General features: G+C 44.5%; 62 protein-coding genes and 1 pseudogene (1 of these 63 cut by a window edge). 24 read left to right on the forward strand and 39 right to left on the reverse strand.

Translation table 11 applies throughout. The features are described 5' to 3' along the window. Positions 1-163 precede the first annotated feature (163 nt). Positions 164-637 carry a DUF29 domain-containing protein gene (locus tag IQ234_RS01575; protein ID WP_193955780.1) on the forward strand — a complete coding sequence of 158 codons (474 nt, stop codon included), beginning with the start codon at positions 164-166 and terminating at the stop codon, positions 635-637. Between the two features lie 97 nt (positions 638-734). Here the strand turns inward: IQ234_RS01575 and IQ234_RS01580 are convergent, their stop codons facing one another. Together IQ234_RS01580 and nblB are read right to left on the reverse strand one after the other, a co-directional pair. Then, positions 735-1,826 carry a tetratricopeptide repeat protein gene (locus IQ234_RS01580; RefSeq protein WP_193955781.1) on the reverse strand — a complete coding sequence of 364 codons (1,092 nt, stop codon included), beginning with the start codon at positions 1,824-1,826 and terminating at the stop codon, positions 735-737. Between the two features lie 73 nt (positions 1,827-1,899). After that, entirely contained in the window at positions 1,900-2,565 is a 666-nt protein-coding gene (gene nblB / locus IQ234_RS01585) for a phycobilisome degradation protein NblB (protein ID WP_193955782.1), read from the reverse strand. Positions 2,566-2,609: 44 nt separating this feature from the next. Here nblB and IQ234_RS01590 point away from each other — a divergent pair, with 44 nt between their 5' ends. Beyond that, on the forward strand, positions 2,610-3,362 hold the full coding sequence (locus tag IQ234_RS01590) for a tetratricopeptide repeat protein (RefSeq protein WP_193955783.1): 753 nt from the start codon (positions 2,610-2,612) through the stop codon (positions 3,360-3,362). A 21-nt stretch (positions 3,363-3,383) separates the two neighbouring features. On the opposite strand, the gene IQ234_RS01595 is transcribed toward IQ234_RS01590, so the two are convergent. Next, on the reverse strand, positions 3,384-4,337 hold the full coding sequence (locus IQ234_RS01595) for an ABC transporter ATP-binding protein (RefSeq protein WP_193955784.1): 954 nt from the start codon (positions 4,335-4,337) through the stop codon (positions 3,384-3,386). Positions 4,338-4,739: 402 nt separating this feature from the next. Between IQ234_RS01595 and IQ234_RS01600 the strand changes: the two genes are divergently transcribed. Beyond that, positions 4,740-4,940, forward strand: coding sequence for a hypothetical protein (locus IQ234_RS01600; protein WP_002735656.1), 201 nt, complete (start codon positions 4,740-4,742; stop codon positions 4,938-4,940). A 96-nt stretch (positions 4,941-5,036) separates the two neighbouring features. Here the strand turns inward: IQ234_RS01600 and IQ234_RS01605 are convergent, their stop codons facing one another. Then, entirely contained in the window at positions 5,037-5,858 is an 822-nt protein-coding gene (locus IQ234_RS01605; RefSeq protein ID WP_193955785.1) for a sulfotransferase, read from the reverse strand. Positions 5,859-5,948: 90 nt separating this feature from the next. On the opposite strand from IQ234_RS01605, the gene IQ234_RS01610 reads away from it, so the two are divergent. Continuing rightward, positions 5,949-6,890, forward strand: coding sequence for a hypothetical protein (locus IQ234_RS01610; protein WP_193955786.1), 942 nt, complete (start codon positions 5,949-5,951; stop codon positions 6,888-6,890). Between the two features lie 248 nt (positions 6,891-7,138). Further along, positions 7,139-7,915 carry a DUF5131 family protein gene (locus IQ234_RS01615; RefSeq protein ID WP_069475081.1) on the forward strand — a complete coding sequence of 259 codons (777 nt, stop codon included), beginning with the start codon at positions 7,139-7,141 and terminating at the stop codon, positions 7,913-7,915. Here IQ234_RS01615 and IQ234_RS01620 read toward each other — a convergent pair. From IQ234_RS01620 to IQ234_RS01675, 12 genes are all read right to left on the reverse strand, one after another. Next, positions 7,905-8,090 carry a hypothetical protein gene (locus tag IQ234_RS01620; protein WP_228008318.1) on the reverse strand — a complete coding sequence of 62 codons (186 nt, stop codon included), beginning with the start codon at positions 8,088-8,090 and terminating at the stop codon, positions 7,905-7,907. The genes IQ234_RS01615 and IQ234_RS01620 overlap by 11 nt on opposite strands. A 219-nt stretch (positions 8,091-8,309) precedes the next feature. Then, positions 8,310-8,543, reverse strand: a complete 234-nt coding sequence (rpmE, locus tag IQ234_RS01625; RefSeq protein WP_002801083.1) for a 50S ribosomal protein L31 — start codon at positions 8,541-8,543, stop codon at positions 8,310-8,312. A 19-nt stretch (positions 8,544-8,562) separates the two neighbouring features. Continuing rightward, the gene (rpsI, locus tag IQ234_RS01630) at positions 8,563-8,976 is read right to left on the reverse strand and encodes a 30S ribosomal protein S9 (RefSeq protein WP_002737094.1); all 414 of its coding nucleotides are present in this window, start codon (positions 8,974-8,976) and stop codon (positions 8,563-8,565) included. A gap of 4 nt (positions 8,977-8,980) precedes the next feature. Beyond that, positions 8,981-9,436: a 50S ribosomal protein L13 gene (gene rplM, locus IQ234_RS01635; protein WP_002735375.1), complete on the reverse strand. Its 456-nt coding sequence runs from the start codon at positions 9,434-9,436 to the stop codon at positions 8,981-8,983. Between the two features lie 133 nt (positions 9,437-9,569). Beyond that, positions 9,570-10,400, reverse strand: a complete 831-nt coding sequence (truA, locus tag IQ234_RS01640; protein WP_193955787.1) for a tRNA pseudouridine(38-40) synthase TruA — start codon at positions 10,398-10,400, stop codon at positions 9,570-9,572. Between the two features lie 2 nt (positions 10,401-10,402). Continuing rightward, positions 10,403-10,753: a 50S ribosomal protein L17 gene (gene rplQ, locus IQ234_RS01645; RefSeq protein WP_002766099.1), complete on the reverse strand. Its 351-nt coding sequence runs from the start codon at positions 10,751-10,753 to the stop codon at positions 10,403-10,405. Positions 10,754-10,774: 21 nt separating this feature from the next. Then, the gene (locus IQ234_RS01650; RefSeq protein ID WP_193955788.1) at positions 10,775-11,716 is read right to left on the reverse strand and encodes a DNA-directed RNA polymerase subunit alpha; all 942 of its coding nucleotides are present in this window, start codon (positions 11,714-11,716) and stop codon (positions 10,775-10,777) included. A 193-nt stretch (positions 11,717-11,909) separates the two neighbouring features. After that, the gene (rpsK, locus tag IQ234_RS01655) at positions 11,910-12,302 is read right to left on the reverse strand and encodes a 30S ribosomal protein S11 (protein WP_002735413.1); all 393 of its coding nucleotides are present in this window, start codon (positions 12,300-12,302) and stop codon (positions 11,910-11,912) included. 39 nt (positions 12,303-12,341) lie between these two features. After that, entirely contained in the window at positions 12,342-12,725 is a 384-nt protein-coding gene (gene rpsM, locus IQ234_RS01660) for a 30S ribosomal protein S13 (RefSeq protein WP_002735415.1), read from the reverse strand. Positions 12,726-12,818: 93 nt separating this feature from the next. Beyond that, entirely contained in the window at positions 12,819-12,932 is a 114-nt protein-coding gene (gene rpmJ, locus IQ234_RS01665) for a 50S ribosomal protein L36 (RefSeq protein ID WP_012593611.1), read from the reverse strand. Between the two features lie 127 nt (positions 12,933-13,059). Next, entirely contained in the window at positions 13,060-13,290 is a 231-nt protein-coding gene (gene infA, locus IQ234_RS01670; protein WP_002737109.1) for a translation initiation factor IF-1, read from the reverse strand. A 291-nt stretch (positions 13,291-13,581) separates the two neighbouring features. Then, positions 13,582-13,848 (reverse strand): YciI family protein, encoded by a 267-nt coding sequence (locus IQ234_RS01675; RefSeq protein WP_002736524.1) that lies wholly within the window; start codon positions 13,846-13,848, stop codon positions 13,582-13,584. Positions 13,849-14,008: 160 nt separating this feature from the next. Here IQ234_RS01675 and IQ234_RS01680 point away from each other — a divergent pair, with 160 nt between their 5' ends. Both IQ234_RS01680 and glcD read left to right on the forward strand, forming a co-directional pair. After that, on the forward strand, positions 14,009-14,560 hold the full coding sequence (locus tag IQ234_RS01680) for a 2'-5' RNA ligase family protein (protein ID WP_193955789.1): 552 nt from the start codon (positions 14,009-14,011) through the stop codon (positions 14,558-14,560). Between the two features lie 451 nt (positions 14,561-15,011). Further along, positions 15,012-16,478: a glycolate oxidase subunit GlcD gene (gene glcD, locus IQ234_RS01685; RefSeq protein ID WP_185238522.1), complete on the forward strand. Its 1,467-nt coding sequence runs from the start codon at positions 15,012-15,014 to the stop codon at positions 16,476-16,478. 29 nt (positions 16,479-16,507) lie between these two features. Here the strand turns inward: glcD and IQ234_RS01690 are convergent, their stop codons facing one another. Then, a complete protein-coding gene (locus IQ234_RS01690) occupies positions 16,508-17,272 on the reverse strand; it encodes a hypothetical protein (RefSeq protein WP_193955790.1) in 765 nt (254 codons plus the stop codon). Positions 17,273-17,351: 79 nt separating this feature from the next. Continuing rightward, positions 17,352-18,107 carry a creatininase family protein gene (locus tag IQ234_RS01695; RefSeq protein WP_193955791.1) on the reverse strand — a complete coding sequence of 252 codons (756 nt, stop codon included), beginning with the start codon at positions 18,105-18,107 and terminating at the stop codon, positions 17,352-17,354. Between the two features lie 69 nt (positions 18,108-18,176). Here IQ234_RS01695 and IQ234_RS01700 point away from each other — a divergent pair, with 69 nt between their 5' ends. From IQ234_RS01700 to phoU, 3 genes are all read left to right on the forward strand, one after another. After that, complete coding sequence (locus IQ234_RS01700) at positions 18,177-18,929, forward strand: response regulator transcription factor (protein ID WP_052275991.1); 753 nt, start codon at positions 18,177-18,179, stop codon at positions 18,927-18,929. Between the two features lie 47 nt (positions 18,930-18,976). Then, positions 18,977-20,296: a sensor histidine kinase gene (locus tag IQ234_RS01705; protein ID WP_193955792.1), complete on the forward strand. Its 1,320-nt coding sequence runs from the start codon at positions 18,977-18,979 to the stop codon at positions 20,294-20,296. A gap of 130 nt (positions 20,297-20,426) precedes the next feature. Then, positions 20,427-21,095, forward strand: coding sequence for a phosphate signaling complex protein PhoU (gene phoU, locus IQ234_RS01710; protein ID WP_193955793.1), 669 nt, complete (start codon positions 20,427-20,429; stop codon positions 21,093-21,095). Between the two features lie 49 nt (positions 21,096-21,144). Here the strand turns inward: phoU and IQ234_RS01715 are convergent, their stop codons facing one another. After that, positions 21,145-22,014 (reverse strand): ABC transporter permease, encoded by an 870-nt coding sequence (locus IQ234_RS01715; protein ID WP_193955794.1) that lies wholly within the window; start codon positions 22,012-22,014, stop codon positions 21,145-21,147. A gap of 295 nt (positions 22,015-22,309) precedes the next feature. On the opposite strand from IQ234_RS01715, the gene IQ234_RS01725 reads away from it, so the two are divergent. The 6 genes from IQ234_RS01725 to IQ234_RS01750 all read left to right on the forward strand — a co-directional run bounded on the left by IQ234_RS01725 (position 22,310) and on the right by IQ234_RS01750 (position 28,890). Next, entirely contained in the window at positions 22,310-22,786 is a 477-nt protein-coding gene (locus tag IQ234_RS01725) for an NAD(P)H-quinone oxidoreductase subunit N (protein ID WP_110578922.1), read from the forward strand. A 202-nt stretch (positions 22,787-22,988) separates the two neighbouring features. Beyond that, complete coding sequence (gltX, locus tag IQ234_RS01730) at positions 22,989-24,431, forward strand: glutamate--tRNA ligase (protein WP_193955795.1); 1,443 nt, start codon at positions 22,989-22,991, stop codon at positions 24,429-24,431. Positions 24,432-24,692: 261 nt separating this feature from the next. Further along, positions 24,693-25,775: an ATP-dependent 6-phosphofructokinase gene (locus IQ234_RS01735; protein ID WP_193955796.1), complete on the forward strand. Its 1,083-nt coding sequence runs from the start codon at positions 24,693-24,695 to the stop codon at positions 25,773-25,775. A 130-nt stretch (positions 25,776-25,905) separates the two neighbouring features. Continuing rightward, entirely contained in the window at positions 25,906-27,318 is a 1,413-nt protein-coding gene (locus IQ234_RS01740) for a DNA methyltransferase (protein ID WP_193955797.1), read from the forward strand. After that, positions 27,291-28,289, forward strand: a complete 999-nt coding sequence (locus IQ234_RS01745) for a type II restriction endonuclease (RefSeq protein ID WP_193955798.1) — start codon at positions 27,291-27,293, stop codon at positions 28,287-28,289. Before IQ234_RS01740 ends, IQ234_RS01745 begins: the two co-directional genes overlap by 28 nt. Positions 28,290-28,521: 232 nt before the next feature. Further along, positions 28,522-28,890 (forward strand): STAS/SEC14 domain-containing protein, encoded by a 369-nt coding sequence (locus IQ234_RS01750; RefSeq protein ID WP_193955799.1) that lies wholly within the window; start codon positions 28,522-28,524, stop codon positions 28,888-28,890. A gap of 70 nt (positions 28,891-28,960) precedes the next feature. Here IQ234_RS01750 and IQ234_RS01755 read toward each other — a convergent pair whose 3' ends face one another. Beyond that, entirely contained in the window at positions 28,961-29,143 is a 183-nt protein-coding gene (locus IQ234_RS01755) for a hypothetical protein (protein ID WP_228008319.1), read from the reverse strand. Positions 29,144-29,642: 499 nt separating this feature from the next. Next, entirely contained in the window at positions 29,643-30,629 is a 987-nt protein-coding gene (locus tag IQ234_RS01760; RefSeq protein WP_110578926.1) for an RNA polymerase sigma factor, RpoD/SigA family, read from the reverse strand. Between the two features lie 688 nt (positions 30,630-31,317). Here IQ234_RS01760 and IQ234_RS01765 point away from each other — a divergent pair. Further along, the gene (locus tag IQ234_RS01765; protein WP_193955800.1) at positions 31,318-32,742 is read left to right on the forward strand and encodes a Ni/Fe hydrogenase subunit alpha; all 1,425 of its coding nucleotides are present in this window, start codon (positions 31,318-31,320) and stop codon (positions 32,740-32,742) included. A 164-nt stretch (positions 32,743-32,906) separates the two neighbouring features. Here the strand turns inward: IQ234_RS01765 and IQ234_RS01770 are convergent, their stop codons facing one another. The 9 genes from IQ234_RS01770 to IQ234_RS20900 all read right to left on the reverse strand — a co-directional run bounded on the left by IQ234_RS01770 (position 32,907) and on the right by IQ234_RS20900 (position 38,585). Next, entirely contained in the window at positions 32,907-33,569 is a 663-nt protein-coding gene (locus tag IQ234_RS01770; protein ID WP_193955801.1) for a Na(+)/H(+) antiporter subunit B, read from the reverse strand. After that, a complete protein-coding gene (locus tag IQ234_RS01775; RefSeq protein WP_002771877.1) occupies positions 33,569-34,111 on the reverse strand; it encodes a DUF4040 domain-containing protein in 543 nt (180 codons plus the stop codon). The genes IQ234_RS01770 and IQ234_RS01775 overlap by 1 nt, the downstream gene beginning before the upstream one ends. Positions 34,112-34,119: 8 nt before the next feature. Further along, positions 34,120-34,389: a monovalent cation/H(+) antiporter subunit G gene (locus tag IQ234_RS01780; RefSeq protein ID WP_002752066.1), complete on the reverse strand. Its 270-nt coding sequence runs from the start codon at positions 34,387-34,389 to the stop codon at positions 34,120-34,122. Further along, positions 34,386-34,637 (reverse strand): hypothetical protein, encoded by a 252-nt coding sequence (locus tag IQ234_RS01785; RefSeq protein WP_002771873.1) that lies wholly within the window; start codon positions 34,635-34,637, stop codon positions 34,386-34,388. Before IQ234_RS01785 ends, IQ234_RS01780 begins: the two co-directional genes overlap by 4 nt. Then, positions 34,634-35,017, reverse strand: a complete 384-nt coding sequence (locus tag IQ234_RS01790) for a Na+/H+ antiporter subunit E (RefSeq protein ID WP_002789095.1) — start codon at positions 35,015-35,017, stop codon at positions 34,634-34,636. Before IQ234_RS01790 ends, IQ234_RS01785 begins: the two co-directional genes overlap by 4 nt. Beyond that, entirely contained in the window at positions 35,014-36,450 is a 1,437-nt protein-coding gene (locus tag IQ234_RS01795) for a cation:proton antiporter (RefSeq protein WP_193955802.1), read from the reverse strand. The genes IQ234_RS01790 and IQ234_RS01795 overlap by 4 nt, the downstream gene beginning before the upstream one ends. Beyond that, positions 36,447-36,794 (reverse strand): NADH-quinone oxidoreductase subunit K, encoded by a 348-nt coding sequence (locus IQ234_RS01800; RefSeq protein WP_002796737.1) that lies wholly within the window; start codon positions 36,792-36,794, stop codon positions 36,447-36,449. The genes IQ234_RS01795 and IQ234_RS01800 overlap by 4 nt, the downstream gene beginning before the upstream one ends. A 678-nt stretch (positions 36,795-37,472) precedes the next feature. Continuing rightward, positions 37,473-38,219, reverse strand: a complete 747-nt coding sequence (locus IQ234_RS01805; RefSeq protein WP_193955803.1) for a hypothetical protein — start codon at positions 38,217-38,219, stop codon at positions 37,473-37,475. A gap of 225 nt (positions 38,220-38,444) precedes the next feature. Then, positions 38,445-38,585, reverse strand: coding sequence for a hypothetical protein (locus tag IQ234_RS20900; RefSeq protein WP_228008320.1), 141 nt, complete (start codon positions 38,583-38,585; stop codon positions 38,445-38,447). Between the two features lie 100 nt (positions 38,586-38,685). Here IQ234_RS20900 and IQ234_RS21690 point away from each other — a divergent pair. The 6 genes and pseudogenes from IQ234_RS21690 (at position 38,686) to IQ234_RS01835 (ending at position 45,618) form a co-directional block, all read left to right on the forward strand. Further along, positions 38,686-38,905 (forward strand): annotated as a pseudogene (locus IQ234_RS21690) (hypothetical protein). Positions 38,906-38,964: 59 nt separating this feature from the next. Beyond that, a complete protein-coding gene (locus IQ234_RS01815; RefSeq protein WP_193955804.1) occupies positions 38,965-40,437 on the forward strand; it encodes a leucyl aminopeptidase in 1,473 nt (490 codons plus the stop codon). Positions 40,438-40,607: 170 nt separating this feature from the next. Beyond that, positions 40,608-41,792, forward strand: coding sequence for a tetratricopeptide repeat protein (locus tag IQ234_RS01820; RefSeq protein ID WP_193955805.1), 1,185 nt, complete (start codon positions 40,608-40,610; stop codon positions 41,790-41,792). Positions 41,793-41,869: 77 nt separating this feature from the next. Beyond that, positions 41,870-43,747 carry an ATP-dependent zinc metalloprotease FtsH4 gene (gene ftsH4, locus IQ234_RS01825; protein WP_193955806.1) on the forward strand — a complete coding sequence of 626 codons (1,878 nt, stop codon included), beginning with the start codon at positions 41,870-41,872 and terminating at the stop codon, positions 43,745-43,747. Positions 43,748-44,058: 311 nt separating this feature from the next. After that, a complete protein-coding gene (locus tag IQ234_RS01830; RefSeq protein WP_193955807.1) occupies positions 44,059-44,241 on the forward strand; it encodes a DUF4164 family protein in 183 nt (60 codons plus the stop codon). 24 nt (positions 44,242-44,265) lie between these two features. Beyond that, positions 44,266-45,618 carry a TIGR03279 family radical SAM protein gene (locus IQ234_RS01835; RefSeq protein ID WP_193955808.1) on the forward strand — a complete coding sequence of 451 codons (1,353 nt, stop codon included), beginning with the start codon at positions 44,266-44,268 and terminating at the stop codon, positions 45,616-45,618. Between the two features lie 81 nt (positions 45,619-45,699). Here the strand turns inward: IQ234_RS01835 and IQ234_RS01840 are convergent, their stop codons facing one another. Further along, positions 45,700-46,494 (reverse strand): MlaE family lipid ABC transporter permease subunit, encoded by a 795-nt coding sequence (locus tag IQ234_RS01840; RefSeq protein ID WP_193955809.1) that lies wholly within the window; start codon positions 46,492-46,494, stop codon positions 45,700-45,702. A 219-nt stretch (positions 46,495-46,713) separates the two neighbouring features. On the opposite strand from IQ234_RS01840, the gene IQ234_RS01845 reads away from it, so the two are divergent. Continuing rightward, complete coding sequence (locus tag IQ234_RS01845; protein ID WP_193955810.1) at positions 46,714-47,898, forward strand: class I SAM-dependent rRNA methyltransferase; 1,185 nt, start codon at positions 46,714-46,716, stop codon at positions 47,896-47,898. Here IQ234_RS01845 and IQ234_RS01850 read toward each other — a convergent pair. The 8 genes from IQ234_RS01850 to IQ234_RS01885 all read right to left on the reverse strand — a co-directional run. Then, the gene (locus IQ234_RS01850; protein WP_193955811.1) at positions 47,865-48,275 is read right to left on the reverse strand and encodes a VOC family protein; all 411 of its coding nucleotides are present in this window, start codon (positions 48,273-48,275) and stop codon (positions 47,865-47,867) included. The two genes, IQ234_RS01845 and IQ234_RS01850, sit on opposite strands and share 34 nt — an antisense overlap. Before the next feature lie 81 nt (positions 48,276-48,356). After that, the gene (hsdR, locus tag IQ234_RS01855) at positions 48,357-50,669 is read right to left on the reverse strand and encodes an EcoAI/FtnUII family type I restriction enzme subunit R (protein ID WP_193955812.1); all 2,313 of its coding nucleotides are present in this window, start codon (positions 50,667-50,669) and stop codon (positions 48,357-48,359) included. A gap of 3 nt (positions 50,670-50,672) precedes the next feature. Further along, positions 50,673-50,897 (reverse strand): type II toxin-antitoxin system BrnA family antitoxin, encoded by a 225-nt coding sequence (gene brnA / locus IQ234_RS01860; RefSeq protein ID WP_193955813.1) that lies wholly within the window; start codon positions 50,895-50,897, stop codon positions 50,673-50,675. Next, positions 50,878-51,150: a BrnT family toxin gene (locus tag IQ234_RS01865; RefSeq protein ID WP_193955814.1), complete on the reverse strand. Its 273-nt coding sequence runs from the start codon at positions 51,148-51,150 to the stop codon at positions 50,878-50,880. The genes brnA and IQ234_RS01865 overlap by 20 nt, the downstream gene beginning before the upstream one ends. A 175-nt stretch (positions 51,151-51,325) precedes the next feature. After that, complete coding sequence (locus IQ234_RS01870) at positions 51,326-52,453, reverse strand: restriction endonuclease subunit S (RefSeq protein WP_193955815.1); 1,128 nt, start codon at positions 52,451-52,453, stop codon at positions 51,326-51,328. A gap of 203 nt (positions 52,454-52,656) precedes the next feature. Then, complete coding sequence (locus IQ234_RS01875; protein WP_045359784.1) at positions 52,657-52,989, reverse strand: GIY-YIG nuclease family protein; 333 nt, start codon at positions 52,987-52,989, stop codon at positions 52,657-52,659. A 649-nt stretch (positions 52,990-53,638) separates the two neighbouring features. Continuing rightward, entirely contained in the window at positions 53,639-55,105 is a 1,467-nt protein-coding gene (locus IQ234_RS01880; RefSeq protein WP_193955816.1) for a type I restriction-modification system subunit M, read from the reverse strand. Between the two features lie 120 nt (positions 55,106-55,225). Further along, a protein-coding gene (locus IQ234_RS01885) for a cation:proton antiporter (RefSeq protein ID WP_193955817.1) crosses the window boundary here: on the reverse strand, positions 55,226-56,299 show its 3' portion. It continues 342 nt past the right edge of the window; the window shows 1,074 of its 1,416 coding nt (coding positions 343-1,416); its start codon lies off the right edge, out of view — the gene reads right to left on this strand; its stop codon occupies positions 55,226-55,228.

Below are 56,299 nucleotides of genomic sequence, written 5' to 3' on the forward strand. Positions count from 1 at the left end.
TAACCGCTATGGGATAGAGAGGTGCGTAGTTCACCCAAGGAGAATCAATCTCTCGAAGTAAAAGTGAAGGGAATTTCTGAAATGGAATTCAGTCTGTCTATATTTGACTATACTTTTACTAACTATAGAATCCCGATTAATTTTCACCTGTGGCAGTTCCGTCATGACTAGAGCGACAGAAACAGCGACCCTAACATTATACGAAAAAGATTTTTATCTCTGGCTAAAAACCACCGCAGAACAATTAAAAAAAGGCCAGTTTGCCGAGGTGGATTTAGACAATTTAATTGAGGAGATTGAATCGATGGGGAGAAGTGAAAGACACGCGCTCAAAAGTCTTTTAACTCGTCTCCTAGAACATTTACTCAAATTAACTTACTGGCAATCGGAAAGAGACTGGAATGGCAATAACTGCAATGGAGAAATCAATAATTTTCGGGCAGAAATTCAAGATTTACTGGGGGATAGCCCTAGTTTAAAGCCCTATCTTCGGGAGATTTTTGAGCCATCCTACCATACAGCTTTAGAGGCCGTCCGGAAAAAAATGGGTTTATCCCCCGGCAGTTTACCTAGTCAGATAATTTTTAATCTCGAACAGGTGTTAGATAATCAATGGCTGCCAATCGATTGGGAATAAACTATTGACTATCTAAATCACTCCTTAAATCGCTAAACAGTCATCAGTGAACTGAAAACTCAAATCTGATAACTGATAACTGGTAACTGATCTGGTTTTACTCAACCAATTTCTTCAGCAGGGCATCCACTTCCTCCAGGCCGGATTGATTATTTTTCAGCACATAAACCGCTCGCGCTTGCTTAAAAGCTTCCTCCGCCTCTCTTTTTCGTCCCCGGCCCGCGTAGGCCCGACCGAGATTAAGATAGACATCGGCGTTATTGGGGGCGATTTTGGCCAAATCTTGATAGGCGATAATTGCTGCAAGATAATCTTTTCTGGCCAGATGGATACGACCGATTCCCGCTTGTGCTTCCAAAGATTGGGGTTGTAGGAAAACAGCCCGACGATAAAAGGGGAGAGCCTCGTCAAAACGCTCTTGTTTTTCAAGTAAAATCCCTATTTTTAGCTGAATTAAAAAATTTCCTGCACTTTGTCGCTCTATTTCTTTTAAAATTTGGGTTCCGCCATTTAAATCGCCCTGTTTGAGCAAAAGGCTGGCCAGTTGCAATCTTAATTCACTATTGTTAGGGAATCTTTGCAGGGATTTTTGGAGAAAATCGAGGGCTTCGCTGCTTTTATTCTGTTCGATCAAGGCTTTACCCATGATTTCGTGGGCTTGCTGATTATTGGGGTCGAGAGCTAAAACCCATTGGTAAACTTCGCCCGCTTTTGCATAGTTTTTTTGCCGTAATAATACCACCCCTAAACCGAGGTAGTGTTGGACGTTTTTCGGTTCTATTTGAATAGCGTAGTAGTAAGCGGTGGCTGCATTGTCATAATCGCCGATATTAGCCAAACTATAACCGAGAGCATGGAAAAAGTCGGGATTACTCGGATCGAGACTTAAGGCTTTTTGGTATGCTTGGGCGGCGGCGTTATAATCCCCTTGCCGCGTTTGTAAAAAGCCGATCCCGGAGAAAATTCTGGCATTATTGCCATCAAGGGCGGCGGCCCGCTCGTAAACGGCTATAGCTTCCCCATAATTGCCATTTTTGACCAATTGCCGCGCTTGACGCAGTAGTTCGTTAACCTGTGAATCCTTGCTCACGATTGCCCCGGCTGGACTATCAGCGATCGCAATTGAGGGGGAGAAACAGCCCCCCGCGAGAAGACCGACGAGCAAGATTAAACGGGTAAATTGTTTCATCGCTTTACCTTTGTTAACGATTCTTAATTAAAGTTTATTGTAAATGGTATTGACAAAAATCAACTATTCTGAATCACCCTTGTACGAGATTATTGCGGGCCTCTTGGGCGACTTGGGCACTTTTGTCGCCGGTTAACTGGGTCAAAACAGCGATCGCATCTTGCCCCCCTAAGCGGCCTAAAGCTTGAGCGAGACGATAGCGCAGTTGCCAGTCATCATCATTAGCCAAGGGAATGAGTAAAGAGACGGCGCGAGGGTCGCCTAGTTCCCCAAAAGCGCTAACGGCGGCCGTTTTTACCAATTCATTATCGGAGTTTAGGGCGATTTCCAGCAGTTCAAAGCCCCGGGGTTCCCCCAATTCGCCCAAGGCCGCCACAATGCTAAATTGAATTAACCAGTCGCTGGATTGTTGATAGACAGCCACCAGATCATCGTAGGCTGCCGTTAATTTTAACCCCCCGATCGCATCGGCCGCGGCCGCTTTCACGTCGGCTTCGGGATCATTTAACAAACGATCGCGTAGAATAGTTAAGGCCAGATCGAGATTCTGACGACCGAGGATATCTAGCTGACTTACCGCCGAATAACGCACCCTAGCGTTACTATCGTTAATCAAAGGCTGTAACATCTCGAAGGCGATTTCTGGGGCTAAATAACGCAGTTGGTTAACTCCCGATAAGCGATCGCCATAATCATCGGAATCGAGCAGCCGTTGCACGGATTCGGGGGAATAATTCATAATTTGATGACACCCTTAACAATTGGACTGGTATTAATTGTCCCATGAATAGTTATCGACTCCTGACTATCTTGATCATCTTTAGTTCCCCGGTTTTTTGGGGCTGTAGTCCCCCCTCTCCTATTAAAAAAGAACCGACGGCTAAGATAATCATTTCTCCTTCTCCCACTCCGATTATTTCCCCATCAGACATTAAGGCCGCTAATCGTTATCGTCAATTGGGGTTACAGTATCGTCAACAGGGAGATTTTATCAAAAGTATTGAAGCTTTAAAAAAATCGGTACAGTTAAACCCCAATCATCTAGACGGGAGAGTAATTTTAGGTTGGACACAACACCTCGCTAAACAACCTTTAGCGGCACAAACAACCCTAGAGGAAACGATTAAAATTGCTCCCGATCATGTGGCTGCTTATAATGCTTTGGGTATTGTTTATCTTGTCGGTGGTCATCTTGAAAAAGCCGTAGTAACTCATACTAAAGCCGCTAATTTAAAACCCGATAATGAAATCGCCTACTATAATTTATCCCTCGCCTATCATCGCCTAAAAGATTTTGATTCAGCTATTAATAAAGCTAAAAAAGCAGTTAAATTAGAGCCAAATAATCCCCATCCTCTTGTGGCTTTGGCAATGATTTATTTAGATCAAGGTGATAGTAAAAAAGCGCAGGATACCTATAGAAAGGCTAGGAATTTAGACGGTCGTTATCGAGAAAAATGGTTTCTGGCACACCTGAAGGAAGCGGGTTTTAGTCAGGAGCAAATTCAATTAGTCGAAAAGTTACTATCCAGTTAGATTGAAAGTTATTATTTCCCCTTAAGATGCCTGTCGATGTCCCAGTTTTAGGAAAATAGTTTCTAAATCTTCGCGGCAAGTATAAAACTCGCTTAAGGTCAGGCCAGAAACGACTAAAGATTTCAACAATTCGGCACTATCTTCTAGGGTTCCCGTAAATTTAACTCGGAGAGTATTAGTATTAATAATTCTTTGCCAACTTTCCACAAAAACACATTGTTTAAGAGCGGTTTCTAAGGCTTCTAAATTGCCTAGGGTCGTGATCTGCAAGTATTGACCAGCTAGACGTTGATTTAATTCTTGTAAAGAGGTACTTTCCACTAGATAACCTAATTCCATGATGCCCACAGAACTGCAAAGTTCGGCTAAATCACTAAGGACATGGGAGGAAATTAAAATAGTCATACCTGCCGATTGTAAGACTTTAATAATCTCACGAAATTGTAGGCGAGCGATCGGGTCTAATCCAGAAACTGGTTCATCGAGAAGTAAAATTAAAGGTTCATGGATAATGGTTCGGGCTAAACTTAAACGTTGTTTCATTCCCCGGGATAAAGTAGCGATCAAATTATGGCTTTTATTGGTTAATTGTACAAGTTCTAGAACCTCATAAATGCGGCGATGACGTTGGGAGCGAGGGATATGATAAAGACGGGCAAAATAATCCAGATAATTCCAGACATTTAGGTCATCGTAGAGAGGAAAATTATCGGGTAGATAACCTAAATTTCTTTTGAGACGGGGATTACTCTCATCTCTTAAAAGACGTTCTCCGTGCAGATATATTTCTCCGGTTGTCGGTTCTTCCGCTGCCGCTAACATTCTAATTAAAGTGGTTTTTCCCGCTCCATTTGGACCGATTAACCCGTAAACTTCCCCCGCTTCAATCTGTAAATCCACTTGATTAACAGCCCCATGGCGGTCAAATTGTTTAGTTAAACCAACGGTGGCAATGGCTAATTCGGGTGGGTTCATAAAGTTTTTTAGTTAGGTTCTGAGGGTGACTCGCTAACCACGAATATAGGGTTTATCTCCCATGACTTCCGCTGGTTGTTGTTAAATTGTTTAAGTCTTAATATCTTCTCAATTTTTTGATAATTGACCACTGTTACATTTGGTAAATCGAGGAGTTGATCAAAATTTATCCCCATAACCTACCTCCTATTCTGTATTAATATTATAACATTCTCACACAGAACCTAGAAGAGCTGCCTCATCTTCTGAGAATTCATAATTGATCGGTAAATACCTTGTATAAGAAGATTCCAGGCGAAAAAAAGCCAAAAAGTAGCGGACTGTATAGCGCGGCACTACATCTCAGAAAAAACCTCCTACAATGGAGACAAGAATGATCAGAGATCAATGGGGGTGAACGTCATGTTAGTGATTTTAACCGACGAACACATTCTCGATACGGGTTCTGTGTGTCAGGGCTGTCTTTTAGCCAACCAGCAGGGGCAGCCCCGGTGGCGAGAGGGTAAACTAGGCTGTGGTCACTCCTTGGGCAAAGGAGGAAGCCAACAGCCCAATCTCTACGAGTGTCAGATGGGCTTTACAATTGCTAATATTGAAGGCTAATCGGACTTGCCAAAGGATTAACCTAGAGTTGAATTAGGGGGATTTTCTTTGGACTCCGAGGAGAGAATCAAGGCTATTGCTCATCCCCAATTCAGCTTAGATACAATGACAATAATGGCTAAGGGTTTCGTAGCATTGATCGTAGGCTTTTTGAGCTTGGGTTAAAACATCGTCGGAAATTTCTATATCTAATTTTCTGGCTTGTTTAATAATTTTACCCGCTTTGATATTCTCGGAGGAATCGCCTATCCCACGAGTGCCAGTAGTGTTTAAAACTCGATATTCTTCCGAAAATCCCGTTTTAGTATCGAGATGACTCTGTAAACTATTAAAGACCAATTGACTTTGGTTTAATACTTGATCGTGGGTGATAAACAAACTCTTTTCTTTGCTGTTAATTAAGCGAGCATAACTTTCTAAGGTGGCTAAACGACCAGTATAATAACCCAGGGCGTGCTGCTCATTTTGATGGGGTTTAATATCTAGAATACTAGCTAAAGTACGCTTCGGTTCTCGTAGTAAAAATATGGTCTTAACCGCATCAGATTGTAAAAAACTATGATCCAAAAACTTCTGATCGTGAAGAACTTTATCTAAAATATATTTATGATTCATGTTTAAATCTTTCAAACGCCAGTAGAGTTTAAACATTAAAGCTTTAAAATCCTGTTCCCTCTCATAAACCAGATGAGTTTCGCCAAAACCGATAATTTCAGGATTAGAATTGAGGATATGGGTCAATAAAGACGAACCCGATCGCATATGGCTAAGAATAAATAAAACCTGATAGGGTTGGGGACGAAAGAGGATTTTATAGGGGTCTTTGGGTGTATCAATGCGGATCTGAAAATACTTATAAGTTAAACGATGGGTTAAACCCTGCCAAGATTGGGGTAAGCGATCGAGGGCTATAGTCATAGGTTAATCAGGAATTGTGTCAACTTGTCGCTAAGATTCCCCTATAATGTATCCCATTTAAGACCCAAACAAAAGTGAGGTTTATACAAAATGGGATTGCCAAGTTGTTCGCTCTGGTTTTTTACGGCGCGAACCGATGTCTGGTTTATGATGAACACTATTCCCCATTTAGTCAAAATGAGTCAGTTTCCCTTCGAGGAAAAGGTACTCGCTATTGACACGGCCCCTTTAAGCGGGGAAAAGGTTAATCGCCCCGGACTGGGTACAATGGAGGAATTAAGAGCCTGTGGTGAAAAATTAGTTAAAGATGGCATAATCGATCGCCTAGTGGATTTTAACTACGATCCCAGCTATCGTCAGCGCATCTATCAAAAGCATTTTGGCAGTCCCCTCCGTTCCACCCATAACTACAAAGGTTATCCGATTTTTGGCTCGATCTTCAAAATCGAGTCATGTCGCAGCGACTATATGGTTCATTATGACAGTGACATGATGCTCTACCAAGAACCGGATTACAGTTGGATCCGCGAAGGGATCGAGTTAATGGAAACCCATCCAGAAATGATGTTTGTGCGTCCTTTGTCCGGTCCACCGCGGCCTGATGGTACGATTTATTCTCAGCATCCTTGCACAAAAAATCCCGATGGATTCTATCAATTTAAATTTTTTGGCAGCCGTGCCTATCTACTTAATTGTCGTCGCTACGATCGCCTGTTACCGATGACCCCCCTCTGGCGCTCTTATAAAAATACCTTTCTCGATCACTTACCCGATGGTTTAAAAGCTTGGGGCAATATTTTGACCGGCAAAGGAAAACTCGACTCTTGGGAAATTATGGTTTCTCGCTCCCTAGAACAAAGCAACTATTATCGCGCCACTCTCACCAATGCCAAGGGTTGGACTCTGCACCCCAACGAGCGCTCTGCCGCTTTTAGGCAAGCTTGGCCGACTATTATCGAAAAAATCGAAGCGGGTATTTACCCACCGCCCCAAGCTGGTTATTATGACCTGATTCCGGAATTATGGTACTAAGAGAGCCTTAGTTCTCTAGATTTGAGGTGAGGCGATCATTGCTTAGATTTCATAGCACCGGCTGTAAGCGCCTGTTGTTTTCGTTAAACGATGTAATATCTCGTTTACACCGCAACTCATTGACGATTGCGTAATGTAGAAAGTGAGTGCGGCGACAATTGTACTTGTCAAACAATGATATAGTACAAGTAAATTGCTAATTATCGGCAGGTAGCGTCTGTCATAGATATAGATTGTGGAGTTAAAATATGTCTAGTATAAACACTGGTATTGAGTGGACTGATAAAACGTGGAATCCAACAACCGGGTGCGATAAAATTAGCACCGGCTGTCTGCATTGTTATGCCGAAGCTATTACACAGCGTTTTCCCAAAAACTTTCCCAATGGATTCAGCTTAACTTTGCATCCAGAAAGATTGGAAGAACCCTTACGTTGGCGCACTCCCAGTCGAGTTTTTGTCAACTCAATGAGTGACCTTTTTCATGATGATGTGCCTCTCGACTTTATCAGACAAGTTTTCTCAGTTATTCATTTAACACCTTGGCATATATATCAGATTTTAACAAAGCGACAAAGCCGTTTAGGTGATTTAGCGTCTAAATTAGATTTTCCAGAAAACATTTGGCTAGGTGTATCTGTCGAGAATCAAAACCACATAGATCGGATTGAATATCTTCGGACAGTTCCTGTTTCAGTGCGTTTCATTTCATGTGAGCCACTTTTAGGACCCCTAGAACTTAATTTAACTGGCATTGATTGGGTTATTGTCGGCGGAGAATCCGGGCAAAAACATCGCCAGATGAAACTTGACTGGGCAAGGGATATCCGCAATCAATGTCAAAATTCAGGGGTAGCATTTTTTTTTAAACAAGTTGGGGGAAGGACACCGAAAGCAGGGGGTAGATTACTTGATGATAAAATCTGGGACGAGATGCCTAATGCCTGGAATCAGCATATCCAAACATGGGGAAGTGTCCCACTTAAATCAGCGAGGCGTTCAGAAAAATTAGAGCTTATTGCTTAACTGGAAATGTAACCTTTAAATCATCCGCAAACGTTCCTTTTCGCCGTTTTTTGTCCTCGGGTGAATGTACTGTGATTTTTCCTTGAGATTCAAGATTGCTAAGGGCAGTTTTGTAATTCTTTTTAATGTACGGTTTTCCCACATGATGCTGGTCGTAAATCTCTGCCATCGTCATAGTTTTACCTGAAAAATTGTCCAACAACTGTGTCTCTGTGGTTCCCTCCACTCCCTCGCCAGCAATACTGTATCTTAAAATACATTTTACCCACCAAACCTAAGAGAGCCTGTATCCTAAGATACCAAATGGATTCTATAATAACTCTACTAGCCTCAAGATAGCAAAAAACCCGGCGGGAAAATCTCCCCACCGGGTCAAAAAGGCAAAAGTAAAGAATTATTTCTGCTCGGCCTTTTTACTTGACTTATCACCCATTTTGTACTTACGCAAGAAGCGATCGACCCGGCCTTCCGTATCGATCATCTTCTGGGTTCCCGTATAAAAAGGATGATTACCCGACCAAACCTCCACATGAATTTCTGGTTTTGTCGAACCCACCGTCATCACCAGTTCACCATTACAGATCACCTTCGCTTCCGGATACCAAGTAGGATGAATTTTTTTCGGCATAATAAACCTCTCTATTAACCTAACGTTTCGAGTATTGAGGCGCTTTACGCGCTTTGTGAAGACCGTATTTTTTCCGTTCCTTCGCCCGGGGATCCCGAGTCAGATAACCTTCACTCTTGAGGGGAGGACGATTTTCCGGCGCTAATTGACATAAAGCTCTAGCGACACCTAATTTCACCGCGTCCGCTTGACCGGTCAAACCACCGCCCTCGGCCTTAACGATGATATCATACTCGTTTTCCAGTCCCAAAGTCTCCAGAGGAGCCTTAATCGTCTGGATATAGGTGGGAATGCGGTTAAAATGGGTTTCTCCATCGCGACCGTTAACGGTAATTGCCCCCGTCCCCGGCACCAGACGCACGGAAGCGACCGCCGATTTGCGTCGTCCCGTTCCCCAATAAACTACCTTATTTTTACTGTCCGTGGCTTGCATTGACTTAATTTCCTCCTGCGGGAATCGTATTAATTGCTAAAACTTCCGGTTGTTGTGCCTGATGGGGATGTTCCGCACCAGCATAAACTTTCAGTTTCGTGAACAATTTCCGACCTAAGCTATTTTTCGGAAGCATTCCCTTAACAGCGTGTTCGATAATCCGTTCGGGAATGCGTTTTTGCAGTTTATCGAAGCTTTCTACCTTCATACCACCCGGTCTGCCGGAGTCGCGGCGATAAACTTTCTGTTGGCGTTTTTTGCCCGTCACCGTCACTTTTTCGGCGTTAATAACAATGACAAAATCCCCCGTATCCAGATGGGGGGTGAAGGTGGCTTTATTTTTGCCCCGTAGAATCATAGCGATTTCGGTGGCCAGACGACCTAGACGCTGATCGGCCGCATCAATGACGTACCATTTCTGCTCTAGAGTCTCTAAATTTGGTAGAGGTGTTTTGTTCATGGTGAGTTTGCCTTGGTTTACAAAAATTAATTTTTTTTATTGCCCACCTGGGTGTTGGGGGGTTAGGGTTTTAGGGTTTTAGAGTTTTAGTTGAAATTCCCCCATTTCCCTATCTCCCTATTCCCCCATGTCCCTATTCCCCTATCCCCTCTGCTCGGAAATAATAAAGAGGCTGAGTCTCGCACCAGACGCTATCGGCAAAGGGAAAATCGGCGTAACCCACCCGCAGTAAACATAGTCCTTTAGCTGGTGCGGCGTATTTGACCAATTCTCGGCGCTGATTGACCCAGATGTCGGTAAAGTTTTCTAGCGATCGCTCACCAGTTCCCACCTCCACCAACATTCCCACCAATAGCCGCACCATCCCGTACAAAAAGCCATTGGCTTGAATTTCTATCTGTACAAATGGCCCTTGACGGTAGCATTCCACCCCCTGTACTTCTACCCAAGAATGGTCACGACTAGAGTTGGCACGGTGAAAGGCTGCCAGATGGTGCTTACCCAATAAGGGAGCCAGGGCCCTGGCCATCAAATCGGCATCGAGGGGACGATGGTAGTAGTGCCAACTAAAGGGGCTAACAAAGAGATTGGGGATGGGGTCGGTATAGAGGGTGTAACGATAACGTCGCCAGAGGGCCGAGAAACGGGCGTGCCAGCGATCGGGAACCTGAGCCGAAGCCCGAATGACAATATCATCATCTAGCCGAGCATTGAGAACCTTGGCCCAATGGGCAGGTGGGATCGGACTCTGCTGCTGGAAATGGGCAACTTGGGCGGCGGCGTGAACACCGCTATCGGTACGTCCGGCCCCGTGCAGAGTGACGGTATGACCGAGAATATCGGCCAGAGCCTTCTCGATTTCCTCCTGCACGCTCCTGTGATGGGGTTGCCGTTGCCAGCCGTGGAAATTAGTTCCCACATACTGGATAACTAGGGCGATCCGCGACTGGGGGCAAGCTGTCATCGTTACATCAGTTCGATAATCGCCATGGGGGCATTATCCCCGCGACGGCGCAGGGTACGCACGACCCTGGTATAACCGCCGTTACGGTTACCATAACGGGCCTGGGCGCCTTCAAAGAGGGCGTGAACCAGTTGTTTGTCGTAGATGTAGCCCATAGCTTGGCGACGGGCGCTCAGGGAACCGTCTTTAGCTAGGGTGATAATGTGGTCTACCTCTGCTCGCACCGCTTTCGCTTTCGCTAGGGTGGTGGTGATCTGACCATGGCGAATTAGCTGGGTGGCCAAGCTGCGCAGCAGTGCCTTTCTTTGGTCAGCCGGCAGACCCAATTGAGGCACTTTACACCGATGTCTCATGGTATTTTCCTGGAATTGGGTTTACTTGCTTTTTTCTTGGGGTAGGGTGATGCCTAACCGTTTTTGTAGGGCTTCAATGACTTCTTCAGCCGATTTCTGCCCAAAGTTTTTGATTTCTAAGAGATCTTCTTGGCTGTAATCGAGGAGGTCGGCTACGGTGTTGATCTGCGCTCGCTTCAGGCAATTGTAGGCGCGCACGGATAATTGTAGTTCCTCGATCGGAATTTGGTTTTCTTGGTTGATCTCTTGGTCGTCAAAGTTACCGGAGGATTCGAGGGCGTTGAGATCCTTGAGCGGGTTAAAGAGATTAACCAGCATATCGGCCGCTTGGGAAAGGGCTTCTTTTGGGTTAATGCTCCCGTTTGTCCAAATTTCTAAGAGCAGACGATCTCTAGCTTGACCGCCTTCGGAACGGATATCTTCGACGCTGTAGTTGACTTTGGTTACGGGCATAAAAATCGAGTCGATTTGCAGAAAGTCCAGCGAAGTGGCTTCTTCTTTACTGCGATCAATCGCCCGGTAGCCTTTGCCTTTTTCCACGCGAAATTCCATCTCTAGCTTGGCCCCTTCGGCTAGGGTGGCGACGTACTGATTGCGATCAACTATCTCGATTTCTGAGGGCAAATCGAATTGTGCCGCCACTACTGTCGCCGGTCCAGTTGCCACTAAACGCCCGATCTGGGTTTGATTGGTGTAGCTTTTGAGGGTGATTTCTTTCATGTTGAGCATGAGTTCCATCACGTCCTCGCGTACCCCCTCGACGGTGGCAAATTCGTGATTGACTCCCGCGATCCGCAGGGCCGTCACGGCCGCTCCTTCCAGATTGGAAATGAGAATCCGTCTCAGGGCATTACCTACGGTTGTACCCTGGCCTCTTTCTAGAGGCTCTAGTACAAATTTACTGTACTGACTCTGATTCTTGTAAGTTTTTGCTTCTACACACTCGATTTGAAATTGCGCCACCGATTGACCTCCCTTGTTCAGTTTTCAGTTATCAGTTATCAGTTATCAGTTTTCTCTAGCTTTCAGCGTTTAGCGTTCGGCGTTCGGCTTTTTGAGCAGATGGTCTTTGACGACCCGATTCTGCTGCTGATGCGCTCAAAGCTAACGGCTGCTGGCCTCAAGATCCCTGTCACCTGAAAAAGCTGTTCACTGTTTACACTCTCCGGCGTTTGGGAGGACGACAACCATTGTGGGGGATGGGAGTCACGTCCCGGATCAGGGTGATTTCTAATCCTGCTCCTTGCAGGGCCCGGATTGCGGTTTCCCGTCCTGCCCCGGGGCCACTAACCATCACTTCTAGTTGACGCATTCCCTGTTCGATCGCTCGGCGGGCGGCGTTATCGGCGGCGGTTTGGGCGGCGAAGGGGGTTCCTTTTTTGGCTCCTTTAAAACCACTCGATCCCGCCGATGCCCAAGAGATCACATCGCCTTTGGTATCGGCGATCGTGACAATGGTATTGTTGAAGGTCGATTGAATGTGAGCGACTCCGGTAGGAATATTTTTCTTCTGTTTTTTCGGTCCGGTTTTTTTGGTTGGTCGCGCCATAGTTTTTCTTGATTGGGGGATATCGCAATGAATAAAAAATTATTTCTTGGAGGGGGCTTTTTTCTTCCCTGCCACTGTCACCCGACGACCGCGACGGGTCCGCGCATTGGTTCGCGTCCGTTGCCCGCGCACGGGTAATCCCAGCCGATGCCGACGACCTCGATAGGTGCCGATATCGGCGAGGCGTTTGATGTTCATCGCCTCCCAGCGTCTCAAATCCCCCTCGATTTGATAATTTGTCTCGATATAAGTCCGTAGCGCCGCCACGTCTTCATCGCTGAGATCCTTGACCCGAGTGTCAGGGTTAACACCCGTCGCGGATAAGACTTCTTGGGAACGCGATAGACCCACTCCGTAGAGGTAGGTCAGGGCGATTTCCACACGCTTATCGCGAGGTAGGTCTACACCAGCTATCCTTGCCACGCTTTTTCTTTCTCCCTATGAACGATTTTTTTTCCAAAAACGACTACAATTAACGGTAACGATTCTCTGCCCCAAGACAGTGACTTTGGTGGATTAACCTTGTCTCTGTTTGTGTTTGGGGTTAGAACAAATTACCATGACTCGACCGCGCCGACGGATGACGCGGCACTTCTCGCACATTTTTTTGACAGACGCTCTAACTTTCATGCCTAATTATTCTGGCAACACTGCAAGCTTATTATTATATCAGATTTCTTTTACCCGTGTCACCTATTTTTTTAAAATAAATTTGGCTGCTTATTAGGCTTTTTGGCTTCTCTGCCCCTCTTTATCGCTATTTTTTCTGATTTTTCAGGCGATAGGTAATTCTTCCTTTGGTTAGGTCGTAGGGGGTGAGTTCCACTTTGACTCGATCGCCGGGGAGGATTTTGATATAATTACGGCGGATTTTGCCGGATATATGAGCTAAGACATTGAAACCGTTATCTAAATCCACCCTAAACATGGCGTTAGGCAAAGATTCGGTGACGGTTCCTTCCATTTCGATGAGATCTTGTTTAGACAAAGTTAATTCCTCAATTTCACTGGGGACAATTTAATGATCGGCAGCAGCAACCTTGCTGTCACCACAGTTCCCCCAGTATAGCTTATCAGTGATCAGTTATCAGATGCGAGTTTTCAGTTCACAGCAAAAAAGCTCCCCATCTTCCCTCTCCCATCTCCTGACTCCACTCCCCACTCCCATCTCCCTACTCCTCGGCAGTATTAAGGGGTAATATTTAGATAATAAACATTTTAACATTGCTGTCTTTTCACTGATTACTGATTACTGATTACTGTTCCCTGAAAAGCTGGATTATTCTACGACAATTCGCCATTCATGGAGTTCGTATTCCACACAACCATTCTCGATTAAAGGATCGCGAACTATAATTGCTTGGGCTTCCTCAAGAGAATCGGCTTTAAATAATAACATTCCGCCGCCCCTTTCTGCCCAATAACCGGTTTTTGCTGCTCGTCCTTGGCTAATTAAATCACGCACATAGTCCTTATGGGCGCTGACATAGCGATCAAAGGTAGTTTTATCAACAATGCCTTTTTCTATCTTGACAAACCAGGGCATAAATTCTCAGGAGGCTAGGACTGATTAACAATCATATAATTATACCGATTAATCTTGACCGTCGAAGGTGCAATGTAACAGAGCTATACAATTAGCTAGAGTTGTTGAAGACTGCTAGAATCGAGGTGACAGCTTCATTTCTGTAGCTTTGCTTGCTTCCATGAATCAACCCCAGGGATCTCTATTTTTTATCGCGCTTTTGCCGCCGCCAGAAGTACAGGAAATTGCCACAAAAATCAAGTTAGAGTTTGCAGAAATTTACAATAGTCGCGCTGCCCTGAAATCGCCTCCCCACGTCACTCTCCAACCCCCTTTTCGGTGGAATTTAGAAGAATTACGGGATTTAGAAGGATGTTTAGAGGAATTTGCCCGCTTGCACTCTCCTATTCCCCTGATTCTCCAGAATTTTGCCGCTTTTAAACCGCGAGTCATTTATATTAATGTCCAGAAAACCCCAGAATTATTAACCCTGCAAAAACGGCTTTTACAGCAGCTAGAATCTTCCTTAAATATCATCGATAATACCTCAAAAAGCCGAGCTTTTGCGCCCCATTTAACCGTTGGCTTCCGAGATTTAACTAAAGATAATTTCTGGAAAGCTTGGTCAAAATATGCTAATCAAGAGCTATTTTTTGAGGTGATAATTGATGAAATTACCCTCCTAATTCATAACGGTAGGTGCTGGGAAATTTATCGGCAATTTTCTCTATAATCCGGACCCTTGCAGGTTTCTGCGGCTGCATATCATTTTTGTAAATCTACTAAGTTGGGATTTTAAGGGGAAACTCTCTACTAAAATAGGGCGTTACTTTCGATTTTATCACTCAATCCAAGCTTTTGGGGGGTTCTACCCCCCAAACCCCCCGTTGGGGGCGTGGCGCGGTCACTGAGCCTGTCGAAGTGCCGCCCCCAAGCCCCCCGCGCATTAGTTTTTCGGTGGGATGCTTACAGACGGCTGCTGATATATCTGTAATAATCTAAAAGTCACCGATAATTGCTGGTTGTCGGTATTGCTGCAAGTGCGAGATACACCCGATTTCTACAGAGGAAGGGGTTGTAGTGGTAAAATAGGAGAGAGCAGTTTTTAAAGCTTTATTTTGGGCTTTTTTGCTAAATTTTAACCTATAGAGCGATTTTATGGCGACTCCGCCGCCCTGAAACCTATGTTACTCAAAAATCCCCCGAAAATCTCCCCTAATCTGATCAAACAGCTAGAAACGATCCTTGGCAAAGATGGAGTTATCCGTCGCAAAGATGAATTATTAACCTACGAGTGCGATGGTATCACAGGATACAGACAAAGACCCGCTCTTGTGGTATTGCCCCGCAGCACCGCAGAAATTGCGGCGGTGGTGAAACTCTGTCACGATAACGAGATTGCCTGGGTAGCGAGGGGTGCAGGAACGGGCTTATCGGGGGGGGCGTTACCCTTAGAAGAGGGGATTCTCATCGTTACGGCGCGGATGAATCAGATTCTCAGGGTTGATTTAGATAATCAAAGGGTGGTGGTACAGCCCGGGGTGATTAATAATTGGGTGACACAAGCGGTAAGTGGGGCGGGATTTTATTACGCACCGGATCCCTCTAGTCAAATTATCTGCTCGATCGGTGGTAATGTGGCGGAAAATTCCGGCGGGGTTCACTGTTTAAAATACGGTGTCACTACCAATCACGTTATGGGCTTAAAAATCGTCCTTCCCGATGGTTCAATTATCGATGTGGGGGGGGCGGTGCCGGAACAACCGGGCTACGATTTAACCGGTTTATTTGTGGGTTCCGAGGGAACTTTAGGCATTGCCACGGAAATCACCTTAAGAATTCTGAAAACTCCGGAATCTATCTGTGTTTTACTGGCCGATTTTACCAGTATCGAGGCGGCGGGCCAAGCGGTGGCGGATATTATTAAATCGGGAATGATTCCGGCGGGGATGGAGATTATGGATAATCTCAGTATCAACGCCGTGGAAGATGTGGTGGCTACCGGCTGTTATCCCCGGGATGCCGAGTCGGTTTTATTAGTGGAATTGGATGGTTTAGGGGTAGAAGTGGCCAGTAATAAACATCGGGTTGCCGAGATTTGCCGTCAAAATGGGGCGAGAAATATCACCACGGCTAATGATGCCGAAACCCGCTTGAAACTCTGGAAGGGCAGAAAAGCGGCTTTTGCGGCGGCGGGGAAAATTAGCCCTAATTATTTTGTGCAAGATGGGGTGATACCGCGCACTCAATTGGTGTCTGTTCTTCAGGAAATTAAGGCTTTAAGTGAAAAATACGGTTATAAAATCGCCAATGTTTTCCACGCCGGGGATGGTAATTTACATCCGTTGATTCTCTACGATAACAGGGTAGAAGGGGCCTGGGCAGAAGTGGAGGAATTAGGCGGTGAAATTCTCAAACTTTGTGTGCGGGTTGGGGGCAGTTTATCAGGTGAACATGGTATCGGCATCGATAAAAATTGTTATATGCCCGCTATGTTCAACGAGATTGACTTAGAAACTATGGGCTATGTGCGGGATTGCTTTAATCCCAAAGGTTTGGCTAACCCAGGGAAATTATTCCCCACCCCGCGCAGCTGTGGGGAAGCGGCTAATGCCAAAATACAAGGGTTTGCGGGGGTGGATGTGTTTTAGGTTATCGGTAAGTATTGACTGATGACTGATTACAGTCCGGCTTGGGGTCCTAGGGGCAGATTGATATTAGAGGGGAAAACCTGGACTTGTCTTTCCAGAAAACGCTGAGTGACTAATTCTCGGAAAATCTCTAAGTCTTTTTGCCATTGTCCCAGATATTGTTTGAGCAGATTTAATCGATCGCTGCCCTCGGCCAGATTATAGTTAAAGTTGCCGGCAAATAATAATGCCGCTAAGGTTTGGCCATCAGGTAATTGCAATTTTGCCTCGTTAATCGCCACGGATAGCTGAGAGGTTTCTAACTGATAAAGTAGATTGATGCCGGCTTGTATAGGGGCTATACCGAAATTGAGCCAGGGACCGGGGGCCAGAAGAGTTTCGGTGATGTATTTTTTAGCGGCATCGGGGCTACTAGGGAGAGGAACAATACTTTTTGGGGCGATACTCAGGGCTTGATATTCGGCTAAAGGGAGTTTATCTAGATATAAACCGACAATTTCCGGCAGTTTCAGGTTCAGGCTATCGGGAGAGTTAATTATCTCCACAAAGGTAATTTTCCGGGGTTGGGCAACGATGCTGATGCCATTTTGAAAATTAACTTGAGCGTAATTAGGATTGAGTACCGGCTGGCCATTTAATTCCCAGTCGGGGGGAACTATTCCCGAATATTTGAGGAAATCAACCGTTAGCATGGCGGGATTAAGGCTTTTGGCTGTAATTGCGATGGAAAGTTCTTGTATTTCCCGCAAACTAACCAGAGGTTGATTGGAGTTATTGTCAGTGGTGGTAATCATCAATTTTCTCCTTGGATATTTAAGTTTTGTCTCTAGGGTTACAGTTAAATTATTCCGGGTCTCGGTGGCTTAGTCACTATCACTCAGACACAGGACAAGAGAGCCATTCCAGATAAGTATTACTCAATTCTTTCACGGCTAATTCATAGAACCTCTGACCGTGTTCGGGAGTTGCTAAAGCAGGATTAGAACCCATACGACCATCGGGGTAATTTTGGCGAAAATTAGCCGCACCGTAAATACCATGACCAGAAGCCACTTTTTCGGATAAAAAGGCGTTTTTACGGCTCTCAGGGTAAAGATACTGAGTTAATGCCACTTCACTCGGTGTAGCGTGGGAACCCTCCTGCTCTCCATACAATTCTTTGGCTAAAAGATAAACTTCTCGCACCATAAACCAATTGGCCACTTGACATTTAACCTCGTTTGTGTTAGGCAAATTGAGGGAATCCAAATGATAATAGGTTTCCGAAAAAGCGGCTTTTAGAGTGGCAATATTGCCCCCGTGACCATTAATGAAGAAAAATTGACGAAAACTGGCTCTAGCTAAACAAGTCACATAGTCGAGGATGACTTGAATCAAAGTGCTAGGACGAAGACTAATTGTACCGGGAAAAGCCGTGTGATGTAGGGCCATACCGACATTTAAGGTTGGTGCTACCATTGCTCCTACCTGTGTCCCTACTCCTTTAGCGATCGCCTCAGCACATAGAGCATCTGTACCAATAAGTCCCGTCGGCCCGTGTTGTTCCGTGGAACCGATAGGAATAATAATTCCCTGAGATTGTTCTAGATAGGATTCCACCTCTAACCAGGTGGATAACTGTAATAACATTCGGCTCTACCCCCCCGAGTGCAGGTTGACCAATTGAGATAAAATTAGGACGAATAATCAAGTATTTTTATGTTAACCCTTGACACCCCCCCCTTGTCGGCGAGTACGGATTTCGTTCCCAATCATCGGATTTTAATCGTTGAAGACGAAGAAGTGATTCGGGATATGATTATTTTGGCTTTGGAAGAAGAAGGTTATGAGGCGCTCGGTGTTAGTGATGGTCGCGCTGCTCTAGAATTACTGCAAAGTCAAGAATCTAATCACGGTGAATCTCGGTTTGATTTGGTCGTTTTGGATTTAATGCTACCCCAAATCAACGGTCTTGATATCTGCCGTCTGTTGCGCTATCACGGCAATATTATCCCGATTTTAATCTTAAGTGCTAAGGCCAGCGAAACCGATCGAGTTTTGGGTTTAGAAGTGGGTGCCGATGATTATCTGACTAAACCCTTTAGTATGCGAGAATTAGTCGCTCGTTGTCGCGCTCTGATTCGTCGTCAAGGATTTACTTCCCTTGCTGCTGCTCCCGTGCGAAAATTCCGCGATGTTTTTCTCTATACCCAGGAATGTCGGGTGACGGTGCGAGATGAAGAAATTAACCTTTCTCCTAAAGAATTCCGTCTCCTCGACCTATTTATGAGTTATCCGCGCCGAGTTTGGTCAAGAGAGCAGTTAATTGAACAAATTTGGGGACCAGATTTTTTAGGAGATACCAAAACCGTCGATGTTCACATTCGCTGGTTACGCGAAAAACTGGAAATCGATCCCAGTCAACCGGAATACCTGATTACTGTACGCGGTTTCGGTTATCGTTTTGGCTAGGTGAGCGATTATATTTTCAAGTTTAGCGATCGCCGCTTTCTGGGATAATGACTATTTTCGCTTTTATTTTCGGAGTAGTTTTAGGTTTGAGTATTTGTTATTGGCAAGTCTCACGCTTAAATGGAGAGTTAAAGCGAAACCTAAGCGCTCTCTCGGATTCGGTGGATTTATCGGCCTCTTTTCCCGTTACCTCCCTAGTGCGTCGAGAATTACAGTTTCTCTCCCAAAGTCTGCAAGAGCGAGAAAAGAGCTTAGAAATTCAGAAATCCTTGCTAGAACTAGCGCCGATCGCCTATCTTCATATAGATGCCGATAATCAACTGCTCTGGTGCAATCAACAGGCAATTAATCTCTTAAAACTTGATCGCTGGCAGCCAGATCAAGTGCGTCTGCTGCTGGAATTAGTGCGCTCCTACGAATTAGATCAATTAATTCAAGAAACTCGCCAAAAACAGAGTCCACAGGTGCAAACTTGGACTTTTTACCCGACTAATTATCCTGTCAACCCCATTAGCGATCGCCAAGTGATTGCTCCTAAATCGATTGCCTTGAAGGGTTACGGTTATCCGCTGCCGGAAGGTGAAATCGCTGTATTTATCGAAAATAGACAGCCTTTAGTAGAATTATCGCAAAATCGCGAGCGAGCTTTCTCTGACTTAACTCACGAGTTACGCACTCCCTTAACCTCCATTTCTCTGCTCACCGAAGCTTTACAAAAACGCCTGCAAGCTCCCGAAAGACGCTGGTTAGAACAAATGGGGAAAGAAGTGGAGCGTTTGAGTCAATTAGTCTGCGATTGGCTAGAAATCAGTGAATTACAAGCGGATGCGGGGCGATCTTTACAATACCAGATGATTAATCTAGAGGACTTAATCAGCGCTGCTTGGCAGACTGTCACCCCAATAGCCGCCCAAAAACAGATTAGCTTAGATTATTCCTCTCCGGTGGATTGGACGCTAGAAGTCGATCACTCTCGTCTGCTGCAAGTTTTCCTGAATCTCTTTGATAATGCCATTAAGTATAGTCCCGATCAGGGGAAAATTCGCCTAGAAATTCGGGAAATATCCGATACTATCGGGGAAAAATGGCTAAAAATTGACGTTATCGACAACGGGAAGGGATTTAACGAAGCGGATCTACCCTACGTTTTTGATCGCCTCTTTCGCGGTGATCCTTCCCGCACCCGTCAAAAACAAGGCAGCAAGGATCATAGTACCGGTTTAGGTTTATCGATTGCTAAAGAGATTATTCAAGCCCATGGCGGTTCGATCGTCGCTCAAAATGATCCTAACACCGGCGGCGCTCGCCTACAAGTCACTCTCCCCTGTCAAAAAAAGGAGGTGGGAATTATGAATTATGAATTATGAATTATGAATTGGGGAAGTGGGGAGAGGGGAGAAAAAAATCTGTCAAGTTCTCTAGACAACTGTACAAAATCGAAAATTTTCTTGTTATCACTGTAGAGAAAGAGTAGTTTTATGTTAAGCGAATCCGACCGTGAGCCTATCCAAAGAAACCAATCATCCCGATCGCACCTATTTCGCTCGTTCTCTCCAGCGATTGGAACAGGATGTGCTGAGAATGGGAACCTTGGTCGAAGAATCCTTTCGTCTTAGCCATCAATCCCTTTTTGCTAGGGATTTGGAAATGGCGAAAAAAATCCCCCACCTTGACAAGGAAATCGATCGCTACTACCGTCAAATCGAGTTAGATTGTGCCACTCTCATGACTCTACAGGCTCCCGTAGCCCAAGATTTGCGGCTTTTAAGTGCTTTTATGCAATTAGTGCGCGATTTAGAACGTATCGGCGATTATGCCAAGGATTTGGCGGAAATAGCTCTCAAATTATTCGCCTATACTCCCCACGATTGTATGAGTGAGATCGAGGCTATGTCCCACCATGCCCAGTATATGTTAGCCACGAGCCTTGTCGCCTTGGCTGACCTCGATCAAGAAGCGGGTTCAAAGGTCAAAGAACTAGATAATACGGTCGATCAAGCCTATGATTATCTCTATCACACTCTCGCCCATCAAAGAGATATTAAGGGTGTGGTGGAACCAATCCTGCTGATGGCTTTACTAATCCGTCATCTGGAACGCATGGCCGATCATGCCACCAATATCGCCCAAAGGGTATCCTACATCGTTACTGGACAGAGAGGCTGAGGGTGTGGAAGTTCCTGAGATGATTTCCCTCGAACTCTGGCCCTCGCTTTTAGCGTTTACGACTCAGGGGGTTTAAAATTTCACTTAACCCCTCTCCCAAGAGGGATAAACCCACCACCATCGTGGTCATTGCTAATCCGGGGAATAAAGTAGTCCACCAGATACCTGTAGATAAATCCGCCAAAGCTTCCTTGAGATCATGACCCCATTCCGGCACTTCTTCTGGTAATCCTAAGCCTAAAAAGCCTAAACCGCCTAAAACCAGGATCGCATCTGCTGCGTTGAGGGTAAAAAGAACCGGAACACTCTGGACGACATTAAAGAAAAGATATTTTGATAATATACGACCCGGTGTAGCCCCGATCGCTCGGGCTGCCTCGATAAATAACTCATTTTTAACGCTGGCGGTTTGATTTCTGACCACGCGAAAATATTGGGGAATATAGGCAATGCTAACAGCGATGGCGACATTGAGGATACCACGACCCAAAACGAAAGCCAGAGCCACCGATAATAATAACCCCGGCAAGGTGTAGAGGGTATCCATGAGAAAGAGGAGAACGCGATCGATCTTACCCCCCAAATAACCGCTAATTAGTCCTAAAGGAACCCCGATAACTAAAGATAATCCTGTGGCCAAAAATACCACGGACAAGGCCGCTCGCGCCCCGAATAGGGTGCGGGAAAAGACATCGTAACCGCGCACATTTGTCCCGAACCAATGGGCGTAACTGGGGGGTTGTAGGGGATAATTGCTTAAAATGTCGGTTGGATCCTGAATCAGTCCGATCGCTTGCAGAAGGGGCGAAAACAGGGCAATCAGGATAAAAATAATTGTCAATACCAACCCAACCCCTAGGAGCTTAGTGGTTAGGTTGGGTTTCAGAAAAGGATCGATCGGCAATTTAACAGGAGTCATCGACAAAATTTAGCCATTGCATAGAACGCTAATTGTACAAGAGCAGTGTTTTTTTCAGACAGCCGGGGCCGAAACGACCATAAACCAGAGCAAGACTGCTAAAGCTAAAACAGTTAGTTTAATCAGGACATAAAGCAGTCCGTTGGGATAAAGGAGATCGTGAAACATATTGCCTCCTCGGGAGAGAGTAGCGATTGTCTCTTTCTCATACTCTGATCTTAAGTCTTTTTCTGTTCACCTGACGCACAACTTAACAAAACGTGCGATTATAGGGAAAAAGATTTTTTTACTAGCTATGGCACTACTGACCACAGGAAAACCATTTATTCGCGATCTGGAACAATACGGTGCTTTAGGTGTTTACGCACCCTTAGAAGGGGGTTACGAGGGACGCTATCAAAGACGTTTACGAGCCACTGGTTACAATGTCCTGCATATCACCGCTAGAGGTCTGGGCGATTTAAGTGCCTATCTTACCGGCATTCATGGAGTCCGTCCCCCCCATTTAGGTAAAAAAAATATTGGTCGGGAAGCAGCCGTGGGACCGGTTTATTTTATTCCTCCCATTGCTACCTATCAATTGGAAAATTTACCTCCCAAATCTAAAGGTTTAGTGATTTGGATTATTGAAAGTTTTGTTTTATCCTCGCAAGAAAAACAATACTTAATTAATCTTAGTCAACAGGAACCCCGGTTAAAATTTGTCCTCGAATTGGGTGGGGAAAGATATTTCCGTTGGCAACCTTTGAGCAAATCTTTAATCGCTGCTTAAATTTCCCAAATAACACGGGTACTGAAAGATATCCCCCTCAACCCCTCTCCCCGGAGAGGGAGACTTCAATTTTTGAGAGTTTGTTGTTCCTTTCTCACCCTTTGGTAGCTATTTATTTAATTTTCTTAATTTCGAGAGTTGGTCTAGGGGAATTTGCAATAATATGGGATATCGTTGCCGCAAAAAACCTAGGAGTTAGATCGTGACAGTTAGAGTTCGTATTGCCCCCAGTCCCACGGGAAATTTACACATTGGAACAGCGCGCACAGCCGTGTTTAACTGGCTTTTTGCCCATCATCACCGGGGTAAATTTATCTTGCGCGTGGAAGATACAGATTTAGAACGTTCTCGACCCGAATATACTGAAAATATTCAAGCGGGCCTACAATGGTTAGGACTGAATTGGGATGAAGGTCCTTTTTTTCAAACTCAGCGCCTTAATTATTATCGTCAAGCTATTCAAACCCTGCTCGATCGAGGTTTAGCCTATCGTTGTTATTGTACCCCGGAAGAATTGGAAAAAATGCGGGAAGAACAAAAAGCCCGCAATCTTGCCCCCCGTTATGATAATCGTCATCGTTATCTCACCCCCGAACAACAAGCGGAATTCGAGCAAGCGGGGAGAAAAGCAGTAATTCGTTTTATTATTGATGACGATCGAGAAATTATTTGGCAGGATTTAATCCGGGAAAAAGTCATCTGGAAAGGTAGTGATTTAGGGGGGGATATGGTGATCGCTCGTACCTCGGAAAATGCCGAGGAAAACTTCGGTCAGCCTCTCTATAATTTAGCGGTAGTTGTTGATGATATTGATATGGCAATTACCCATGTTATTCGTGGGGAAGATCACATCGCTAATACGGCTAAACAAATTCTTTTATACGAAGCTTTAGGGGCAAAAGTGCCGGAGTTTGCCCACACTCCTTTGATCTTAAATCAGGAGGGTCGTAAGTTATCTAAACGGGATGGAGTCACTTCGATCGATGATTTCCGAAAACTGGGTTTTCTGCCGCAAGCTTTGGTTAATTACATGACTCTCCTCGGTTGGACTCCTCCCGATTCCACTGAAGAAATTTTTACCCTTGAAACGGCAGCTGAAGTGTTTAGTTTAGAACGGGTAAATAAAGCGGGGGCAAAATTTGACTGGACGAAATTGGATTGGATTAATAGTCAATATCTCCATCGTTTAACCGGTGAGGAATTAGTGCCTTTACTCCTTCCCTACTGGCAAGAAGCTGGGTATAATTTTGCTGCTGAAACCGATCGCGCTTGGTTGATCGATTTGGCTACTCTCATCGGTCCGAGTTTAACTCGTTTAAGCGATGCTGTCGCTGAAAGTCGCTTACTTTTAAACCCTGTGGCTAATTATAATCAGGAGGCTTTGAGTCAATTACAATTAGAGGGAGTTAAGGATATTATCAAGGATATTCTCGCCGCTATTACTCCCAATTTGACCGGAGAAGTTGCTAAGGGAATTGTGGAGACAACAACTAAAGCCCATCGGGTTAAAAAAGGTCTAGTGATGAAGTCTCTACGCGCCGCTTTGATGGGGGAGTTACACGGTCCAGATTTAATGCAGTCTTGGCTACTTCTTAATCAAAAAGGTTGGGATATATCCCGTCTTCAGCAAGCAGTAAATAGTTAAATTGATTGGCTATCAGTTATCAGAAAATTTCTCGTATATTAGGGTTGACAAATGCCCTAAGATTGCTATATACTTTCTAGTACAATGGGAATCCGTGTCGCCCTGCATACCCTGCTCGTGATCTATTACTGAGGGGACGGGGGCAAATTTTTCGGTTTTTTCCCCTAGCTGTCAGGGACGATCTAGAAACTTTCTTAATTTTTAGGCATTATCCGCAACTTTTCCCTAAATATAGATTTGTTAATCTCCTGACAAAAAGCTATGGGTGAAAAAAAACGAATTGGACTTCTCACCAGTGGTGGCGACTGTGCGGGTTTAAATGCCGCCATTCGTGCCGTTGTCCACCATGCCACTGGCAATTATGGCTGGGAAGTGGTGGGTATTCGAGAAGCAACTAACGGATTAGTTAGCCGTCCCCCCAAAACCACGATCTTTGATATTGAAGGAGTCGATCGCCTGTTAGTGATGGGGGGAACAATTCTCGGTACTACCAATAAGGGGGATCCCTTCGCTTTCCCGATGCCCGATGGAACCTTGATCGATCGCTCTCAGGACATCATCGACGGCTATCATAGTTTGGGACTGGATGCCCTGATCGGCATCGGTGGCGATGGTAGTCTGGCGATTTTGCGCCGTATTGCCCAACAGGGAGGCATTAATCTGATTGGTATCCCCAAAACCATCGATAATGATGTGGGAGCTACAGAAGTCTCCATCGGCTTCGATACAGCTACTAATATCGCCACAGAAGCCCTCGATCGCCTCCATTTTACCGCCGCTAGTCATAACCGGGTGATGATTCTAGAAGTTATGGGTAGAGATGCCGGCCATATCGCCCTGGCTGCCGGTATTGCGGGGGGGGCCGATATCATTCTCATTCCCGAAATTCCCTACCGATTAGAGAAGGTCTGCGAGAAGATCCGACAGCGGCAGCGTATGGATAAACAGTTTTCTCTGATTATTGTCTCCGAGGCTGTGCGTACCGAAACCGGCGATCGCCTAGTGCAAAAGGAAGCTTTAGGGGAAGATCGTCTAGGGGGGATCGGTCGCTATTTAGCTGAAGAAGTTGCCAGGGAAACTGGGGCCGAAACGAGAGTGACTTTCCTGGGCCACATTCAACGGGGGGGCATTCCTTCTCCAATGGATCGCTTACTGGGGGCGGCTTTTGGAGTGGCGGCCGTGGATTTGATCGCCAGGAGAGAATTCGATCGCATGGTGGCCTGGCAAAATCGGCAAGTGGTCAGTGTTCCCATTGAGGAGGCGATTAAAACCTATCGCATCGTCGATCTCGAAGAAACTTTAGTCAAAACCGCCAGGGGTTTGGGTATTTGTCTAGGGGATTGAGATTAAATCCAGGGGAATCGGTGCGAGAATTAACCCTTAAGTATCGCCCTTTCCCCACTGATTAAAATTACCAATCAAATAAAGATAAACTCTGATAATTATTTTTCGGCAATTTCGCCAGTAAACCTAAATGATTAATAGTTCGGTTAATGTAGCAGAAAGATTGTTAGAAATCAACGATCTCGATCGAGAATTATTTAATTATTTTCAAGACAAATTACTTGATTCTGAGCAATTATCTCGTACCTTAGTGAGTTTTCAAGGTAATAAGAACCAACCAGTTTATCGCTGGTATAAATATAAAGAGGGTTTTTCCGTTGATCTGATAGTTTATCTTCTAGAAAAATATGGTATCAAACAAGGAAAAATACTAGACCCTTTCGCTGGCAGCGGAACAACTCTATTTGCGGCGGCGGCTAGGGGTTTATCAGCAGATGGAATAGAACTATTGCCGATTGGACAGGAATTAATTATTACTAGACAAATTTTAGAAAATGGCTTAAATAGTGATGATATACATCGTCTAGAGTATTGCTCTAACCATAGCCTTTGGCAACAGGTAGATGACAAAGTTAAGTTATTAGAATTACCAATTACTCAAGGAGCATATCCCCAAGAAAATCAGGCTTGTATAGAAAGTTACTTAGGGTTGATTGCCAAAGAGAATGAGCGAGTGCAAGCGATCTTAAAATTTGCCTTACTTTCTATTCTCGAATCAATTAGCTATACTAGAAAAGATGGTCAATACCTCCGTTGGGATTATCGTTCTGGTAAACAACAGGGCAAAAATATATTTGACAAAGGAAAAATTTTAGACTTTAAAACTGCCCTACATAGCAAGTTACGAGAAATTCTCGCAGATTTAGAGCCTAGTCAGCAACAATTGGAACTTTTTTCTAGAGATTATCCTCGGGGAAAAATTCAACTATATCAAGGTTCTTGTCTTGAGATTTTGCCAGAGATTTCGTCAGAAAAATACGATTATATTATTACTTCTCCTCCTTATTGTAATCGCTATGATTATACTCGTATCTACGCTTTGGAATTGGCTCTGTTAGGAATAGATCAACTACAATTAAAACAATTACGTCAACAAATGCTTAGTTGCACTGTTGAAAATAAACCCAAAGAGTTACTAAAAATCAATGAACATTGGTCGCCAGCCATTGCCATAACTGATCGTCAAAAATTATTAGAAAGTATCCTAGGTTATTTAGAAGAATTAAAATCAAGCAAGGCCTTAAATAACCATGGTATTCCTCGGATGATTAGGGGGTATTTTCTGGAAATGTCTTGTCTAATTTATGAATGCTTTCGGGTTATGAAATCCTCGGGTATTTTCTGTATGATTAATGATAACGTGCGCTATGCGGGGGCTAGTATTTCTGTAGATTTAATTTTGTCAAAAATTGCCGAAGAAATTGGATTTAAAGTAGAAAATATTTTAGTAGTTCCTCAGGGAAAAGGTAATAGTAGTCAGCAAATGGGATGTCATGGTAGAGAATCTTTAAGAAAATGTATTTATGTGTGGAGAAAGCCTTAATGGAAAAACCCTATCTCTTGCATTTAAACCAAAGTTGTGATTTGGAGACTACCTATGAAGCTATCCGTTCAGGATTTATTGCTCTAGCCTTAGAAAAAAATCAGAGAGCTACTCCTTTAATTGCAGAAGCAAGAACCTTAAAAATTATTGCACAAACCGTAAACAATCCTAGAGATTTACTAAACATCCCAGATATTCAAGCGGCTTTATTAACTGCATCGGGAATTTCTGATAAAGCTAAAAATTATTTACATCCCCAAGACAAGGTAGAAGCAATTCAAGAATTAATTGTCAATTTTCTGGAACCTGCGGGGACTAATTTTGTCGAGGAGTTAGTCTATAGATTTCTATTGATTCGGGGTGACACTTTAGGAGGAATCATGAGAAACGCGGGTGGCTCCTTAGCTCAAAGTAAATTTACTCGTTCTCTATTAGCAACTTTAAGAGTAGCAGGAACTGCTTATGATTGGCTAAATTCTAGTAATAATCAATGGAGAGCAGCGGAAGAAATGACACCTAATCTAGAAATCTTGGTTAGAGGTGTTAGCTGGTTAAATAACAGCCAACCAAGAACAATAATTTATAATGTCAATGTTCCCATTGTTAATAACAACAATATTGATTTGTGCCTTTTAAAATGTGATTCGACGCAATTAGCTAATCAAAAAAACAAAAAACAAACCTTACAATCTGCTGATTTATACATTGCTTTGGGAGAATTGAAAGGTGGGATTGATCCCGCAGGAGCAGATGAACATTGGAAAACTGCTCGTACTGCTTTGCAGAGAATTGATGATGCTTTTAGAAAAATCTCTAAGCATCCTTATACTTTTTTTATCGGCGCTGCTATTGAAACAAAAATGGCTAGGGAAATTTATCAGCAATTAGAGACGAAAAAACTCACCAATGCCGCTAACTTAACCAATGATAATCAACTGGTTTCAATTATGCGTTGGCTATGCCATCTTTAACCTAGTTAACATCTAGAACATTACCCCTCAAATAAAGTCCAGTTGGGTTGGTTAGCAACGCATAAACCACCCAATTCTGATTAGATGGCAAGAAGAATTAACCAGCCTAATCTTTGTGTCTTTGTGTCTTTGTGGTTATTTTCTGCGATCGCTTGTTAATTTTCCCTCAATCTTGGTCTCATTATTTGTGATAGCATATAGTTAGACTTCGACCATTTGGAAGAGGCAAACTATGATAGATTATAATTTAGACGCGGCGCATAGCATTCTCTATATGCGACCTAAATCTGCACTTGCGGCGGAAGATTTTGTCAAGATTGCGGAGGCAGTGGATCCCCACATTGAAGCCACTGGTGGCCTTGCTGGCGTGATCATTGAAGTTCCCGATTTCACTGGTTGGGAGAGTTTTGGCGCCTTGGTCGCTCATTTCCGGCTGATACGCGACCATCACAAGTACGTCGGTAAAGTTGCAGTGGTGACTGATTCCACTCTGGTTAAACTGATTGAAAGTCTGGCTTCCCACTTTGTCTCGGCTGAAGTCAGGCAGTTCCCATGGGGGGAAACTGAGGTGGCGAACCAATGGATCTTGGGCGGTTCCTGATTCCCTTGCAGTACACTGACATCTCCAGCAATTAACCTCAATCTAGCCTGAATTTTGGAGATGTCTAATACTATAGCAATTCTCCCACTTGTGGAGTACAAAGTCTCTCAAGGCTATCGATCGCCGCTTGTTTTTGGGCATTAGTCGCCGCTTGAGTTGCTGCGGGGAAAGCAACGGCACCTGCCAGAGCAAAACCTAGAGCGATCTTGATTGAGTGACTCACTCGCCCAGAAGAGCCATATTTTTCATTCATTGTAATTATCTCTCTAATGATTTTTGTGTCCAATTAAAGCGGAACCGCTTACAGAGAAGATGTTCAAAACTGTAAATAGTTGAGTCTGGTTTATACGCCAGTCATCTCTTTATTTCAATGGTCAAGCAAAGAGATTTAAAGACTCAATTTATTCTTTAAATATTTCTCACTCAACTTGCATGAAGTATAGATAATTGAATTTTAAAAATCAAGCAAATTCATGAATTTTTTTAGTTAAATCTAAGTCTTTTTTTGGGTATATTTTATGAACAAAAATTGAAAAAACTACTCAGATTTTTTCTACAAAGTTGGACATATTTTTCAAGATTTTGTCAAGACGGGTTCAAATTGATATAAAAATTAACATTGTATCGATCTTGCAGTTAAGGATACTGGCAAAATTTACCGTTTTTTTGTTCAGGTTGGTTAAAAATTTAGCAATAATAAACGGAAAAAAAAGAGAGCGCAAGCTCTCTTTCTTGGTTATTTGCTAATTTTACTAACTAGCGACAATATATTCCTTGACGTTGGCCCGGCGACGGCGTAAATGAGCTAGGGCTTGGTGTTCTAATTGTCGGACTCGTTCCCGACTGATGTTCATTCTCTGGCCGATTTTGGCTAGGGATAACTCCTTGCCATCGGTTAAACCGAAACGGAGAGTAATCACTTCCCGTTGTTGGGGGGTTAATTCGGCCAGGAGATTGGCTAAGTCTTGCCGTAATAACTCTTGGGTGATGAAGGTATCGGGAGAAACTCCGCTATCTTCTAATAATTCCGACAATTCCGTATCTTGGTTATCGCCGACGCGCACATCAAGGGAGATGGGTTGACGAGCCATACTGAGATATTCGCGGATTTGAGCGGGTTCTAGCTCTAATTCCAGGGCAATCTCGGCGGGAGTGGCACTTCTCCCCAGTTTTTGGGCAAGTTCGCGCTGGGTTCTTTTGATTTTATTCAGTTTTTCGGTGATATGGATGGGTAAACGAATGGTGCGGGCCTGTTGAGCGATCGCACGGGTAATCGCTTGTCGAATCCACCAGTAGGCATAGGTAGAAAATTTATAACCTTTGGTGGGATCAAATTTCTCTACACCCCTTTCTAATCCCAGACTACCCTCTTGAATTAGATCTAGGAATTCCATGTTCCGCTTTTGATATTTTTTTGCGATCGCAACCACCAAGCGGAGGTTAGCTTCAATCATTTTCCGTTTAGCTCGATCGCCAGTTTTCAAGGCGCGATCCAGTTCATTTTCGCTTAAATTCACCGAATCCGCCCACTCCAAGTGCTGTGGTTCCCGTCCTAATTGTTTCGATAGTGCTTCTTTCGCTTCTAACAGGCTCATCATCCGTTGGACTTGTTTGCCGTAAATAATTTCTTGTTCGTGAGTTAGGAGGGGAACCCGCCCAATTTCGTGCAGATAGGTACGCACCATATCGGCATTGAGGGTGGGCTGTGGTTGAGTTTGGTTGGTTTTTGCTGTGGGCATTGGTTTGGTGGTGACTCCTTGACACAGAAAAAGTCTGTTACTATTCCGACTCGCGGGTGAGTCTGGCTTATCTGAAGTCGGTATGAGTTCGATTCGGAATTCCTTTGATTGTATCCTGTGCTTTTAGACGCAGACAATCCCCTAAAGGTTCAAAGCTAATTCATTCTTTGGTATGATGTTAAGTTTATCCTTTTTCTCCCAACATCCAGAACAAAAGTATTATAGCCTAGAACTATCAACTACAATCGCTTGTTTTTGGGTCGCTTTCTCCTGAATCCTCGGCAGTGCCGCTGATACTGTTAGGTAAGATTACAAGACAAAAAGTTGGTTTTCCCGATTAGTCATAAACAATTTGGCTGACTTCCGACCCTTTCACCCTCAGCTTTGAGAGGAATACTGACAGCCGAGAACCGACTTCTATATATATAATGACCGATCAACACCAGCAAAGTGAGATGTAATCATTGCGGATTTCCGAACTATTTTCTGTAGTATTTGCTACAAAATTTTAATTTTTTTTCCGATTCTCAATCGGAAAAAATTGTTATAAAAATTAGGATTGCTAGAGGGGTAATAACTATCATAGAGACAGCAGGGCGGAGATCGGGATAAATTATCGTTTAAACTAAGCTCGATCGCACTCTCCACAATGCCGTTCTGTGGAACTCCTGAACAATGAGGACTTACTATGACTAAAACCGTCGTTATCGATCCCGTCACCCGGATCGAAGGCCATGCCAAGATCTCGATTTTCCTTGACGATGGGGGGGAAGTGGATGACGTGCGTTTTCATGTGGTCGAGTATCGTGGTTTTGAGAAATTCTGCGAGGGACGGCCGATGTGGGAGATGGCGGGAATTACTGCCCGAATTTGCGGCATTTGTCCCGTTAGTCACCTACTTTGTGCCGCCAAAACCGGCGATAAAATTCTAGCGGTGCAAATCCCCCCTGCGGGTGAAAAACTGCGGCGCTTGATGAATTTGGGACAATTAACCCAATCCCATGCTTTAAGCTTTTTTCATCTTAGCAGTCCCGATTTTCTGCTTGGTTGGGAAAGTGATCCCGCTAAACGGAATGTTTTCGGTTTAATTGCCGCCGATCCCGACCTAGCGCGAGCAGGCATCCGTTTACGTCAATTTGGACAGAAAGTTATTGAACTTTTGGGCGCCAAAAAAATTCACCCCGCTTGGTCTGTACCGGGGGGTGTGCGTTCTCCCTTGAGCGAAGAGGGGCGACAATGGATTAAAGAAAGACTGCCGGAGTCTAAAGCGACTCTTTACACGGCTTTAAACCTGTTTAAAGGACTTCTGGACAATTTAACCACAGAAATCGCCGCTTTTGGTAATTTCCCTTCTCTGTTTATGGGATTGGTCGGTAAACGGGACGAGTGGGAACACTACGGCGGTCATATTCGTTTTACCGATAGTCAAGGCAATATCGTGGCCGATAACCTGAGCGAAGACAATTATCGCGATTATATCGGCGAATCGGTAGAAAAATGGTCTTATTTGAAGTTTCCCTACTATAAACCCCTCGGTTATCCCAAGGGTATCTATCGAGTTGGTCCGTTGGCCCGCTTAAATGTTTGTTCCCATTTTGGCACGGAGGGGGCGGATATTGAGTTACGCGAATATCGCCATCGGGTCGGTGGTGTAGCAACCTCTTCTTTTTACTATCATTATGCTCGTTTAGTGGAGATTTTGGCTTGTTTAGAACAGATTGAACGTTTAATCGACGATCCCGACATAGTTTCTCAACGCTGCCGGGCCGAAGCAGGAATTAATAATCTGCAAGGGGTGGGAGTTAGTGAAGCGCCCCGGGGTACTTTATTCCATGATTATAAAGTGGATGAAAATGGTTTGATTGAAACGGTGAATTTAATTATTGCCACGGGTAATAATAATTTGGCCATGAATCAAACGGTGAAACAAATCGCCCAACATTATATCCATGGTGGCGAAATTCCCGAAGCGATGTTAAACCGCGTAGAAGCGGGTATTCGTTGCTATGATCCCTGTTTAAGTTGTTCCACTCACGCTATGGGACAAATGCCGCTACAGCTAGAGTTAGTTAATGCAGCCGGTGAGGTGATTAATACTCGACAAAGGGGTTAATTATCTAAGTTGTTAGGGTGTTAGGAAATAAGTCCAATTTCTCCTAACACCCAGGGCTATTTCATCCTAGATGATATAACATTGAGGTAAAATAAAAACCAATAGAATATAGTCATTTTTTAATAACCAGATTTAGTATTAATTGAAATAACTATATTAACCTCTCACAATAAACCGCGATAACGGATAAAAACGAGGATTACTGCCCAGGAACCTAAAGCTACTTTAACGGCGACTAAAATGTTTAGTATCGGTAAAATGCCGCCACTAAATAGTGCTCCTAATTCCCCGTGGGGTAACTCAAATCCTGAGAGAGTAATGGCGGCTAAAACAATAAAAACTAAGACGGAAATTTTTTCCCATGTTGCCGCTTGCCAACGGCGATAAATTGCTTGCATCCATTCGGGAGACGAGGTAATTGCTATTAAACCAATTGCCGTACCTCCGGCGACTCCGGCGGCAAAACCTCCCCCCGGACTTAAATGGCCGCGGATAGCTAATTCAATGCCCACTAAAGCGGCAATTGTTGACCCCAAACGGGCTAAAATAATTGAAGGTTGGTCGGTAAATTGATGGATTTTACTGGCGGGTTTTTCCGTGGCTAAAAGAAAATTTGCCCCCATAATGGCAATGGTAAAAACAACCACTTCATAGATGGTATCGTAAAGACGATTACGAAAAATAACCACCGAAACCGCATTAGGAACACCACCGTCGCGCACCAGCGATTCAACAATTTCTAAGGATGATATAGAGGAAGCAGTATTGGGAATAATTACCATTTTGATAGCGAAGGCAATGGCGGCTAGAGTATAAATCAGTTTCATTAGTGTTTCTCCTCTAATTTTGGGGTTTCAATACAGGTTAAAATCGTGTTGGCTGCCGTTAATTCATTTTTAAAAATATCGTAGAGATAGGGTAATCTAATTGTGGTTTCGTAGGGGATAGTTTCTGGATTGTCTTGACGGATACAGACGGCATGAACATCCTTATCCATAAGTGCCTGTTGCAAAGCTTGTTTATCACTGTAGGCAACTAATTCTAAACGCATAAAACGTTTACTTAAAACCGTTTGTAGTTGAGTTTTTAACTGTTCTAAAACTGTATCGGTTTCCTCGGCAATTACTCCTAAACGCATCACTAAAGAGGAACGAATCGCCACCGCGTAGAGAGTTACGGCTAACATGGTTCCCATCAAAGCTTCGGTTAAAGATACATCTGCTGCCCCTAATAAAGCATAAACTAAAGCGGCTATTGCCCCTAAAACCCCGCGAATTACTAAAGCTTGGTAGGGATTAGATTGTAACATCACCATCGCCGCAGTTAAAGGCAAGAGGGCAACAATAACATAGAGATAACTTTCATTCATCTTTAATTTTACTCTCGATCGCTAGAAGTATAAGCTAAAACGTAGCCTAACATGGTGTTCCAAATTGCCAGGGAAATTATTGCCAATAATAATAAAGGCCAATTTTGGGGAACTTTCAAAAGTAGCCCGAAAATAATCGCCATGGAACCCAAAGTATCAGCGACAGATAGACCGTGTAATTTATATAATACCGAGCGCTTGTCTAAAAGATGCGCCGTTCCCCAAAACCAGAAAAAAACTCCGATAGCGATGCAGATATAACTGAAAATGTCAATCATGATTCGTTCAGTCGTTTAAGAATTTGTGCTAATAACATAAATCCGGCATTACCGACACTGAGAATAATCACTGCTACCACTCCAATCATCCAATCATCCCGCAGAACTGACACCACTAGAATAATAATCGATGATTTACTGGAAGCACTGGCAAAGGCGGCCATTTTTTGCCAGATGTCATCATTTCTTGCTACTTCATAAAGGGGAATTAATAAAGCGACAATCATGGCAATGAGAACAATATTCATCCCTGTTGACTCCGTTTAATTACATGAACTTCATAACCCTCATTTTCCTTGTATTCGGTGACGATAGTTTTCGGGGTAAAGGTAATGAGAAATATATCCCAAAAAGCTAATCTGGGTGAACGTTTACCCGAAATTCTCTCGAAAATAATTTCTTCTTCCTTGTGGGGACGAAAGATAATTTCAAACGCTTCTTTATAAGCTTGGGGAATAGCCATAAAAACTTTAATTATTACCTTTAACCAATCGCCTAAAGTTTCGCTAGAGGCGAAATTACGGGGCAAAAGAAAAGCAATAGCCACCCCGATCATAATATTAGCGGGGGTAAAATTAGCGGTGAGTAAAAACCACATAGTTAAACGCAGAATTATATGTCCGATCATGCCAATACCATCCAAAATAATAGAACTAACATTATACTCATCATACCGATGAGATTATCAAATTGTTCCCATGCGCGCGATAATTTTAGAGATAACTTTTTGAAAACTCCCAGATATAACCACCACCCGGCACCGATGACAGCTAAAGCTTTGATAATATTGGGTAGATTATAAGCCTCAACATAGACAGCATTGGATAAAAATAGGGCGGCAAGGAGTAGAATTATTGCTATCCAGAAACCGATAGTTAGCTTCTGTTTACTTTCGCCACCCGCATGGGGTAAAAAGATAAATTTAGCAAAGGAAATCGCCGTACCCACCGCCACAAGATTGATCATAATTTCTTGCCAGGGGACTAAATTTTTCATCGTTAACGCTTTTGCGCCAAAACCGGATAATAGGGGGAATCCAGAGATAGAAAAACTAGCAACCACTAGGGCAATCCAGAGGGAATTAGGGAGCGATTGTTGCTGTAATTCTTTAAAATTGCGACTGGGTAAAACTCCCGCTAACAGAAATAGGCAAGATTTAACTAAACCGTGGGTAAGGGTATAAAAACCACTGACTACCGGGGCGGCTAAAATAAAACCTAATTGGGAAATAGTATGGAAGGCTAACATCCGCTTGCTATCCTTTTCAAACACTGCGTAGGATACGCCAAAAATCGCCGTTAGCACCCCTAAAAGCCGAATTAGTCCATCCAAATCCTCTAGGATTAAAGCACAGCGCAGGAGGGGAAAAATGCCAGCTTTTACCACCACCCCCGACATCAGCGCCGAGACAGAGGTTTCCGATTCCGAGTGTGTCATCGGTAGCCATAATCCCGAGACAAAGATTCCCCCTTTGACTAATAATCCCATGAAGATTAAAGCCAAGGCTTCGGGAGGTGCGCCCTTTAAACCAGCAAAAGCAAAGGAATTATTGGCTTTATAGACTAAAACTGCGCCAATAAGGTAAAATAACATCGCCACATTGCTGATAAACAGATAACGCAGGGCAACCCAGAGAGAGCGATCGCTGCGAGGATAGGCAATCACCAGAAAAGCGGCAATACTAATTACTTCTAAGGCAACGTAAACGCTAATAAAATCTTCACAGACGAAGACAGAATTAATGCTGCCGTGGAGAATGATAGCTTGAGCGTAAAAAAAGGCGGTTTTGCTACTTTCCCAGTTATAAAAAATAACTGCCATCGTCACTAGGGCATTGGTGAGGATAAAATAGGCACTTAACTGATCGGCTACCAGTTTCACGCCATAATTATCCAGTAGGTTGAGGGTTATGGGGGAGGATTGGCTAAATAAAAGGAGAGAATAGGCGAGAGAGATAATAGTGGCGGCGAGAGCCAGATATTTGTCTAATCGCGGCAATAAATAGATGATAAAGCCGATCAAAAAGGGTAAACTTATCCAAGCGATCGTTAAAGTATTCATGGTGTATTATTTTTTTCTATCTCACTGCTGTCGAGGGTGGGGTTATCTTTGGCTAATTTCATCACTCCCACCAGCATTAACGCCTGAATCGAAAAACCGATGACGATCGCTGTTAAAATCACTGCTTGGGGTACAGGATCGGCGTAATTTTGCTGTTTAACTGTACCGAGGATGGGAGTAAATAAACCGTCACGGGAAGAAATCACCACATAGTAGGCGATAACGCCGGTACTCATGACATCCATGGCGATAATCTTCATGATTAAGTTTTTTTTCAGGAATGTTCCTAAAAATCCGCACAAAACGGTGGCAAATACAAACAACTCTAGCAGGGGAATCGTCACTGGGCTTCTTGATTAGATTTGGTTATGAGTCAAAATACTTTTTCTAATTATCCTCGATCGAGTCCCAATTGATCAAAAAATTCTCAAGATTATGGGGGGAATTTTCGGGCAGCAAATAGATTGCCTTGGATCTATAAGTATTATTGAAAAAATGAAAGCAAGTGGCTTCGCTTTAATAATGTATATCTTGCCAGAGAGCGCAATCATACTAAATCCGTTGAGCATAGGCTACTTATGAGGACAGGCAATAGGCAAAAGGGGGAATAAATAATCATTCTTTAATAACCAGATTTAGTATCAGTAATGTTGTGAAAATCTTTGATATTTTTGGTTGCAATAATAACCCGAAGCTCTCCCGCCCGTCCGCTTCATCAACTTGTTAGTATTTGTGTAAGAATAACCTGAACAATTGTTATAGGAAAGATAGATTCACACTACATTTCATACTAAATCCGTTGAGTATAGGCTACTTATGAGGAGAGGCACTCATGCAAGAGGCAAGAGGCAAAAGGGAGAATAAATAATCAGTTTTTAATAACCGGATTTAGGATTATTCATAGTCAAACTTCCGATACGTCCCCACTGAGGACTCAGCAGGCTAACGTTGCCCATCACCCGCCGCAGATAGCCTTGAACAATTAACAGAAGCCTTTTAACGGTCGGTGTGCATTGGGTTTGTTATGCGAGCGTCCTGCGGGAAAGCAAATGAGCGCATCGATTGCCGAGTTCCTCCCGAAGTCGATTTGATACTCCATAGGACGATTGTATGTTGATCGTCCAAGCGATGACGCGAATTCTATCATTGAACCAACCATTGAAAAGCTCAATGTCGTGCTTGTGGAATCCCTTAATCGCCTCAGATTCTTGCCACCTAATGTCAAACGATTGACGGAAATGAGTTAGAACGCCACGACCATTGATCAGAATGCAATCAAGTTGTGAATCCAACATTTGTTGATGCAAAAAGCTTACATCGTTCTTAAGCAGTTGCTTTTTAACATCTGACTCCAGACCACTCCAAACAGGATAAGTAGCCCATTGTACCAAATCAAGATGACAAGCAGTATTGTCGTAGTAGGATCCTCCACAGAGCCGAAGAATTGCATCTAGCTGGTCAAACCACTTCCTGTACGGGTTACGGTGAAAGTAAGTATTGCAATCGTTGACGATTGTTTGTATATCGGAATCACTCGCATCTTCAATCGAGGTAAGACCAAGAGAAATGTTCGTCGATAGACGGCGGTCTTCGTCAGATAAAAGATTGCCATTTGCGTCAACAAATTCTGCGCGGCTTGGATTCAAGCCAAGTGTCGCTATTCTAGCAGTTTGAGCATTTCCGAAAGCTATAACTGGTGTTGATTGCGGGACAACAAACTCACCGGGGAGGGGTTGGCGAATTCTTGAAGTAATATATTCAGCTACCATGTATTTCGTGAAATAACCTTTACCGCATAACTATATTATTATAGTGACATTTTCCGTCTAATCAACTCCTATTGATAAACTTCTGTACATAACTTTTGATCTTCTGGCCAGTCTTCACCGATCGGGGTTACTAATAAGCTTAAAATGTTAGAGTCCAGAATTACAATCACTCTTTTAATCCCATCCCTTAACTTTTCTCAGATTTTCTAACTGTTCTAAGCGAGATTATGCCCATGCGATCGCTGGCTGATTTTTTTGTTTCTGCACTTGATCGGTATCGGATTTATTCGACGTATAAAAGTCTGTCCAATTGAGAGGTTTAGTTTCTTGATTTTCGTATTCTTGTATTTGCCAGAGGATTGCCATAGCCGTATGCTTTAAAGAGATTAAAACTTGCTTAAACTGACTTGTTTTCTCTGGTTGCAAGCTAGGATCATTTAAAAAAGCCGGCTCTTCGGTTTGTGTTATGCAATGGACGGGGGTTATAAGGAATGAAACCCTTATAGAGACAGACATTACCGCAATTTTTGTCAATTATTTTCGATCTAGAGCGAACTAATCAATTAAATCCCTTGCCAGATAAGGATTTAGTCGATTTATGCCCCCCTATCGAACCATACCAAGTCCCGAAGATACTGATTAACGAAGGCGGTCGGCAGGGGGCAGGAGGCCGTTTCTATAACTGATAGAGCTTACAGTATAGTGATTAATAGAAGCATTTTGCAAAGAATTATCGAGATAAAGAATGGATATTCGATCGACTGACACCTCGCTCCTTACTTGGACAGGAGATACTTTAGCCCTAGGTTTACCAGAAGGAACCATCGAGATTGCAGGAGAATTGGCAGAATTGAACGATAAACTGGGGGGAACCCTAGAGGAACTCATCTCCGAGACGGAATTCGAGGGAAAATTAGGCAGCAGTGCGGCGACTCGTCTAGGTGGGGGTCCGATTCGCAAATTAATCCTGGTGGGATTGGGAAAAACTACGGATTTCGACCTGCAAACCCTGCGTCTAGCCGCCGCTGCCATCGCTCGTCTGGCCAAACAACAAAAAAGCCAAGCTCTGGCCATCAGTTTACCGGTAGTTGGCAATCAGTCCGCCACTGCCGGAGCAATCGCAGAAGGGCTGCTGCTGGCCAATCATCAGGATACCCGCTTCAAGTCCACTAAAGAGGAAAAAGGAGCCAAATTAGAAACCGTCGAGTTATTGGGTTTAGGAGAGCAAACATCAGCGATCGCCAAAGCCGCGCAGATCTGTTCCGGGGTGATTCTGGCCAGAGAATTAGTCAATGCTCCCGCTAACACCGTCACCCCTCTGACCATGGCAGAAACCGCCGAGCAAATTGCCGCCGAATACGGATTAAGTCTCAAAATTCTGGAACAGGAAGAATGCGAAAGCTTGGGTATGGGAGCCTTCCTAGGAGTGGCCAAAGCCTCGGATATTCCCCCGAAATTCCTTCATTTAATCTATAAACCCCAAGGAACCCCGAAACGTAAACTAGCAATCGTCGGCAAAAGTTTAACCTTTGATTCCGGCGGTTTGAATATTAAAGGGGCCGGCAGTGGCATCGAAACCATGAAAATGGATATGGGAGGTGGTGCCGCCACCCTAGGCGCAGCCAAGGCGATCGCCCAATTACGGCCAGAAGTGGAAGTACACTTTATCTGTCCGGCTACGGAAAATATGATTAGTGGTCGCGCTATGCACCCCGGGGACATTTTAACCGCTTCTAACGGCAAAACTATTGAAGTCAATAACACCGATGCCGAGGGACGATTAACCTTGGCCGACGCCTTGGTTTTTGCGGAAAAATTAGAGGTGGATGCGATCGTGGATCTAGCCACTTTAACCGGGGCCTGTGTCGTCGCTTTAGGGGACGATATCGCCGGTTTATGGAGTAGCGATGAGAGTCTCGCTGCTCAACTCCAAGAGTCCGCTAAATTAGCCGGCGAAAAATTCTGGCCGATGCCTCTAGAAGAAAAATATTTCGAGGGTCTGAAGTCTCCAATTGCCGATATGAAAAACACCGGCCCGCGCCCCGGCGGTTCCATTACAGCCGCTTTATTTTTGAAGCAATTCATTAATAATACTCCCTGGCTCCACCTAGATATCGCAGGACCGGTCTGGTCCGATAAGGAAAATGGCGTTAATAATGCCGGAGCCACCGGTTTTCCCGTCCGCACTCTGGTTAATTGGGTGATGGCCAATAATTAAGTTATCGGTGATCGGTAAGCGGTGTTAAGTGAGGAGTATTTTCACTGATTACTGTTTACTGATCCCTGACAAATCTCCCCAAACCCTAACCCCTATTCCCCAATAACTGATAACTGCTAGACTAATTGGGTTACGCTTGCAAGATTAATAAAACCAGTGTCGAGATTAGAATGCAGGGACTTTTAAGAAAACTTTGGCGTGCGATCGAAAACTTTTTTACCCGACTTTTGGGGGGACAAGGGGGAAAGGGGAGAGTACAAGCGATCGAATCTGTTCCCCTAACCGATACAGACTACGAGTTTCTCTATATGCAGTTACTCGATGGAGTGGCCCACGGTTGGCACGAAGGCAGAATTCTGAGATTTTTTGAGAAATTGGGCGATCGAGGTCGGCAAAAAGATTGGGTAGAATGGTTAGAGCGTTTTGGAACCCGTCTGCAATCCTCCGCTTCCCTTAACCAAATTCTCGCCACCAGAATGATCCGTTTGGGAGAATTAGCTCGCGCTTTCCCCGGGATTGAACGTATTGGTGAAGCTTCCTACGAGATCGGTTATCAACTCTACAGCAAAGAAACTGCCACTTTAATCTGGGAATACGCCGGCGACGATGAGGCACCGGGTAGTTATTCCCTGCCGCAACCGCCAGAAAATCTCTTATATTCCGGTGAAACTAGCGATTTTAACGGTAATGACCCAGAAAATCCCCAATTAGAAACCCTCACCCTCGATGAATTATTTAACCGTCTGCAAAACGATCCTACCCTAGCGGGCCAAATCGCCGAACAATTGGGCATCGAAAATAAGGACGCAGAAAGCATTATTGATAGTCTCATCGCTCAATTTTCCTCCCAGGAAGGTAAAAACCCTGAAACTGCCGAAGATTGGTTTCATCAGGGCCTAGAACAGGCAAATTTAGGCAATTGGTCAAATGCGATCGCTGATTGGGAACAGGCCTTAAAGATCGATCCCCAATTAGCCTCGGCCTGGCATAATCGGGGTAGTGCCTTAGCCATGGTCGGTAACTACGAAGAAGCGTTAAATAGTTATGATCGCGCCCTAGAAATCACCCCCAACGATCACCAAATCATTAACGCTAGAGGCAGCGCCCTATACGGACTGCAACGTTGGCAAGAGGCTTTAGAATGTTGGCAACAGGTGCTAGAAGCGGACGATAATTTTTATCAAGCTTGGTACAATCGCGGCAGTACCCTAGAAAATTTAGGCGAAACCCAAGCAGCGATCGCCTGTTACCAAAAAGCTTTAGGGATTGCGCCGGATTTTGAGCTTGCCCAAACCCGTCTAGAGGCTTTACTAGGGCAAAAACCGCCCGAAGACGACGGTAATCCCCCCGCCTGATTCAATCTGAACTTGAGCAGTCAACAGCCTACAATGAGGAGAGGATAGAGACTAATTTTAATCAATCAGGCCCAGCAATGAGTATAAAAAGCAAACCTCCTTCACAATCTCGCCTGATCGGTAATGTTTTATTAGCCGTAGGCGGCTTATTTCTGATTGTTAACCTTCTTTTCCCGCAATTATTTGGCCCTAGCGTCCCCAAAGTTCCCTATAGTCTTTTTATCGACCAAGTGGAAGATGGTAACGTCGCTAGGGTATCCGTGGGACAGAATGAGATTCGTTATCAGCTTAAAAACGACCAAGAGGGCAACTACGGACGAATTTTCAGCACTACACCGATTTTTGACCTAGAATTGCCCAAACGTCTAGAAGCTAAGGGCGTAGAATTCGCCGCCGCACCACCGCCAAAAAATGGCTGGATTGGTAGTGTTCTCAGTTGGGTGATTCCTCCCCTGATTTTTGTTGGTATTTGGCAATTTTTCCTCGCTCGCAGCGGTGGCGGTGGTCCAGCCGGGGCTTTATCGATTACCAAAAGTCGCGCTAAAGTCTATGTGGAAGGAGACACCACCAAAACCACTTTTAAAGATGTGGCCGGTGTGGAAGAAGCGAAAACCGAATTGGCCGAAATCGTTGAATTTCTTAAATATCCCCAACGTTACATTCAAATCGGGGCGCGGATTCCCAAGGGTGTCCTCCTAGTCGGTCCGCCGGGGACAGGCAAAACCCTGCTGGCAAAAGCAGTCGCGGGAGAAGCGGGAGTTGCTTTCTTTAGTATCTCAGGTTCGGAATTCGTGGAACTCTTTGTCGGTGCGGGTGCAGCCCGAGTGCGGGATCTGTTTGAACAGGCCAAGAAAAAAGCCCCCTGTATTATTTTTATCGATGAATTAGACGCGATCGGTAAATCTCGCGCTAACGGTAATTTTATGGGGGGTAACGATGAACGGGAACAGACTTTAAACCAATTATTGACCGAAATGGACGGTTTTAACGCTGGTGATGCGACGGTAATCGTGCTGGCCGCTACTAATCGCCCAGAAACTCTTGATCCCGCCCTTTTACGTCCTGGCCGTTTTGATCGCCAAGTGTTAGTTGATCGTCCCGATCTGGCTGGACGCTTAAAAATCCTCGAAATCTACGCAGGTAAGGTAAAATTAGGCTCGGATGTGGATTTAAAACAGATTGCTACCCGTACCCCCGGTTTTGCTGGTGCTGACTTAGCTAATCTAGTCAATGAGGCCGCTTTATTGGCAGCCCGCAATCAACGCAGCACCGTCGCTCAAGAGGACTTTAATGAGGCAATCGAGCGGGTAGTGGCGGGTTTAGAGAAGAAAAGCCGGGTTCTCTCGGAAAAAGAGAAGAAAATCGTTGCTTATCACGAAGTTGGTCACGCTCTCGTCGGTGCAGTTATGCCGGGGGGTGGTAAAGTTGCTAAGATTTCGATCGTGCCTCGCGGCATGGCAGCCCTCGGTTATACCCTGCAAATGCCCACGGAAGACCGTTTCCTCATGGATGATACGGAATTACGCGACCAAATTGCTACTCTTTTAGGTGGTCGGGCCGCCGAGGAGATTATCTTTGGTAGTATTACTACTGGGGCTGCTAATGACCTGCAGCGGGCGACGGATTTGGCCGAACGCATGGTGACGACCTATGGTATGAGTAAGACTCTCGGTCCCCTAGCCTACGAAAAAGGTCAACAGAATAGTTTTCTGGGAGATGGTATGATGAATCCCCGGCGCTTGGTGAGCGATGATACGGCCAAAGCGATCGATAATGAAGTGAAAGAGATTGTCGAAAATGGTCATCAGCAGGCCCTGGATATTCTCGCTCAAAATCGCGATTTGCTCGAAGAAATTGCCCAAGAAATCCTCAGTAAAGAGGTGATTGAAGGGGAACAATTGCAAGCACTGCTCGATCGCGTTAAACCCCTCGATCGAGAACCTGTTACTGTTTAGATTGATTTGATTTTTACCTGACCCTATCTTGAAGAAAGATGGGGTTTTTTCCTGTTATAATCTGGTTATTAAAAATTGATTTGAGTAGAAAACGGGTTTCTTCGAGAAACCCGTTTTCTGTGCGTTACTCAACGGATTTAATCTTAACCCCTATTAGGGATTAATACTTTGTAGGGTTGATTCATGAATCAACCCTACAGCGTTCCAATTAATCTTAACCCCTATTAGAGATTGAAACTGGGAGGCAAAAATCAGCGATACTGATATTGAGATCACGATGGTGAATCCAGAAGAGATAAAGGAGACAGAAAATGGCTAACGAAACCGTCACTTATTCCCTAGAAGCTGTTCTGACAAGGATTGAGGGAAAAATCGACTCTCTGGAAAAACGGATCGATGAGAGATTTGATCAGGTAGATAAGAGATTTGATAGGATAGAAGAACGGTTGACAAAAGTGAGATGTAGCCAAAGACTCTCTGGGAAATGCAGTTAAATAATTGGATGGCGACCTAAAAATATGAGTGAATTAACTATTCGTCCAGCTAAAATTAGTGGTGTCATCCCAGATTCGATCGCCGCCGAGGTAGGTTTTGAAATCGGGGATGCGCTCGTCTCTATTAATGGTAATCGTCCCCGGGATTTAATCGATTATCAATTTTTATGTGCCGATGAATTTTTAACCCTAGAAGTGCTTGATAGTCAGGGCAAAACTCACCAAGTAAAAATCGAAAAAGATTATCATGAAGACTTAGGTTTAGAGTTTGAAACTGCCCTTTTTGATGGCTTAATTCAGTGTAATAATAAATGTCCTTTTTGCTTTATCGATCAACAACCAGAGGGCAAAAGAGAAACTTTATACTATAAAGATGATGACTATCGCTTAAGTTTTCTCTATGGCAGTTATTTAACCTTAACTAATCTCACCTCAAAAGAATGGCAGCGGATCGAAAAGATGCGAATCTCACCGCTTTTTGTGTCCGTTCATGCCACGGAACCCGATCTGAGAATTCGTCTCTTAAAAAATACCCGCGCTGGTCAAATTTTAGACCATTTAAAATGGCTACAAGCGAGACAATTACAAATTCATGCCCAAGTGGTAGTTTGTCCCAATATTAATGATGGAATTCATCTCGAAAGAACCCTGTTGGATCTGGTTTCTTTTCATCGGGGAGATATGCCCTGTGTGGAGTCGATTGCCGTAGTTCCCGTGGGATTAACCCGCTTTCGTCCCCAAGAAGATGAATTAATTCCCGTTAGTCAAGAAAAAGCGCGAGAAGTGATCGAACAAGTCCAAACTTTACAGAACAAATTTCGTCAAGAATTTGGCAGTAATGTGGTGTGGTTAGCCGATGAATGGTTTTTAATTGCCCGAGTCGATTTACCCCCTCAATCTCACTACGAAGACTATCCCCAAATCGGTAACGGAGTTGGCTCAATTCGTCAATTTATTAGGGATTTCCAGAAGAGGGCTAAGAAGTTATTACCTGCTCAAATTACTCCATCTAGACGATTGATATGGGTAGTGGGCAATGCGGTAGAACAAGCCTTTCAACCCCTAGTTAAACAGTTAAATAAGGTGCGGGGTTTAACCGTGGAATTAGTGGCTTTAAATAGTGATTATTGGGGACAGGAAATCACGGTTACGGGTTTATTAACTGGGCAAGATCTTCTCAAAGGATTACAAGGTAAAAATCTTGGGGATGGGGTTTTATTACCCTCCCTTATGCTCAAGCATGGGGAAGCGGTATTTTTAGATGATATCACCCTAGAAACTGTTATTAATCAGTTAGGAGTCCCTGTTTATCCAGTCCTGGGAGTGGAGGAATTAATTAAAACTTGTCTTACTCTCAATCCCTTAAACAAATCCTAATCTCCTCCAATCCCTTTACTGTTGCCTTTTGCCTCTTGCCTTTAGAAGCTGATAACTGATAACTGTTTACTGATAACTGTCTTAGCCTAGCTCCACATTACCAGTCCCTTGAAACATCAGCCAAGAGAGGAAAAAATTAGCCACAAAAATCGCTAATAAAGAAGTTACCACAGCCGTGGTAGTAGATTGACCAACTCCTTTAGCACCGCCGGTAGTGGTTAAACCCCAACTGCAACCGATAATGGCAATTAAAATCCCAAAAATTAGGGACTTTAACATAGAGCTAATTAAATCCCATGTTTCCAGAAAATTTTGGGCTGATTGTAAGAATAGGGAATAGGAAATACCGTAAAGACTATCAGAAATCAATAAACCCCCCAGTAGCCCTGTGACTAAAGAGATAATAGTGAGCAGGGGTAACATTAAACTACAGGCAATCACCCGGGGAATGACCAAATAATCGATCGGATCAGTTTTTAAAATATATAAAGCGTCAATTTGTTCTGTTACTCGCATTGTACCAATTTCGGCGGCAAAAGCCGAGCCAACTCTCCCCGCCACCACCACCGCGGTTAAAACCGGGGCTAATTCTCTTGTTAAAGCCAAGGAAAGGACTCCCCCAACAAAACTACCTGCCCCAAAAAAAATAAATTCTCTGGCTACCTGAATAGTGAAAACCATACCCACAAAAGCAGCAGTAATTAGGGCAATTGTCAAGGATTCTGGTCCAACAATACTCATTTGTTCCAGAGTATTACGCCGGTGGATTTTGCCATTAAGAATATGTAAAAAAGTTTGTCCCGCTAACAAACTGGCAGCCCCCAAACGTTGAAACCATAAACTTAAACCACTGGCAGCATCACTTTTTCTTGGCATTTGTCGAGGGACTATCGCTAAAATTTAACTTATTATAGGCGAGAATTCCCTCTGATACTAAATCCGTTGAGTAACGCACAGAAAACGGGTTTCTCCGAGAAACCCGTTTTCTACTCATGTGCCACTCGATCGAGGGATAAGAAACTATGGTTTTGTGCTGCTGGCAGGGGATAATAGAATTTCTAGTAGCCGTCAGCTATCAACCCTGATTCTTTATCCATGCCAGATTTACCGAAAATTATCCTGAGAAACCATAAAATTGATGCTGTTAAACGATTCCATCCTTGGATATTTTCCGGGGCGATTAAAGAGATGGAGGGAGAAGTCAAAGAGGGTGCTATCGTGGAGGTTTATAGCGATCGAGGCGAATATCTAGCCACTGGACTGTATAATCCTAGCAATATTGCCGTTAAAATTCTTTCTTTCCCAAAAGTCAGCGATATTGCTCAATTATTTCTCGAAAAATTCCAGAATGCCTATCAGCTGCGGCAACAAATCGGTTTAGTGGATAACCCGAAAACTAACTGTTATCGTTTAATTAACGCAGAAGGAGACGGTTTACCTAGTTTAATCGTCGATTGGTACAATGGCACGGCGGTTATTCAAGCTTATTCCCTAGCTTTATACCAACGTCTCGATCTGATTGTCGATTGCCTGAAAACTATCTACGCTGACAATTTACGGGCAGTTTACGATAAAAGTGCCGCAGTTTTGGCGAAAAGCGCCCATATCTCCGAAAATAAATACTTATTTGGTCAAAAAACCAGCGATGAGGTGTTAGAATCTGGCCATCGCTTTATTATTGATTGGGAAAAGGGACAAAAAACGGGATTTTTCCTCGATCAAAGGGAAAATAGAGCTTTATTATCTCAATATTCCCAGAATAAACGGGTTTTAAACACTTTTGCTTATTCTGGCGGCTTTTCCGTCTATGCTATGCAAGCGGGGGCTGCCCTAGTCCATTCCGTTGATAGTTCCCACGGTGCGATCGATCTTACCGAAAAAAATATCGCCCTGAATAATCTCAGCGAAATTCCCCATCAATCCTACAGCACCGATGTTTTTAACTTCCTGCGCGACTGTGAGGAGGATTACGATCTGATTGTTCTCGATCCCCCCGCTTTTGCCAAAAGTATCCAATCCCGTCATCAGGCGGTTATGGCTTATAAAAGATTAAATTACCAAGCTTTCCAGAAAATTCGCCCCCAAGGTATTATTTTCACCTTTTCCTGTTCCCAAGTGGTTAACGAAGAACATTTTCAGGGGGCTGTCATGGCTGCCGCTATTGAATCGGCTCGCCCAGTGCGAATTTTAGCACGTTTAAGCCAACCAGCCGACCATCCCACCAGTATCTATCACGCAGAAGGTTCCTACCTGAAAGGATTGGTTTTAGCGGTGGATTGATGGAAAATTAAACGATTACCATCGGGATCATAGATGTAGATTTCCCTTCCGTGGGAAGCTTGGCTAATTTCTCCCCTAGCACCATAGCCGATTTCGCTCCAATGCTCGATCGCTTTTTCGAGACTCTCCACCTCGAAACAAATGCTCATGCCACTGCCCCTAGAATCGCTAAATTCCTCTTTGTGGGACTCTTTAGGGCAAAAAAGACCTAATTTAAGGTTAATCAGCCTAAATTCCGCATAAACGGCGGCAAGGTAGGGGCTTGGTTCCTGTTGCAACAGTTGACGATAAAACTGCACCGAGCGATCGAAATTGCTCGTTCCTAGGGCAATAAAAGCCTCTGTGTAATTGAATGGACTATCGGGGGGGTTATTCATTGGAGTTGGCAAGCTTTTTCAGTGATCAGTAAACAGTAAACAATGGCTGGGGGAAGTTCAGTTATGGGGTTGGACGGGAGATTAGGCCACGTCTGACCGATAGAGATAAGCCTGAAAACCCATAAATACCCCACTAATTTCTTGAATGTCTCCCAATTGGGAGATCGCCTCGTTAATGGTGTGATATTTAATCTCGATCAGTTTTGGCAATTTCTCCCGGTCAAGCTCGCCAACGCCAGAGCGAATATACTGGTCGAGGATAAAGTCGAGAAACTCCCCTTGTTTTCGCGTGTATTTCGAGAAAATTAAATCTTTGTGCTTGATTACCCGTTCTTCTCGCGTCAGGGGTCTGGCTGCGTAGGCGATATAGGTCAGCACATCGTAAATATCACTATTTTCCGTGTTGGTAATACGGGCGATCGCCTGTAGCTGTTCGTCACCGTAGCCTTTTTCCGCGAGTCCAGTTAGCAGCGATTTCCGGGTGTCGGGTCGGCTCCAGAGAAGGCGTAATTCTGCTTCATCTTGAAAAAGATCGGGAATATCCCCGAAAAGCTGCTGGATAAACTCCTCGGCCGAGATCGGTTTTCCGTCAGCGTTCCAGAAAGTTGTTTTCTGGGTGTGTTCTAGTTCTCGTTCCTTGCCGTCGGCCAGTTTGATTTTAATTTTCTGGCCTATCGGCAGAGGATCCGGCTCGTTGAGCAGCTCTTCGATCGCGTCAGGTGGTTCGGGGCGCGGTCTCGGATCGATGAGGACGGGTTCTTGCGGTTCCCCGTCCCATTCGGGATCGTTAAAGTTTTCGTGGGCTTTAACAAAATCGTAGATAGTAAAATAGTCCTTATTATCGAAAAGGCGCGTCCCCCGCCCGATAATCTGTTTGAACTCGATCATCGATTTGACCGGACGCAGTAGGACGATATTTCTCAGGTTTCTAGCATCCACCCCGGTGGAGAGTTTGCGAGAGGTGGTGAGGATGGTGGGGAGCCTTTTCTCGTTATCTTGAAACTTTTTTAAGTGGGTTTCTCCCAAGCTGCCATCGTTGGCGGTAACGCGAGCGCAGTAGTTGGGATCGCTGCTGATAGCCATTTGATTGATCAGATCGCGAATGGCTAAAGCGTGGTCTTGATTGGCGCAGAAAACCAGGGTTTTCTCGTTTTGGTCGATCGCCTCCATAAAAATTTTTACCCGTTGGCGTTCCCGTTCCTCGATCTCGATAATCCGGTTAAAGTCGGATTCAGTATAAACCTTGTTTTCGTCGATATCGCCCTCGATCAGTTCATCGTCGGGGTCATATTGGTACTCGTCGAGGCTGGTGGTGAATTCAACCACCTTAAAGGGGGTTAGGTAGCCCTCGTTAATGCCTTCTTTCAGGGAATAGGTGTAGAGGGGTTCGCCGAAGTATTTGTAGGTGTCGCCGTTGAGATCCCGTTTCGGGGTGGCAGTTAATCCCAGTTGTACTGCCGGGGCGAAGTATTCGAGGATTTTTCGCCAAGTGCTTTCGTCGTTAGCCCCGCCCCGATGACATTCATCCACGATCACCAAGTCGAAAAAGTCGGGAGCGTATTCGAGGAAGTTAGGGGCCAGTTCCTCGCCGTTTTGGGTCATAAAAGTTTGAAAGATCGAAAAAAAGACACTGCCGTTTTTAGGGACTTTCTTTGTTTTCTGGATTTCCTTCGGTTCGATCCGAACGAGGGCATCTTCGGGAAAGGCGGTAAACTCGGTTAAGGCTTGATTAGCGAGAATATTGCGATCCGTGAGGAAGAGAATACAGGGCCGGTGGGTCGGTTCACCAGTGAGGTTCCAACTACTATAAAAGAGTTTCCATGCGATTTGAAGGGCGATCGCTGTTTTGCCGGTGCCGGTGGCCATGGTCAGGAGCATCCGTTTTTGACCAGCTGCGATCGCTTCTAGAACCGCTTGGATGGCATTGTGTTGGTAGTAGCGGGCCTCCCGCATCCCGCTTTTATTATCGGGGGGGACGGTGGCGAAACGGTCGCGCCAGTGGTTGGGATCGGGGTAGGTGGCGGCCCAGAGTTCTTCCGGGGTGGGGTAGCGATCGATATAGCCTTCTTTTCCGGCGCGGGTATCCACTTGATAGATGCGGAGGCCGTTGCTACAGAGGGCGAAGGGGGTTTGCAGGCGCTCGGCGTAGTCCTTGGCCTGCCCAAGTCCCTCCGTGGGGTGCGCGTCGCGTTTTTTGGCTTCCAGGGTGGCGAGTTTGTGACCGCGATAAACTAAGACATAATCGCAGATTTTCGATGAACTGCGCCGGCCGTAACCCACCAGACGACCGGGGGCAATTACCTCGCGACGAATTTTACTGTCGGGAATGACCCCCCATCCTGCAGCTTTGAGGGCGGGGTCAATCAGTTCTGCTTTGGTTTCGGCTTCGTTCATGGGCTAGGGGGCGGAGGCGATGTGTCGGGCTAGATAGTTTTCTAGGAATATTTGAGTGGAAACGCCCTCTTTCTGGGCTTCGGCTTCTAGTTTGCGAATGATCCAAAAGGGTAAATCGAGTTCGATTTTTTGCTTTTCCCGGTTGGGTCGTCGGGCGGTGGAGAAATCGAGAAATTCGCTCATGTCTTCCCCCGCATCAAATTTCGCGTCAAATTCTTCGGCTTTCATACCATGTAACCTCATTAGTACGGGAACGGCGAACAGAGATAATACGGATCATTTCACTACGATAGGTAATCACGGCCGTCCAATGCTTATCTTGAACTTGACCGATGATTAAATAGCGTGGCTCGGTCTCGCTTTTGCCGGTGATTTCCAGTAGATTGTCGTCTTCCCAGAGTTTTTGGGCTTCGATAAAGTCTATGCCGTGTTTTTGTTGGTTGGTTTGACTTTTGTTTTCGTCGTACTCGAAGCTAGGCATTTCTAGAAATCGGCGAGTTTTTTTAAGTCCGCAGTCAAGGCCTCGACCCTGCTTTTTCCCGATGGTTTCCCGTTGGTTCTGGCGGCTGGCCCCGCACCGGGTGGATTACGAGTGTTTGCGAGGGTATAGGTCGGCATCGATGAGCGTTCCCCCTATTCTGTCTATTTTAACCCATCTATTGGCTGAGTTGACCGGTGAAGGCTTTTTCTAGGATCGATTGTTTAAGTTCGGCGATCGCTTCTAGTTTGCGTTGGTAAATTTTCTCTAAATCTTGAAGACAATCTTTTATTTTATAAACCTTTTTTACTATAGTTTTTTGTTGCTCTGTGGCTTTAGGATAGGAAATAAAAACAGATTTTATGGTTGTATAAGAAATAACTGGTTGAGCTGTTTGATTTGCTGTTTTTCCTAAATCAGCTCTCTCTAATACGAAACTAAGAAAATCGAGGTCGAAGTCAACTAAAAATTCGGAAATATATAGAGCATTATCGGTCAACCAAATTTTTGCATTAATCGTTTTGATATTCCCGCATTTTGCTCCAACTCGTCCAATTAAAATATTTTTTCCTTCAAGATTAAATTGATCATGTTGCCCAGCCACTCCATTTCCACCGTAAACCTTAAACTCCCCAAAGTTATTCATTTTATTCTTAGGCAGAAAGTTTCCACTTTTGACCCTAAAGCATTCAGATATTTGTTTTGTTTCCCATCGACAATCTGTTAAAATTTTGTCTAAATAACTATCAAAAAGCTCCCGGGCATTAATTAAGTTTCTTCGGGTATTAGCTTCAGCTTGGGCTATACCCTCGAAAGCTTTGTCTAGTATCTCTACTATTCTTTTTTGTTCTTCGATCGGGGGGACGGGAATTATAAGATCAGATAGCTTTGAAGCGTTAAATCCTCCTTGCGCGCTTCCAACAATTCCTAAAGAAATATCGTTCCAATATGTTGGAGTTTGAAAATATTTTGCAATAAATTCTGGCAATATATCGCAATCTGTTAATCGTAGTCTTATTAGGTAAGAAGCCGCTACAGACTTGGGTGGTTTTTTAATTAAGTAACTTTTTCCTGTTGTAGCTCCTGTACGTGCAAAAACAATATCATTATCAATTAACTTATATTTCTCGTAGTCAATCTCGCTAATTGAGCAATATGGAACAGTTTTCCAATCAACGAAATTATCTTGAATATCTGTAATTCTCAAAAAAAGTGAGTCTGCTTTATTAAAAGATGCTTTTGCGGTATAACCGTAGTTAATTGTAGAAATATCACCTAATCTTTTTGCTTTCCATTTTGATTTCATAACGTCTCTCCAATACTTGTAAAAATCTCGGCACTTACTTTAATTTTTTTATTTTCTATCAATTTTCGTAATCGAAACTCGATGCTGGTTGAGCGAAAGTCGAATGCTGGTTGAGCGAAAGTCGAATGCTGGTTGAGCGAAAGCCGATGCTGGTTGAGCGAAAGTCGATGCTGGTTGAGCGAAAGTCGAAACCAGCATCCCCCTCAGTTCTCATCCCTTGTTAATCCTCCATCTACAGAGAAATTCCGATAATGTGACTCATTTTGACACTCAGCCAAAATATGAAGAGAATCCCAATCACTACGCATCAAAGCCATCTTTTTCGCCCGACTCCAACCCTGTACCTGCTTCTCGCGATAAAAAGCATTCGCCACATGATCATAGTATTCAGCATAAACCAACTTGACCGGTAATCGCTTTCTAGTATGATTTGCACCGAAACCATTTTGATGTTGCCATAAACGACGGGGCAAATTCTTCGTACTGCCCACATAAAAAGAACCATCACAACATTCAAGAATGTACATATAGGCCATAGATTTTATCTGAGATGAAAGGCTCAATTTGTTTGATTGAGGGGATATCGGGCTTCGGCTTCGCTCAGCCCTCAATTTGGGTTCGCTGGGCCCTCTATTTGGGTTCGCTGGGCCCTCTATTTGGCTTCGCTGGGCCCTCTATTTGGGTTCGCTGGGCCCTCTATTTGGCTTCGCTGGGCCCTCTATTTGGGTTCGCTGGGCCCTCTATTTGGGTTCGCTGGGCCCTCTATTTGGGTTCGCTGGGCCCTCTATTTGGGTTCGCTGGGCCCTCTATTTGGGTTCGCTGGGCCCTCTATTTGGCTTCGCTGGGCCCTCTATTTGGGTTCGCTGGGCCCTCTATTTGGGTTCGCTGGGCCCTCTATTTGGCTTCGCTGGGCCCTCTTTTAGCCCTCAATTTGGGTGGTTGAGCGAAGCCGAAACCACCCTTCCCGTCAGCCAGTAGAAGATCCCAATATATCGGAAATCGCCTCTAAAATCGACCCACTTTCCCTGTCCAATTCCGCAATCTATTTGGGTGATTGAGGAGATATCGGGCTTCGGCTTCGCTCAGCCCTCTATTTGGGTTCGCTCAGCCCTCTTTTAGCCCTCAATTTGGGTTCGCTCAGCCCTCAATTTGGGTGGTTGAGCGAAGCCAAAACCACCCTTCCCATCAACTAGGAGAAGATCCCAATAGATCAGAAATCGCCTCTAAAATCGACCCACTTTCCCGGTCCAATTCCGCAATCTCCGCTAAAATTTCCTCCGGCTCGCGTAAAGGATCGCCCTCCGGTGCGTTGGGATTTTTCACCGACAGATCGAAGGAACCCGGATCGACTTCTTCTAAGTCTAAAAACCAAGAGCGCTCCGATAGCTTAAAAGTCGATTGAAACTCGATGAACTCTTGCAAATCATCATCATTGAGTGCGTTTGTTTTTCCCAGACTTCGCCCCGGATCGAGTTGATAAAACCAGATTTTCTGCGTCGGCGAACCCTTGGTAAAAAATAAAACCACCGTCTTTACCCCCGCACCTAAAAACGTCTTAGCGGGACAATCCAAAACCGTATGGAGATTACAGGAGGAGGTTAACTCCCTCCGTAACTCTCTAGAGCCGTTGTCCGCATTCGACAGGAAGGTATTCTTAATAACGATCGCACCCCGTCCCCCAGTTTTCAAACTCTTGATGAAATGCTGGAGAAAAAGAAAGGCCGTCTCTCCGGTATTGATCGTGAAATTGCCGCGGATCTCCTTGCGTTCGCTGCCTCCGAAGGGGGGATTAGCTAAAACGATGTCATAACGATTCTTCTCTTGAATCGCTTGAATATCTTCGGCCAGGGTGTTGGTCTGAATAATATTGGGAGCCTCGATCCCGTGCAGGATCATATTCATCACCCCGATAATATAGGCTAAAGCCTTTTTCTCCTTGCCGAAAAAAGTCCTCGTCTGTAGCGTTTCTAGCTCTTTCGTACTCAGATCGGCCTTACTGTGGCGTAAATACTCGTAGGCCTCGCAGAGAAACCCCGCCGAACCGCAGGCCCCGTCGTAAATCGTCTCCCCTAATTGCGGTTTAATCACTTGAATCATCGCTCGGATCAGGGGCCGCGGGGTGTAGTACTCGCCCCCGTTTCGCCCTGCGTTGCCCATATTTTTAATCCGGGTTTCGTAGAGATCCGAAAGCTCGTGTTTCTGCTGTTGCGTGCGAAACTGAAGCCGGTCGATACTTTCGAGAACTTCCCGCAGGTTGTACCCGCTCTGAAACTTATTCCGCACCCCCGCAAAAATTTCCCCGATTTTAGCCCCGAATGTCCCCGGTTCTGCGTATTCCTTGAATCCCTGAAAGTAGGGAAATAGCTCGCTATTGACGAACTCGATCAGATCGTCCCCTACCTTAGCGGTTTTCAGCAGTTCACCCCTTGCGTCCTTGGGGTAGGCCCAATTCGACCAGCGATAGGGTTCGTCTAGTAACGGATCGTAGTCTTCTCCCGTCAATAATGCCCGATTCTGGCGATCAACCTCCAAATCGTCGAGATATTTCAAAAAGAGAATCCAGGAAATCTGTTCCGCGTAATCCAACTCCGTCGCGCACCCCGCCTCTTTTCGGAGAATATCATCGATATTCTTAAATGTCTGCTCGAACATAGGAAAAAGATTAGATACTCTCAAATCTTACCTCGATCGCTCCCTGATCCTTAGCATAGATTTGTAAAAAGGCTGAAAATGCTTCAGCCTCGTCTAAAAAATCAGATTTTACTATCAAAATTAAGGAATAGGATTGGCCCGCTCCTTGCTTTGCAGGGTTTCGGGAACAGCTTCCGTCTTACCAAAAGCGATTCGGAGGAAGGGAGGAGCAAGGAAAGTCGTCAAGATTACCATAATAATAATCGACACCTCCAAAGGCTTATCCAAAATTCCGCTGGCCGAACCAATCCCAGCAAAAACTAAACCCACCTCACCCCGGGGAATCATACCCACACCGATGGCGAGGCGATTGATGCCGGATATGCCAAAAACTGCCCAGCCCGTCACCAGTTTACCGATAATCGCCACAACCATCAAAAAGACAGCGATCAAAAGTCCGGCCCGATTCTCCGGTACCGTTGGGTTTAAAACACCGAGATCGGCACGCGCTCCCACCGTCACAAAGAAAATTGGTACAAGCAAATCGGCGATCGGTTTAATTAACTCATCTAACTCGTTGCGGGTATCAGTTTCATCAAGCACCAAACCCGCAGCAAAGGCCCCTAAAATCGCTTCCAGATGAATAGCATTGCCTAAAAATGCCATAAAGAAAGCGAAGACAAATGCGGGAATAACAATATTTCCCCGCGTTTTCAGCCGCTCCACGACTGCCACAAAAGTTTTGTTAAAAATACCTCCCAACAAAATTGATCCGATCAAAAAGGCCGTAGCGCTGACAATCAGATAAATAACATTGGTCACATCAATCTCACCGGTTTTGGCTAAACTAGCGACCACAGCCAGAACAATAATACCGAGGACATCATCGATCACCGCCGCACCGACAATAATTTGCCCTTCTTTGGATTTGAGTTGACCTAACTCGGACAACACCTTCGAGGTAATACCGATACTGGTTGCCGTCAAGGCTGCCCCCGCAAAAATCGCCGGGATAGCCGCCACATGAAAGACGAGCATTAACCCGGCTGTACCTGCCGCAAAAGGTGCCGCAACCCCCACACAGGCCACAACCGTGGCTTGAATTCCCACTTCCTTGAGTTGTCGCAGATCGGATTCTAGGCCAATTTCAAACAGCAGAATAATCACACCGATTTCAGCTAGAACCGAAATCACTTCACTTTGGGACTCAAAGAT

This window comes from Microcystis aeruginosa LEGE 91341 (assembly GCF_015206885.1).
Taxonomy (GTDB): Bacteria; Cyanobacteriota; Cyanobacteriia; order Cyanobacteriales; family Microcystaceae; genus Microcystis; species Microcystis aeruginosa_H.

Bases quoted from the DNA above. Each gene is read 5' to 3' on its own strand.
- IQ234_RS01725 (WP_110578922.1), top strand. From the start codon at position 22,310: ATGGCACTACTGACCACAGGAAAACCATTTATTCGCGATCTGGAACAA.
- IQ234_RS01750 (WP_193955799.1), top strand. From the start codon at position 28,522: ATGATAGATTATAATTTAGACGCGGCGCATAGCATTCTCTATATGCGA.
- IQ234_RS01700 (WP_052275991.1), top strand. From the start codon at position 18,177: ATGTTAACCCTTGACACCCCCCCCTTGTCGGCGAGTACGGATTTCGTT.
- IQ234_RS01760 (WP_110578926.1), bottom strand. From the start codon at position 30,629: ATGCCCACAGCAAAAACCAACCAAACTCAACCACAGCCCACCCTCAAT.
- rplM (WP_002735375.1), bottom strand. From the start codon at position 9,436: ATGAACAAAACACCTCTACCAAATTTAGAGACTCTAGAGCAGAAATGG.
- IQ234_RS01880 (WP_193955816.1), bottom strand. From the start codon at position 55,105: ATGTTCGAGCAGACATTTAAGAATATCGATGATATTCTCCGAAAAGAG.
- IQ234_RS01745 (WP_193955798.1), top strand. From the start codon at position 27,291: ATGTATTTATGTGTGGAGAAAGCCTTAATGGAAAAACCCTATCTCTTG.
- IQ234_RS01610 (WP_193955786.1), top strand. From the start codon at position 5,949: ATGGGATTGCCAAGTTGTTCGCTCTGGTTTTTTACGGCGCGAACCGAT.
- ftsH4 (WP_193955806.1), top strand. From the start codon at position 41,870: ATGAGTATAAAAAGCAAACCTCCTTCACAATCTCGCCTGATCGGTAAT.
- IQ234_RS01770 (WP_193955801.1), bottom strand. From the start codon at position 33,569: ATGAAACTGATTTATACTCTAGCCGCCATTGCCTTCGCTATCAAAATG.
- IQ234_RS01675 (WP_002736524.1), bottom strand. From the start codon at position 13,848: ATGCCCTGGTTTGTCAAGATAGAAAAAGGCATTGTTGATAAAACTACC.
- IQ234_RS01875 (WP_045359784.1), bottom strand. From the start codon at position 52,989: ATGGCCTATATGTACATTCTTGAATGTTGTGATGGTTCTTTTTATGTG.
- IQ234_RS01615 (WP_069475081.1), top strand. From the start codon at position 7,139: ATGTCTAGTATAAACACTGGTATTGAGTGGACTGATAAAACGTGGAAT.
- IQ234_RS01790 (WP_002789095.1), bottom strand. From the start codon at position 35,017: ATGATCGGACATATAATTCTGCGTTTAACTATGTGGTTTTTACTCACC.
- IQ234_RS01715 (WP_193955794.1), bottom strand. From the start codon at position 22,014: ATGACTCCTGTTAAATTGCCGATCGATCCTTTTCTGAAACCCAACCTA.
- IQ234_RS01600 (WP_002735656.1), top strand. From the start codon at position 4,740: ATGTTAGTGATTTTAACCGACGAACACATTCTCGATACGGGTTCTGTG.
- IQ234_RS01755 (WP_228008319.1), bottom strand. From the start codon at position 29,143: ATGAATGAAAAATATGGCTCTTCTGGGCGAGTGAGTCACTCAATCAAG.
- rpsK (WP_002735413.1), bottom strand. From the start codon at position 12,302: ATGGCGCGACCAACCAAAAAAACCGGACCGAAAAAACAGAAGAAAAAT.
- IQ234_RS01850 (WP_193955811.1), bottom strand. From the start codon at position 48,275: ATGAATAACCCCCCCGATAGTCCATTCAATTACACAGAGGCTTTTATT.
- IQ234_RS01765 (WP_193955800.1), top strand. From the start codon at position 31,318: ATGACTAAAACCGTCGTTATCGATCCCGTCACCCGGATCGAAGGCCAT.
- IQ234_RS01735 (WP_193955796.1), top strand. From the start codon at position 24,693: ATGGGTGAAAAAAAACGAATTGGACTTCTCACCAGTGGTGGCGACTGT.
- rpsI (WP_002737094.1), bottom strand. From the start codon at position 8,976: ATGCAAGCCACGGACAGTAAAAATAAGGTAGTTTATTGGGGAACGGGA.
- IQ234_RS01805 (WP_193955803.1), bottom strand. From the start codon at position 38,219: ATGGTAGCTGAATATATTACTTCAAGAATTCGCCAACCCCTCCCCGGT.
- IQ234_RS01705 (WP_193955792.1), top strand. From the start codon at position 18,977: ATGACTATTTTCGCTTTTATTTTCGGAGTAGTTTTAGGTTTGAGTATT.
- IQ234_RS01595 (WP_193955784.1), bottom strand. From the start codon at position 4,337: ATGAACCCACCCGAATTAGCCATTGCCACCGTTGGTTTAACTAAACAA.
- IQ234_RS01865 (WP_193955814.1), bottom strand. From the start codon at position 51,150: ATGCCTAGCTTCGAGTACGACGAAAACAAAAGTCAAACCAACCAACAA.
- IQ234_RS01785 (WP_002771873.1), bottom strand. From the start codon at position 34,637: ATGAATATTGTTCTCATTGCCATGATTGTCGCTTTATTAATTCCCCTT.
- IQ234_RS01820 (WP_193955805.1), top strand. From the start codon at position 40,608: ATGCAGGGACTTTTAAGAAAACTTTGGCGTGCGATCGAAAACTTTTTT.
- rpmJ (WP_012593611.1), bottom strand. From the start codon at position 12,932: ATGAAAGTTAGAGCGTCTGTCAAAAAAATGTGCGAGAAGTGCCGCGTC.
- IQ234_RS01680 (WP_193955789.1), top strand. From the start codon at position 14,009: ATGAATCAACCCCAGGGATCTCTATTTTTTATCGCGCTTTTGCCGCCG.
- IQ234_RS01695 (WP_193955791.1), bottom strand. From the start codon at position 18,107: ATGTTATTACAGTTATCCACCTGGTTAGAGGTGGAATCCTATCTAGAA.
- IQ234_RS01830 (WP_193955807.1), top strand. From the start codon at position 44,059: ATGGCTAACGAAACCGTCACTTATTCCCTAGAAGCTGTTCTGACAAGG.
- IQ234_RS01575 (WP_193955780.1), top strand. From the start codon at position 164: ATGACTAGAGCGACAGAAACAGCGACCCTAACATTATACGAAAAAGAT.
- IQ234_RS01780 (WP_002752066.1), bottom strand. From the start codon at position 34,389: ATGATTGACATTTTCAGTTATATCTGCATCGCTATCGGAGTTTTTTTC.
- IQ234_RS01815 (WP_193955804.1), top strand. From the start codon at position 38,965: ATGGATATTCGATCGACTGACACCTCGCTCCTTACTTGGACAGGAGAT.
- truA (WP_193955787.1), bottom strand. From the start codon at position 10,400: ATGACAGCTTGCCCCCAGTCGCGGATCGCCCTAGTTATCCAGTATGTG.
- IQ234_RS01580 (WP_193955781.1), bottom strand. From the start codon at position 1,826: ATGAAACAATTTACCCGTTTAATCTTGCTCGTCGGTCTTCTCGCGGGG.
- rpmE (WP_002801083.1), bottom strand. From the start codon at position 8,543: ATGCCGAAAAAAATTCATCCTACTTGGTATCCGGAAGCGAAGGTGATC.
- IQ234_RS01620 (WP_228008318.1), bottom strand. From the start codon at position 8,090: ATGACGATGGCAGAGATTTACGACCAGCATCATGTGGGAAAACCGTAC.
- IQ234_RS01835 (WP_193955808.1), top strand. From the start codon at position 44,266: ATGAGTGAATTAACTATTCGTCCAGCTAAAATTAGTGGTGTCATCCCA.
- IQ234_RS01795 (WP_193955802.1), bottom strand. From the start codon at position 36,450: ATGAATACTTTAACGATCGCTTGGATAAGTTTACCCTTTTTGATCGGC.
- IQ234_RS01845 (WP_193955810.1), top strand. From the start codon at position 46,714: ATGCCAGATTTACCGAAAATTATCCTGAGAAACCATAAAATTGATGCT.
- nblB (WP_193955782.1), bottom strand. From the start codon at position 2,565: ATGAATTATTCCCCCGAATCCGTGCAACGGCTGCTCGATTCCGATGAT.
- IQ234_RS01605 (WP_193955785.1), bottom strand. From the start codon at position 5,858: ATGACTATAGCCCTCGATCGCTTACCCCAATCTTGGCAGGGTTTAACC.
- IQ234_RS01775 (WP_002771877.1), bottom strand. From the start codon at position 34,111: ATGAATGAAAGTTATCTCTATGTTATTGTTGCCCTCTTGCCTTTAACT.
- IQ234_RS01590 (WP_193955783.1), top strand. From the start codon at position 2,610: ATGAATAGTTATCGACTCCTGACTATCTTGATCATCTTTAGTTCCCCG.
- glcD (WP_185238522.1), top strand. From the start codon at position 15,012: ATGTTACTCAAAAATCCCCCGAAAATCTCCCCTAATCTGATCAAACAG.
- IQ234_RS20900 (WP_228008320.1), bottom strand. From the start codon at position 38,585: ATGGCAATCCTCTGGCAAATACAAGAATACGAAAATCAAGAAACTAAA.
- IQ234_RS01870 (WP_193955815.1), bottom strand. From the start codon at position 52,453: ATGAAATCAAAATGGAAAGCAAAAAGATTAGGTGATATTTCTACAATT.
- rplQ (WP_002766099.1), bottom strand. From the start codon at position 10,753: ATGAGACATCGGTGTAAAGTGCCTCAATTGGGTCTGCCGGCTGACCAA.
- IQ234_RS01840 (WP_193955809.1), bottom strand. From the start codon at position 46,494: ATGCCAAGAAAAAGTGATGCTGCCAGTGGTTTAAGTTTATGGTTTCAA.
- hsdR (WP_193955812.1), bottom strand. From the start codon at position 50,669: ATGAACGAAGCCGAAACCAAAGCAGAACTGATTGACCCCGCCCTCAAA.
- IQ234_RS01740 (WP_193955797.1), top strand. From the start codon at position 25,906: ATGATTAATAGTTCGGTTAATGTAGCAGAAAGATTGTTAGAAATCAAC.
- IQ234_RS01690 (WP_193955790.1), bottom strand. From the start codon at position 17,272: ATGATTACCACCACTGACAATAACTCCAATCAACCTCTGGTTAGTTTG.
- brnA (WP_193955813.1), bottom strand. From the start codon at position 50,897: ATGAAAGCCGAAGAATTTGACGCGAAATTTGATGCGGGGGAAGACATG.